The sequence below is a fragment of the Desulfitobacterium sp. genome (assembly GCF_035539115.1).
In the GTDB taxonomy this organism is placed as follows: Bacteria; Bacillota; Desulfitobacteriia; order Desulfitobacteriales; family Desulfitobacteriaceae; genus Desulfitobacterium_A.
The window spans coordinates 1-57,671 of sequence record NZ_DATLJA010000022.1 but is presented as its reverse complement, the minus strand read 5'-3'; the positions used below and the strand labels follow the sequence as shown (position 1 = coordinate 57,671).

Annotated in this window: 54 protein-coding genes, 2 pseudogenes and 1 riboswitch; of the genes and pseudogenes, 44 read left to right on the top strand and 12 right to left on the bottom strand. The window is 44.2% G+C overall.

Annotation, left to right across the window (positions count from 1 at the left end; translation table 11 throughout):
- The first annotated feature begins 12 nt into the window (after positions 1–12).
- The 20 genes from cbiD (at position 13) to cydC (ending at position 22,381) form a co-directional block, all read left to right on the top strand.
- The gene (gene cbiD / locus VM640_RS04050) at positions 13–1,104 is read left to right on the top strand and encodes a cobalt-precorrin-5B (C(1))-methyltransferase CbiD (RefSeq protein ID WP_325390156.1); all 1,092 of its coding nucleotides are present in this window, start codon (positions 13–15) and stop codon (positions 1,102–1,104) included.
- 79 nt (positions 1,105–1,183) lie between these two features.
- Positions 1,184–1,361, top strand: a riboswitch (cobalamin riboswitch).
- 382 nt (positions 1,362–1,743) lie between these two features.
- Positions 1,744–2,997 (top strand): precorrin-6y C5,15-methyltransferase (decarboxylating) subunit CbiE, encoded by a 1,254-nt coding sequence (gene cbiE / locus VM640_RS04045; RefSeq protein WP_325390136.1) that lies wholly within the window; start codon positions 1,744–1,746, stop codon positions 2,995–2,997.
- A 495-nt stretch (positions 2,998–3,492) separates the two neighbouring features.
- Complete coding sequence (gene cobI / locus VM640_RS04040) at positions 3,493–4,182, top strand: precorrin-2 C(20)-methyltransferase (RefSeq protein WP_325390135.1); 690 nt, start codon at positions 3,493–3,495, stop codon at positions 4,180–4,182.
- Between the two features lie 46 nt (positions 4,183–4,228).
- Positions 4,229–5,008, top strand: a complete 780-nt coding sequence (gene cobM, locus VM640_RS04035; RefSeq protein ID WP_325390134.1) for a precorrin-4 C(11)-methyltransferase — start codon at positions 4,229–4,231, stop codon at positions 5,006–5,008.
- Positions 5,005–6,177: a cobalt-precorrin 5A hydrolase gene (locus VM640_RS04030; protein WP_325390133.1), complete on the top strand. Its 1,173-nt coding sequence runs from the start codon at positions 5,005–5,007 to the stop codon at positions 6,175–6,177. Before cobM ends, VM640_RS04030 begins: the two co-directional genes overlap by 4 nt.
- Positions 6,178–6,203: 26 nt before the next feature.
- Positions 6,204–6,893 carry a precorrin-3B C(17)-methyltransferase gene (gene cobJ / locus VM640_RS04025; protein WP_325390132.1) on the top strand — a complete coding sequence of 230 codons (690 nt, stop codon included), beginning with the start codon at positions 6,204–6,206 and terminating at the stop codon, positions 6,891–6,893.
- On the top strand, positions 6,890–7,654 hold the full coding sequence (gene cobK, locus VM640_RS04020; RefSeq protein WP_325390131.1) for a precorrin-6A reductase: 765 nt from the start codon (positions 6,890–6,892) through the stop codon (positions 7,652–7,654). Before cobJ ends, cobK begins: the two co-directional genes overlap by 4 nt.
- Positions 7,651–8,019, top strand: coding sequence for a sirohydrochlorin chelatase (locus VM640_RS04015; protein ID WP_325390130.1), 369 nt, complete (start codon positions 7,651–7,653; stop codon positions 8,017–8,019). The genes cobK and VM640_RS04015 overlap by 4 nt, the downstream gene beginning before the upstream one ends.
- Positions 8,016–8,651: a precorrin-8X methylmutase gene (locus VM640_RS04010; RefSeq protein ID WP_325390129.1), complete on the top strand. Its 636-nt coding sequence runs from the start codon at positions 8,016–8,018 to the stop codon at positions 8,649–8,651. The genes VM640_RS04015 and VM640_RS04010 overlap by 4 nt, the downstream gene beginning before the upstream one ends.
- Positions 8,652–9,052: 401 nt before the next feature.
- Positions 9,053–10,648 (top strand): cobyric acid synthase, encoded by a 1,596-nt coding sequence (locus VM640_RS04005; RefSeq protein WP_325390128.1) that lies wholly within the window; start codon positions 9,053–9,055, stop codon positions 10,646–10,648.
- On the top strand, positions 10,636–11,607 hold the full coding sequence (cbiB, locus tag VM640_RS04000) for an adenosylcobinamide-phosphate synthase CbiB (protein ID WP_325390127.1): 972 nt from the start codon (positions 10,636–10,638) through the stop codon (positions 11,605–11,607). The genes VM640_RS04005 and cbiB overlap by 13 nt, the downstream gene beginning before the upstream one ends.
- 50 nt (positions 11,608–11,657) lie before the next feature.
- On the top strand, positions 11,658–13,103 hold the full coding sequence (locus tag VM640_RS03995) for a cobyrinic acid a,c-diamide synthase CobB (protein WP_325390126.1): 1,446 nt from the start codon (positions 11,658–11,660) through the stop codon (positions 13,101–13,103).
- A complete protein-coding gene (locus tag VM640_RS03990; protein ID WP_325390125.1) occupies positions 13,100–13,657 on the top strand; it encodes a cob(I)yrinic acid a,c-diamide adenosyltransferase in 558 nt (185 codons plus the stop codon). Before VM640_RS03995 ends, VM640_RS03990 begins: the two co-directional genes overlap by 4 nt.
- Positions 13,657–14,652: a GHMP family kinase ATP-binding protein gene (locus VM640_RS03985; RefSeq protein WP_325390124.1), complete on the top strand. Its 996-nt coding sequence runs from the start codon at positions 13,657–13,659 to the stop codon at positions 14,650–14,652. Before VM640_RS03990 ends, VM640_RS03985 begins: the two co-directional genes overlap by 1 nt.
- Positions 14,609–15,709, top strand: coding sequence for a pyridoxal phosphate-dependent aminotransferase (locus tag VM640_RS03980; RefSeq protein ID WP_325390123.1), 1,101 nt, complete (start codon positions 14,609–14,611; stop codon positions 15,707–15,709). Before VM640_RS03985 ends, VM640_RS03980 begins: the two co-directional genes overlap by 44 nt.
- A gap of 112 nt (positions 15,710–15,821) precedes the next feature.
- Positions 15,822–16,109, top strand: a complete 288-nt coding sequence (locus VM640_RS03975; RefSeq protein ID WP_325390122.1) for a hypothetical protein — start codon at positions 15,822–15,824, stop codon at positions 16,107–16,109.
- A gap of 204 nt (positions 16,110–16,313) precedes the next feature.
- Positions 16,314–17,699 carry a cytochrome ubiquinol oxidase subunit I gene (locus VM640_RS03970; RefSeq protein WP_325390121.1) on the top strand — a complete coding sequence of 462 codons (1,386 nt, stop codon included), beginning with the start codon at positions 16,314–16,316 and terminating at the stop codon, positions 17,697–17,699.
- Positions 17,690–18,694, top strand: coding sequence for a cytochrome d ubiquinol oxidase subunit II (gene cydB, locus VM640_RS03965; RefSeq protein WP_325390120.1), 1,005 nt, complete (start codon positions 17,690–17,692; stop codon positions 18,692–18,694). The genes VM640_RS03970 and cydB overlap by 10 nt, the downstream gene beginning before the upstream one ends.
- 178 nt (positions 18,695–18,872) lie before the next feature.
- Positions 18,873–20,627 carry a thiol reductant ABC exporter subunit CydD gene (gene cydD, locus VM640_RS03960; RefSeq protein ID WP_325390119.1) on the top strand — a complete coding sequence of 585 codons (1,755 nt, stop codon included), beginning with the start codon at positions 18,873–18,875 and terminating at the stop codon, positions 20,625–20,627.
- A complete protein-coding gene (gene cydC, locus VM640_RS03955) occupies positions 20,624–22,381 on the top strand; it encodes a thiol reductant ABC exporter subunit CydC (RefSeq protein ID WP_325390118.1) in 1,758 nt (585 codons plus the stop codon). Before cydD ends, cydC begins: the two co-directional genes overlap by 4 nt.
- Positions 22,382–22,384: 3 nt before the next feature.
- On the opposite strand, the gene VM640_RS03950 is transcribed toward cydC, so the two are convergent.
- On the bottom strand, positions 22,385–23,854 hold the full coding sequence (locus VM640_RS03950; protein WP_325390117.1) for an MFS transporter: 1,470 nt from the start codon (positions 23,852–23,854) through the stop codon (positions 22,385–22,387).
- A 186-nt stretch (positions 23,855–24,040) separates the two neighbouring features.
- Positions 24,041–24,589: a hypothetical protein gene (locus VM640_RS03945; RefSeq protein ID WP_325390116.1), complete on the bottom strand. Its 549-nt coding sequence runs from the start codon at positions 24,587–24,589 to the stop codon at positions 24,041–24,043.
- Positions 24,590–24,802: 213 nt separating this feature from the next.
- Between VM640_RS03945 and VM640_RS03940 the strand changes: the two genes are divergently transcribed.
- On the top strand, positions 24,803–27,070 hold the full coding sequence (locus VM640_RS03940) for a YcdB/YcdC domain-containing protein (protein WP_325390115.1): 2,268 nt from the start codon (positions 24,803–24,805) through the stop codon (positions 27,068–27,070).
- A 150-nt stretch (positions 27,071–27,220) separates the two neighbouring features.
- Positions 27,221–28,177 carry a DUF2935 domain-containing protein gene (locus VM640_RS03935; RefSeq protein ID WP_325390114.1) on the top strand — a complete coding sequence of 319 codons (957 nt, stop codon included), beginning with the start codon at positions 27,221–27,223 and terminating at the stop codon, positions 28,175–28,177.
- Between the two features lie 96 nt (positions 28,178–28,273).
- Here VM640_RS03935 and VM640_RS03930 read toward each other — a convergent pair whose 3' ends face one another.
- Positions 28,274–28,465: a ferredoxin gene (locus VM640_RS03930; protein WP_325390113.1), complete on the bottom strand. Its 192-nt coding sequence runs from the start codon at positions 28,463–28,465 to the stop codon at positions 28,274–28,276.
- Between the two features lie 297 nt (positions 28,466–28,762).
- On the opposite strand from VM640_RS03930, the gene VM640_RS03925 reads away from it, so the two are divergent.
- The 9 genes from VM640_RS03925 to VM640_RS03885 all read left to right on the top strand — a co-directional run bounded on the left by VM640_RS03925 (position 28,763) and on the right by VM640_RS03885 (position 37,795).
- On the top strand, positions 28,763–30,286 hold the full coding sequence (locus VM640_RS03925) for a PAS domain S-box protein (RefSeq protein WP_325390112.1): 1,524 nt from the start codon (positions 28,763–28,765) through the stop codon (positions 30,284–30,286).
- 130 nt (positions 30,287–30,416) lie between these two features.
- Entirely contained in the window at positions 30,417–31,298 is an 882-nt protein-coding gene (locus VM640_RS03920) for an NAD(P)-dependent oxidoreductase (protein ID WP_325390111.1), read from the top strand.
- 526 nt (positions 31,299–31,824) lie between these two features.
- Positions 31,825–33,015, top strand: coding sequence for an ABC transporter substrate-binding protein (locus VM640_RS03915; RefSeq protein ID WP_325390110.1), 1,191 nt, complete (start codon positions 31,825–31,827; stop codon positions 33,013–33,015).
- Positions 33,016–33,164: 149 nt separating this feature from the next.
- Positions 33,165–34,058: a branched-chain amino acid ABC transporter permease gene (locus VM640_RS03910; protein ID WP_325390109.1), complete on the top strand. Its 894-nt coding sequence runs from the start codon at positions 33,165–33,167 to the stop codon at positions 34,056–34,058.
- Positions 34,059–34,061: 3 nt separating this feature from the next.
- Positions 34,062–35,108: a branched-chain amino acid ABC transporter permease gene (locus VM640_RS03905; protein ID WP_325390108.1), complete on the top strand. Its 1,047-nt coding sequence runs from the start codon at positions 34,062–34,064 to the stop codon at positions 35,106–35,108.
- Positions 35,108–35,881 (top strand): ABC transporter ATP-binding protein, encoded by a 774-nt coding sequence (locus tag VM640_RS03900; RefSeq protein WP_325390107.1) that lies wholly within the window; start codon positions 35,108–35,110, stop codon positions 35,879–35,881. Before VM640_RS03905 ends, VM640_RS03900 begins: the two co-directional genes overlap by 1 nt.
- Positions 35,874–36,590: an ABC transporter ATP-binding protein gene (locus VM640_RS03895; protein WP_325390106.1), complete on the top strand. Its 717-nt coding sequence runs from the start codon at positions 35,874–35,876 to the stop codon at positions 36,588–36,590. The genes VM640_RS03900 and VM640_RS03895 overlap by 8 nt, the downstream gene beginning before the upstream one ends.
- 722 nt (positions 36,591–37,312) lie before the next feature.
- Positions 37,313–37,471, top strand: coding sequence for a hypothetical protein (locus VM640_RS03890; RefSeq protein WP_325390105.1), 159 nt, complete (start codon positions 37,313–37,315; stop codon positions 37,469–37,471).
- A 192-nt stretch (positions 37,472–37,663) separates the two neighbouring features.
- Positions 37,664–37,795: a hypothetical protein gene (locus VM640_RS03885; protein WP_325390104.1), complete on the top strand. Its 132-nt coding sequence runs from the start codon at positions 37,664–37,666 to the stop codon at positions 37,793–37,795.
- Between the two features lie 144 nt (positions 37,796–37,939).
- On the opposite strand, the gene VM640_RS03880 is transcribed toward VM640_RS03885, so the two are convergent.
- Complete coding sequence (locus tag VM640_RS03880; RefSeq protein WP_325390103.1) at positions 37,940–40,030, bottom strand: glutamine synthetase III family protein; 2,091 nt, start codon at positions 40,028–40,030, stop codon at positions 37,940–37,942.
- 325 nt (positions 40,031–40,355) lie between these two features.
- On the opposite strand from VM640_RS03880, the gene VM640_RS03875 reads away from it, so the two are divergent.
- Positions 40,356–41,192, top strand: coding sequence for a manganese catalase family protein (locus VM640_RS03875; protein ID WP_325390102.1), 837 nt, complete (start codon positions 40,356–40,358; stop codon positions 41,190–41,192).
- Positions 41,193–41,256: 64 nt separating this feature from the next.
- Here VM640_RS03875 and tsaA read toward each other — a convergent pair whose 3' ends face one another.
- On the bottom strand, positions 41,257–41,850 hold the full coding sequence (gene tsaA / locus VM640_RS03870) for a tRNA (N6-threonylcarbamoyladenosine(37)-N6)-methyltransferase TrmO (RefSeq protein ID WP_325390101.1): 594 nt from the start codon (positions 41,848–41,850) through the stop codon (positions 41,257–41,259).
- A gap of 138 nt (positions 41,851–41,988) precedes the next feature.
- Between tsaA and VM640_RS03865 the strand changes: the two genes are divergently transcribed.
- Positions 41,989–42,642 (top strand): type II toxin-antitoxin system RelE/ParE family toxin, encoded by a 654-nt coding sequence (locus VM640_RS03865; protein ID WP_325390100.1) that lies wholly within the window; start codon positions 41,989–41,991, stop codon positions 42,640–42,642.
- Here the strand turns inward: VM640_RS03865 and VM640_RS03860 are convergent.
- Both VM640_RS03860 and VM640_RS03855 read right to left on the bottom strand, forming a co-directional pair.
- Positions 42,637–43,428: an energy-coupling factor ABC transporter ATP-binding protein gene (locus VM640_RS03860; RefSeq protein ID WP_325390099.1), complete on the bottom strand. Its 792-nt coding sequence runs from the start codon at positions 43,426–43,428 to the stop codon at positions 42,637–42,639. The genes VM640_RS03865 and VM640_RS03860 overlap by 6 nt on opposite strands.
- On the bottom strand, positions 43,409–43,636 hold the full coding sequence (locus tag VM640_RS03855) for a CooT family nickel-binding protein (RefSeq protein WP_325390098.1): 228 nt from the start codon (positions 43,634–43,636) through the stop codon (positions 43,409–43,411). The genes VM640_RS03860 and VM640_RS03855 overlap by 20 nt, the downstream gene beginning before the upstream one ends.
- Positions 43,637–43,919: 283 nt before the next feature.
- Here VM640_RS03855 and VM640_RS03850 point away from each other — a divergent pair, with 283 nt between their 5' ends.
- Positions 43,920–44,135 carry a tautomerase family protein gene (locus tag VM640_RS03850; protein ID WP_325390097.1) on the top strand — a complete coding sequence of 72 codons (216 nt, stop codon included), beginning with the start codon at positions 43,920–43,922 and terminating at the stop codon, positions 44,133–44,135.
- Between the two features lie 314 nt (positions 44,136–44,449).
- Here VM640_RS03850 and VM640_RS03845 read toward each other — a convergent pair whose 3' ends face one another.
- The gene (locus tag VM640_RS03845; RefSeq protein ID WP_325390096.1) at positions 44,450–45,733 is read right to left on the bottom strand and encodes an L-lactate MFS transporter; all 1,284 of its coding nucleotides are present in this window, start codon (positions 45,731–45,733) and stop codon (positions 44,450–44,452) included.
- A gap of 130 nt (positions 45,734–45,863) precedes the next feature.
- On the bottom strand, positions 45,864–47,798 hold the full coding sequence (acs, locus tag VM640_RS03840) for an acetate--CoA ligase (protein ID WP_325390095.1): 1,935 nt from the start codon (positions 47,796–47,798) through the stop codon (positions 45,864–45,866).
- Between the two features lie 355 nt (positions 47,799–48,153).
- Between acs and truA the strand changes: the two genes are divergently transcribed.
- The 4 genes from truA to rpsI all read left to right on the top strand — a co-directional run bounded on the left by truA (position 48,154) and on the right by rpsI (position 50,765).
- Complete coding sequence (gene truA / locus VM640_RS03835) at positions 48,154–48,990, top strand: tRNA pseudouridine(38-40) synthase TruA (protein WP_325390155.1); 837 nt, start codon at positions 48,154–48,156, stop codon at positions 48,988–48,990.
- A 60-nt stretch (positions 48,991–49,050) separates the two neighbouring features.
- Positions 49,051–49,719: a hypothetical protein gene (locus tag VM640_RS03830; protein ID WP_325390094.1), complete on the top strand. Its 669-nt coding sequence runs from the start codon at positions 49,051–49,053 to the stop codon at positions 49,717–49,719.
- Between the two features lie 195 nt (positions 49,720–49,914).
- The gene (gene rplM / locus VM640_RS03825) at positions 49,915–50,346 is read left to right on the top strand and encodes a 50S ribosomal protein L13 (RefSeq protein ID WP_325390093.1); all 432 of its coding nucleotides are present in this window, start codon (positions 49,915–49,917) and stop codon (positions 50,344–50,346) included.
- A 23-nt stretch (positions 50,347–50,369) separates the two neighbouring features.
- A complete protein-coding gene (gene rpsI, locus VM640_RS03820) occupies positions 50,370–50,765 on the top strand; it encodes a 30S ribosomal protein S9 (protein WP_325390092.1) in 396 nt (131 codons plus the stop codon).
- Between the two features lie 506 nt (positions 50,766–51,271).
- Here the strand turns inward: rpsI and VM640_RS03815 are convergent.
- A pseudogene (locus tag VM640_RS03815) lies at positions 51,272–51,963 on the bottom strand (IS6 family transposase); the annotation flags it as partial.
- Positions 51,964–52,293: 330 nt separating this feature from the next.
- Between VM640_RS03815 and VM640_RS03810 the strand changes: the two are divergent.
- Genes VM640_RS03810 through VM640_RS17090 form a run of 5 tightly spaced genes read left to right on the top strand, consistent with a single transcriptional unit; the run spans position 52,294 to position 56,472 of the window.
- Positions 52,294–53,850, top strand: a complete 1,557-nt coding sequence (locus VM640_RS03810; protein ID WP_325390091.1) for a spore germination protein — start codon at positions 52,294–52,296, stop codon at positions 53,848–53,850.
- A gap of 5 nt (positions 53,851–53,855) precedes the next feature.
- Positions 53,856–55,019, top strand: a complete 1,164-nt coding sequence (locus VM640_RS03805; RefSeq protein WP_325390090.1) for a Ger(x)C family spore germination protein — start codon at positions 53,856–53,858, stop codon at positions 55,017–55,019.
- A 4-nt stretch (positions 55,020–55,023) separates the two neighbouring features.
- On the top strand, positions 55,024–55,233 hold the full coding sequence (locus tag VM640_RS03800; RefSeq protein ID WP_325390089.1) for a hypothetical protein: 210 nt from the start codon (positions 55,024–55,026) through the stop codon (positions 55,231–55,233).
- Positions 55,234–55,240: 7 nt separating this feature from the next.
- Positions 55,241–56,329, top strand: a complete 1,089-nt coding sequence (locus tag VM640_RS03795; protein ID WP_325390088.1) for a GerAB/ArcD/ProY family transporter — start codon at positions 55,241–55,243, stop codon at positions 56,327–56,329.
- Positions 56,330–56,382: 53 nt separating this feature from the next.
- Positions 56,383–56,472 carry a hypothetical protein gene (locus tag VM640_RS17090; protein WP_349255219.1) on the top strand — a complete coding sequence of 30 codons (90 nt, stop codon included), beginning with the start codon at positions 56,383–56,385 and terminating at the stop codon, positions 56,470–56,472.
- On the opposite strand, the pseudogene VM640_RS03790 reads toward VM640_RS17090, so the two are convergent.
- Positions 56,469–57,071 (bottom strand): annotated as a pseudogene (locus VM640_RS03790) (phosphatidylserine decarboxylase); the annotation flags it as partial. The gene VM640_RS17090 and the pseudogene VM640_RS03790 sit on opposite strands and share 4 nt — an antisense overlap.
- Between VM640_RS03790 and VM640_RS03785 the strand changes: the two are divergent.
- Complete coding sequence (locus tag VM640_RS03785) at positions 57,059–57,283, top strand: hypothetical protein (RefSeq protein ID WP_325390087.1); 225 nt, start codon at positions 57,059–57,061, stop codon at positions 57,281–57,283. The pseudogene VM640_RS03790 and the gene VM640_RS03785 sit on opposite strands and share 13 nt — an antisense overlap.
- On the opposite strand, the gene VM640_RS17125 is transcribed toward VM640_RS03785, so the two are convergent.
- The gene (locus VM640_RS17125; protein ID WP_414647895.1) at positions 57,233–57,442 is read right to left on the bottom strand and encodes an ATP-binding protein; all 210 of its coding nucleotides are present in this window, start codon (positions 57,440–57,442) and stop codon (positions 57,233–57,235) included. The two genes, VM640_RS03785 and VM640_RS17125, sit on opposite strands and share 51 nt — an antisense overlap.
- Positions 57,443–57,671: the final 229 nt, after the last annotated feature.

The following is a 57,671-nucleotide window of genomic DNA, read 5'->3' as shown; positions in this document are numbered from 1 at the left end:
CATGAATGGCGAATGGGGTATACTACAGGAAGCTGTGCTGCCGGGGCGACAAAGGCTGCCTGTCTTGTGTTAAAAGATGACCAGCTGAAATTAACGGTTGAAATACCGCTACCGAGTGGGGAACGCTTAAACCTTCCTCTTAAATGGGCGGAAAAGGAGAGCTCCTGGGGCAAAGCGGGGATAATTAAAGATGCCGGAGATGATCCAGATGTGACCCATGGTTTAGAGATCCAGGCTTTCATCAGAGTTCTCTCCGATCAAGGTGTGATCCATATCCGTGGAGGAAAAGGAGTAGGTGTCGTCACCAAAAAAGGGCTCCAAGTGCCCGTGGGCGAAAGCGCGATCAATCCGGTTCCCCAACTGATGATTCGGAAAGCGGTTCGCGAAGTATTTCCTGAAGAAGAAATCGAAGTGGTCATCGAAGTTCCAGAGGGAGAACGCATCGCTCAGAAGACTCTGAATCCAAGGCTGGGGATCGTCAGAGGTATCTCAATCTTAGGAACTACGGGAATCGTGCGGCCCATGTCCGAAGAAGCGTTTAAGAATTCGATTTTGCCTGAGTTAGATCAAGCCATCGCTTATGGGCATCAGACGATCATTTTGACGCCAGGTCATTATGGTTTTAGAACAGCAACCGAGCAATTAAGGATTCCAGCGGAAGCAGTCATTCAAATGAGTAACTTTGTAGGGTTTCTTCTGGAGGAGGCAGCCTATCGCAAGATCGAAAACGTAATTCTGTTGGGACACATTGGTAAGCTCATAAAAGTTGCGGGTGGGATATTTCATACACACAACCACGTCGCGGATGCGCGAATGGAGATTCTAGTGGCTCATGCTGCGCTTCATGGGGTTCCACTGGATCAGTTAAAGAGCATTGCTGAATTTCCGACGGCTGAGGGAGCAGCAACGGAACTCATTTCCTGGGGCGAACAAAGCTTAATGCATGAGCTTGCTTCTTTGGCGAGCCAGCGTGCGATGGACCATGTGCAGGGTCGGTTGAAAGTTGGTACGGTACTGACCTTATTAGATGGAAGTTTCATTGGTTGGGATAAAGCAGCTCATCAATGGATTCAGGAAAGATGGAAGTGGCCTGCAAAATATTGATCAGAAAATTACTTCAATTTATTCTATAAATTGAGAGGATTTTTACGCATGCCCTAGAATTAATCAGTACGAGAATTAAATGAATATGAGAAGTCAAGGTTCCTCTTTGGAGGATGAATAGGGAAGTCGGTGCGATTCCGACGCGGTCCCGCCACTGTAAAACAAGGAGTTTCTTTCGATATACCCACTGGGAAACCGGGAAGGGGAAAGGAACAAAGACTTGAAGCCAGGAGACCTGCCTTGAACATTCACTCAACCTACGAGCGATAGGTGATGTGTTTACTGTGCGTAAGCCATAAACCATAAACTATGATGAGTCGGTCGAGACTCATCTTTTTTTATACTAACAGAAAGTATAAGTTTGGGGCAGATAGCATAAGTGCAACTAAGGCTTCCGCCTGCGCCAGAGGCTTGGCGCAAGCCAAGTTTTCTTTATACTAACAGAAAGTATAAGTTTGGGGCAGATAGCATAAGTGCAACCAGCGGTTTTCGCTTTCGCAAGCTCGGCGAAAGCCGGGTTTTCTTTATTTTCCATTACTTTAGAATATTTGAATATGGAAATAACTTGAATTAGGATACTTAAATAAGGATATATGAAATCTAATTCGGGCAGATGTTTTGAACTGTGGAGGTTGAGGGATGATAAAAGTTATAGGAATTGGCCCAGGAAACAGGGCGTGGTTACCACCTGCTATTGATGAAATTGTCGCGTCATGCGAAGTGTTATTTGGAGGAAAACGCGCGCTCGAACTTTTTCCAGATTTCAATGGACCAAGCGATACTTTATCCGGTAAATTAAGCGATAGTGTCCACAAAATACGTTTAGCTTTAGCTGAGAAAAAGCAGGTAGGCGTCTTGGTGTCCGGGGATCCTGGATTTTATAGTTTTCTTCCGATGCTGAAGCGGGAGTTTCCGGAGACGCAAATTATAGTCTATCCAGGAATCAGTTCAATGCAGTTCGCTTTTGCACGAGCTGGGATGCCCTGGCAAGAAGCCGAATTTTTCAGCGTCCATGGTCGGCCGCTGAGCCGATTGCCGTTAACGTTTCAGAAACCTTTAGCGATTCTGACGGGAGGGGAAAATACCCCCCAAGAGATTGCTGCTTATTATAAGGAGCATGGGCTAAGCTTGAAAATATCTGTGGGAAATCTATTAAGCTATCCAGAAGAAGAGTGGTATACCACCGACGTGCAAACGCTAGCACAAGAGAAGAAAGCATATAACCATGCGGTCGTAATACTCTATCCATCCTCAGTAAAAAACGAGGAAAATCTAACAGAGAATAAATCCGCGGATATTCGGGAGGAAGTTCAGGTTTCAGAAAATTGGAGCTTGGGAATCCCTGATGAGGAGTTTATTCGGGGGAAGGTTCCCCTCACGAAAGCGGAAATTCGGGTTCAGGTTCTCGCTAAAGCGAAGATTAGAGAAACCGATAAAATCTTGGATGTGGGGGCAGGGACAGGCAGCTTGAGTATTGAGGCAGCCCGGTTAGCCCGCCGAGGACTGATTTTTGCAGTGGAAGAAGACAGCGAGGCCCAGGAACTGATTTTATTAAACCAAGCAAAATTCGGGATTACTAACCTGCAACTCATCAGGGGTACAGCTCCTCAGACCTTTGAAAGAATCCCACAAGTCGATGTGTGCCTGATTGGGGGAAGTAACGGTCGACTCAAAGAAATCTTAGAAAAGGCCCCTCTTCGGTCAGGCGGAAGACTTGTTTTAACTGCGGTTACTCTGGAGACGGTGGGGCGGGGGCTAGAACTTCTAAAGGAGCAAGCTTACGAGGAAATCGATGTTATCTCAATCCAGGCTGTTCGCTGGAAGGGGATTAAGGATTTCCATATGGCTCAAGCCATGAACCCTGTGTTCATTATTAGCGCAAGGAAAAAGTAGAGTAAAACGTAGCTTTTCGCGCATCCGTTCACTCGCTTCCGAGGCAGCTCTGCCAACCCTTCTGCTTACTGCAAGTGCGTCGCTCCTGCGCGTCCATGCGCCCGCGACATCAGGCCCTCCATGGCCAAGCCCTCGGCGACGCTGTCCTACGGAAGCTTCGTTCGTCTCAACGCCCCTCCGAAGAAATCGTTCACTCGTACGCGAAAAGCTACAATTCCGGATCCTTACCCAAGTAATGCTTCGAAGCGAGTTACGATTACAGTAAGCGAGGACTATATGTCGAGCAGAAACCAAGCTTGGTCAAAACTGCGCTTACTTAAGCGGGACGAGTCACACGACGTGACTCGCCGACAGTGAGCCAAGGATGGCGAATTTGGAGGGTATCCCGCAGCTTTAATTTAGCAGTTATGCCTTAGCTTGGTCTGCGAGCGTCAGTTCGAGCGTCTGTAACGTAACTCCGCTTGCAAAATCCCACAGCAGAAGGAGAGAAAACGCATGACAATAAAAGGAAAGTTTTATGGAATTGGAGTTGGACCGGGGGATCCTCAACTCATCACTTTAAAAGCGGTTGAGGTGCTTAAACATGTTGATAGTGTTGCCGTGCCGAAATCCCGAATGGATCGAGAAAGTGTGGCTTGGGAGATTGCAAAAGTTCACTGCCCTCTGAATATTCGGTTGATGGAATTGGAAATGCCAATGACGTCTGATGAAGAGGTTCTCCAGGCGGCTTGGCAAAATGCAGCCACACAGATTCTAGATGTTCTGCATACTGGAAAATCCGTAGCTTTTTTAACCTTGGGAGATCCCTCTCTCTATAGTACATATACCTATCTTTTAAACCTATTGAAAAAAGAGCTTACCCCGGGACAAATTGAAACCGTTCCGGGAATCATGGCTATGGCTGCTGCAGCGGCTAAGGTGAATCAGCCCCTAGCTACCGGCGATGAACCGCTTCTTGTCTTGCCGGGGATTGAAGGGGTGGATAAATATCCGGAAATCCCGAATCTGGTCGTGATGAAGGTCTCACGCAACTTACCTGAGGTTCTTCGGAACCTTCGTGAAAGTGGAGGAAGAGCGGTTTTGGCAACTCGAGTCGGGCAAGTAGGGGAAGAGATCCGCGAACTGACGGAGCAGGAAGAAATGGGGAAAGTGGATTATTTGAGCTTAGTGCTGATCAATAGATAAGTGTGAGCTGAAGAGATGAACTGAATCTGTATTGGAGGAGAGAGTTATGGTTGAAAATAATAAAGGCCAAGTCATTTTCATTGGAGCAGGCCCCGGCGATCCGGAACTGCTAACGCTCAAGGGCAAGAGAATCCTTGAAACGGCTGATCGGGTGATCTATGCGGGTTCCCTTGTCAATCCGGAGATTCTGAACTATTGTCGGGACGGAATTCCATTGTATGATAGTGCAGGTTTAACCTTGGAAGATACCCTCCGCTTAATGGTTGAAGGGGTAGAACAAGGGGAAACCGTAGTTAGGCTGCACACGGGGGATCCCAGTGTTTACGGAGCGATCCAGGAACAGATGGAACCTCTCGAGGAACGCGGAATTACTTACTCCGTTATTCCCGGGGTGAGCTCAGTTTTCGCAGCAGCAGCCTCGGTGAAAAAGGAGTTTACCCTTCCTGAAGTTAGTCAGACCGTAATTTTGACGCGTTTGGCTGGGCGTACCCCCGTACCCGAAAGGGAAAGCTTGTCTGAACTCGCTAAGCATCAAGCAAGCATGGCGATTTTCCTGAGTGTGCAAGATATGGGCCGTGTAGTTCAGGAATTGCTGACGGGTTATGCGCCAGAAACGCCTGTAGCAGTGGTTTACAGAGCAAGCTGGGAGGATGAACAGAAAGTTTTCGGAACTCTGGCGACGATCGAAGAGAAGGTTAAGCAGGCTGGAATCAGGAAACAGGCTCAGATTTTAGTAGGGGATTTTCTCAATCCTCATGAAGGATTACGATCTAAACTCTATGACCCTGAATTTACGCATGAATACCGAATGGGGCAGAAGGTATGAAGCCTGAAGCAAGATTAAGGGGTCAAAGTGCTGTCATCGTGCTCACAGATCAGGGTTTGGCAACGGGCGAAAGGATCCTCAGAAGTTTGCGCGAAGGGCAATGTAGTTTTCAGATAGAGGAATCAGAACCTTCGCTTGTTTCTCAGACAGAGCGATCAGAGCTTTGGGTTCATCGGAAATGCCATGTTTCCGAAAGCGGTGAGGAAGAGTATCATACTTTTGAACGGTTGGCGGGGATTCTACCGGATTTATGGACGACGTCCTCTTTACTTATCTTTGTAATGGCGACAGGAATTGTGGTCCGGCAGATTTCCCCTTTCCTTCAAAGTAAGGATCGTGATCCAGCAGTCCTCGTCCTCGATGAAAAAGGACAATTCGTGATCTCCTTGCTCTCTGGTCATCTTGGAGGGGCCAATGCTTGGGCCAGTGAGATCGCCTATCGGATTAATGCCCAACCGGTGATTACGACAGCGACTGATGTTCAAGGCCTGATTGCCCCCGATGAATATGCTCGCAGGCTAGGGTGGATGGTTGAGCCAGTCGAAGGCTTAAAAAATGTAAACCGTTGTCTTCTAGATACAGGGCGTCTTAAGGTTTGGTCGGAGGTCAGCTTGTCCCCGGAGCATCCGTTACGGAAGGATGAACATTACATCTTTGTCAGCGAGGATGAAAAAGAAGATGCTCCGGTTTGGGTGACTCCTTTCCTGATATCTTCCACGAGTGCAGCTAAAACGGTAAACAAGGAAAAGATGAATTTGCCGTGGATTACATTAGTCCCGAGAATCCTGAGTATTGGGATAGGAAGTCGGCGGGGAATTAGCAAAGAACTTATTTTAGAAGCAATCCAGGAGGCTCTGACGGAAATTGGCGCTTCCGAGAAGAGTATCTTCGGGATGTTCAGTATTGATATAAAGCAGCAGGAAGTCGGGATGATTGAAGCGGCACGTGAGTTGGGTGTACCGTTTCGAACCTTTGCAGCAACTGAAATACAGTCTATCGTAGAGCAGCAGGAATTGTCCCGGTCAGAGTATGTAAAAGATAAGATTGGAGTGGATGGGGTATGCGAAGCAGCCAGTCTATTGGGGACGAGGCAAGGGAAGCTGATTCTTCCCAAACAGAAACGGAAAGGTGTCACGGTCGCAATCAGTATGGAAAGATTTTTGTCGTAGGGATTGGACCGGGAAGTCCTGAACATATGTCGGTACGTGCTCAAAAAGTTTGGGAGGAAGTCGATATCGTCGCTGGCTATATCACGTACATAAACCTTGTGCGTCCCTTGATTGGGGATAAGACAGTGGTAGCTACAGGTATGCGTCAGGAAATTGATCGTTGCCGGGAAGTTGTGAAGTTAGCCCAGGATGGACATTCGGTCGCTCTGGTCAGCAGCGGCGACGCTGGGATTTACGGAATGGCTGGGATTTTGATTGAATGTTTGCAAGAAGCGGAGTGCTTAGATCTGCCCTTGGAGATTATACCGGGTGTGACAGCGGCTAATGCCGCGGCTTCCCAGTTGGGAGCACCGCTAATGCATGATTTTGCCGTGATTAGCTTAAGCGATCTTCTTACTCCTTGGAAAGTGATTCTTAAACGGGCTCGTTTGGCAGCTGAAGGAGATTTTGTGCTGGCGATCTATAACCCGAAAAGCAAGGGACGTCAAGGGCAGATTGAAGAGATCCGCAAGCTCCTATTGGAGATTCGTTCACCTGAGACTCCAGTGGGGATCGTTCGCGAAGCACTACGGGGAGAGTCACCGCAAGTTACAATCTCAACGTTGGATAAGTTCACGAGTCTACCGATTGATATGTTGACTACAGTGATTGTCGGAAGTTCGCAGACGCGAGTCATCGGCCCCTATATGGTTACACCGCGAGGATATGTTCTATGAACCTCTTGGTTCTCGCCGGAACAGAGGATGGGCGATGCTTAGCGAGCGAACTCGAGTCCCATGGACATCAGGTTTGGGTTTCGACTTTAACGGAGTACGGAGCGCAGATTGCCGAAGCTCAAGGTCTGCATACTCGTCACGGGGCATTGGATGAAGCAGGACTTTTTAATCTATTTGAGCAAAATTCAATTACGGGCTTGATTGATGCGACCCATCCTTATGCCGAAAAAATCCACGAACTTGCCCGTAGGGTGAGTAAGGAGGCTGAAATTCCCTATTTTCGTTGGGAAAGGCCTAAGATTTCAAGTGAAGATTCTCCACTCATCCATTGGGCGGCCGGATTAGAGGAAGCGGGTAAGTTGGCCTGCCACTTGGGGCAGCGAATTTTCTTGAGTACGGGGAGCAAGAATTTAAAAGATTGGTTGGAAGTACAGGGGTTTAAGAAGCGAGAAATTTTCGTACGAGTCTTGCCGAAGGCTGAAGTGTTACGTCAGTGTGAAGCTCTCGGATTTAAACCGTACCAGATCATTGCTGCCCAGGGACCTTTTAGCCAACGCTTTAATGAAGCGCTTTGGGAGCAACTTAAAATTGATGTCGTTATCACCAAGGAGAGCGGTCAGGTCGGAGGAACGGAAGAAAAGATTAAGGCCTGTCTTAAATTAGAGATCCCGATCATAGTTTTAGAGCGCCCCCAAAGTGAGAAATTAGAACCTGTGGAAACAATAGAGGAATTTTTGCAAAGGGTGGAGGAGTTTAAATGAATACAGAAATTATACTTCTCGGGCATGGAAGCCGGCGGAAGGAAGCCAATGAAAGTTTACTGGAAGTTGGCCAGAAAGTGAGCGAAATCTTAGACCGTGAGGTTACACCAGCGTTTATGGCTCACTGGGAACCGAGTCTGCCAGAAACCGTTGAGGCGAAAGTTACGGCGGGTGCCCAGAAAATTATCATCATGCCTTTATTCCTTTTTCGAGGAATGCATGTGACAGTGGATATCCATGAGGAAGTTCGTGAAATTCAGGAAAAATACCCGGAAGTGGAGATTGTCTTTACATCTGAACTGGGTGCGGATGATTCAATTGCCTTCTTAGCGAGTTTGCGGATCAAGGAGGCTTTAGGGGTATGAATAATTTCTTAACGGATCCGGCCCAAATCGAACGCGATAGCATGTCCTTCATCCATCAAAATCTGCAACGGGTGTGGAACGCACAAGAGCTAAAAGTCGTAGAGCGGTTGATTCACACGAGCGGAGATTTAGGGCTGGAGCCTGCGATCGCTATTCATGAACGCGCTATCGAAGTAGGACTTCACGCTTTGAATCAAGGGGCTTCAGTGATTACCGATGTGGAAATGGTACGGGCAGGCATTGCCAAAAAGGCCCTAGCAGAATTAGGCGGGAGCGCGGAATGTTTTTTAGGGGATCCACGTATTCCCCAAAAAGCGGCTGAATGGGGGCTTACCCGGACGATGACTGCTCTCCGGCTGAATAAAGAACGTTTGCGGGGAGCGATTGTTGCCGTAGGTAATGCACCGACTGCCTTGATCGAGGTATTGGAGCTTGCCCAAGATCCGGAATACCGTCCGGCCTTGATTATCGGGATTCCTGTGGGCTTTGTCGGAGCGAAGGAATCGAAGGATCTGCTTTGGCAAAAACAGGAGTTTCCCTCGATAACGGTTTTGGGAACCCGTGGTGGGAGCCCGCTTGCGGCAACGGTTGTGAATGCGTTGATTTACTTGGCTGTCGGGCGGACGCTGTAGGGTTGTGCAGTAGGTTTTGCAAGCGGAGTTACGTTACAGACGCTTGGACGTACGCTCGCAGACCAAGCTAAGGGTATAACTGCTTGATGCAAGCTGCGGGATCCCCTCCCAATTCGCCGCGCAGAGCTGCTATGCCGTCCATGGCGCACTCTGCACTAGGCACGTCCTGTGCCGTCGCCTTGGCTCACAGTCGGCGAGCCACATCGTGTGACTCGTCCCGCTAAAGGAAGCGCAGTTTTGCCCAAGCTTGGTATCTGCTCGCGTAGAGTCCTCGCTTACTGTAATCGTAACTCGCTTCGAAGAGTGGACTGGGCAAAGACCCGAAAGCTACATTACTGGCTCTTCAACGCTATAACCATAGCGGCTTATAGGAATAACTGACATCTTGGAGGTGATTAATCATGAATAATGAAGCCATAGAAGCTGATTACCAGCAACCGCTAAAGCCAGGTCGTGCAGCTCGTCTGATGGTTCAAGGGACGTCTTCAAATGTGGGCAAAAGCGTTTTAGCGGCGGCCTTCTGCCGGATTTTCTATCAGGAAGGGTATCAGGTTAGTCCCTTTAAAGCCCAGAATATGGCCCTCAACTCTTTCATCACAATCTCAGGCGGAGAAATGGGCCGGGCCCAGGTTGTCCAAGCTCAAGCAGCTGGGGTAGAACCTGATGTGCGGATGAACCCCATTCTCCTCAAACCGACTGGTCATACGGGTTCTCAAGTCGTGATCATGGGGAAATCGCAGGGGATGATGTCTGCTCTGAGCTACCACGGGGAATATCAGAGAAAGACCTGGCCAGTGGTACAAGAGGCCCTTCATGCTCTTCTGCAGGAAAATGAAGTCGTTATTATTGAAGGCGCGGGAAGCCCAGCGGAAGTCAATCTTAAACAGAATGATATTGTTAATATGAGGGTTGCGCTTGAGGGACAAGTTCCGGTGCTTTTAGTTGCGGATATTGATCGGGGCGGAGCTCTTGCTGCAGTTGTTGGTACCTTGGAATTGTTAGAGCCGGAAGAACGACTGATGGTTCGCGGGATTATTCTTAACAAGTTCCGTGGGGAACTCGCACTTCTTCAGCCTGCACTTGACTTTTTAGAACAAAAGACTGGGATTCCGGTAGTTGGAGTGGTCCCTTATTTTAATCACTTTCGAATTCCTGAGGAAGATTCAGTTGTGCTGGAGGAACTGGGGACTCAGGGAGAAAAGGTCGACAAAAGTGGAGCTAATGAACCCCGGTTAGATATTGCGGTCATTCGCCTGCCTTATCTTTCAAACTTCACGGATTTTGATCCTTTAGAAGATGAGCCAGATGTGGCTTTACGTTATGTGAAAAGCGTTGAAGAATGGGGAAATCCGGATTTAGTCATTGTTCCGGGGAGTAAAAATACGTTGGCTGATCTCCGTTTTCTCTGGGAGAATGGGTTGGCGGAAAAACTCCAAGGCTCCTGGAAAGACGAAGTTCCTCTGATTGGGATTTGCGGCGGCTATCAAATGCTAGGGCGGGTCGTTCGGGATCCTCTGCATACGGAGTCAGAGCTTGAGGAAATTGAGGGCTTGGGAATTTTACCCCTCGAGACAGAGTTCGCATTGGCAAAGCATACCGTTCAGAGCCGAGGAACCGTGCTCGCAGGGCCCCTTTTTCTCCAAAAATGTCTGGGCGAGGCGATCCAGGGCTACGAAATTCATATGGGCCGTTCCTTTGTTGAGGGGGATACACTTTTCGAGATTCAGGGTCAGGATACAACCTATGGAGATGGTGTCCAGGCTGGAAGTGCTATCGGAACGTATTTGCATGGGCTTTTTGATAATGATTCTTTACGAACAGCCTTGCTTGAGTGGCTCTGGGAAAGAAGACGAGAGAAACGTTCGGTTACGAGCTCTCCCTCGCAGGCTGCAATTCGGGAACAGGCGTTTAATGAGCTCGCCGAGCTTGTTCGCAAGAGTGTTGACATGGAAAAGATTCGTCAAATCATGGGACTTGAAAGTGAGTGTTTGGCGTGATCACTCCCGCACCTTTGACCTACCTCTTCGGTTTTGTCTTGGACCAGATCATAGGGGATCCTCGAGGATGGCCGCATCCTGTTGTTGAGATGGGAAAAGTCATTTCCTGGGCGGAGAAACATTTGAATCAAGGAACACGTCAATTTCGGCATCTCAGCGGAGCGTTGCTTACAATTTTTCTTGTAAGTATTAGTTGGCTCTTGACAGCGGGAATTATGGGGGGGGCAACTCGAATTCATCCTCTGCTAGGAATTGGGTTAGAAGTCGTGCTTTTTGCTTCCACTCTCGCCAGCAAGTCCCTGTTAGATGCCGGTAAAACGGTCCTGGCGCCATTGCGGCAAGGCAATCTTCCCGAAGCACGCCAGAAACTGGGGTGGTTTGTCAGCCGAGATACTCGTAACCTTTCCGAGGCGGAGATAGTCCGAGGAACGGTGGAGACTTTAGCGGAGAATTTTGTGGATGGAATTCTGTCTCCCCTTTTTTACATGACTATTGGCGGAGCACCCCTGGCGATGGCCTTTAAGGCTGTGAGCACACTCGATTCAATGATTGGGTATCGGAATGAACGTTATCACGATTTTGGTTGGTTTGCGGCACGCACGGATGACTTGGCCAACTATATTCCCGCCAGACTTGCGGTAGGAATTCTGCTTTTAACGGGAGGGTTGAAAAGATTGCCCGTCCGCCACGCTTATCAGATCTGGAAACGGGATGCCAAGGCTCACCCGAGCCCGAACGGTGGAAACCCGGAAAGCATTGTCGCAGGATTACTGGGAGTCCGTTTAGGGGGAATCAATATCTATCACGGGAAATCTCACCACCGAGCAGAGATGGGGGATCCCTTGCATGAATTAACCTGGAGAGATATTTTGGTTTGTGAAAGCCTAGTCCGATGGGCTACTTGGCTTGCTTGTGGGATATTCTGGGGAGTTCTCGTAGCTCTTAATTCAGTGATATAAGTTAAACACACATTATGCCTTTAGAGTTTGGCGGAGAGGAGGGGTGAATCATGAATATTCCACGTGTCGTGATTGCCGGAACCCATAGTGGAGTGGGCAAGACAACTTTGGCGACAGGAATTATGTCCGTCTTAACTAGCCGGAAACATCCTGTGCAAGGTTATAAAATCGGGCCCGATTATATCGATCCCACGTTCCATGCCTTAGCCACGGGTAGACCCTCGCGCAACCTAGATCGTTGGCTGCTTGGAGAACACCTCACTTCTGTTTTCGCTCGGACGGCGGCAAATCAATGGGCTGTCATCGAGGGAGTGATGGGGCTTTTTGATGGCATGTCCGGAACGCAGGGCTTCGGAAGTACTGCCGATGTGGCGAAACAACTGCAGGCGCCGGTGATCCTGGTGATCGATGCCATCAATATGTCTCGTAGTGTGGCCGCCTTGGTTCAGGGGTTTTGTACCTTTGACCCGCAGGTGAAGATTCGTGGGGTCATCTTGAACCGGGTTAAATCCAATGCTCAAGAGGAATTATTGAGAGAAGCGATGGCTGAGATTAATGTTCCTGTTTTGGGAGCCGTCCCTAAGGAAGAGTCCTTACATCTTCCAGAGCGGCATTTAGGGTTAGTCCCCTCCCAGGAACGGAAATTTCAAGAAACCTTTTGGGAAGATCTTAACCGTGTGATAACAGCCTACCTTGATCTTGAACAACTGGAACAGGTGATGTTGCAGGCAGAAGATTTTTCTGATGAATCCATCAACAATTCTGTAAATAAGCTTCAAACTAGAAAAGCAGTGGAAAATAAAAATCCTTTCCTCGGAAAAACAGGGGTAGAAGTCCAAGATTTTCGTCCTCGCTTGGGGATTGCCTCGGACGAAGCCTTTACGTTCTATTATCAAGACGCTTTGGAAAAGGCGGAAGAGTTAGGATTTGTGCTCGTTCCCTTCAGCCCCTTACACGATTCAGTCCTGCCTGAGGATTTAGCAGGAATTTTCCTCGGCGGAGGTTTTCCTGAACTGCATCTTGAGCAGTTGAGCCAAAATCAGACCTTTATCCAATCCTTGGCTGAGCTTGCGCGTGAAGGTAAAGGAATTTATGCTGAATGTGGCGGCTATATGTATCTAAGTCAAGCGATTACCGATTTCGAAGGTAGACGTTTTCCGATGGCTTCGTTAATTCCTGAAGAGGCTGAGATGATGTCCCGGTTGCAAGGAATGGGTTATCGGTCTGGGGTTATGACTCGAGATAACTTTTTGGGCCAGGCGGGGACAACGGTACATGGACATGAATTTCACTATTCACGGGTTCAATTCAAGGGGAAATCTGAAGCTGAAGATCACTCTGCCTGGCAGTTGTTTAAAGCAGGACAGCTTAAGCAGATGGAAGGATATGCCCGACAAAATATTTTTGGATCTTATCTTCATATCAACTTTGCAGGCCATCCTGAACTCTTGGATCACTGGAAGAACTGGATTCAGGACAGAGGAGTTCGACGATGATTCGGGTGTATACGGGAGAGGGCAAAGGAAAAACAACTTCGGCAATCGGTCAGGCTTTAATCGCTTCTTCCCGTGGAGCGAAAATTCTGATCCTCCAATTTCTCAAAGGAAGCACTTATATGGGAGAACTCTATGGCTTAAACCGCCTGGGGATACCCCTTGTACAATTTGGTGTCGGGTGCAAATGGGCAGGGATGATTCGTACGGGTCTTAGACATTGTACTGGGTGCGGAGAATGTTTCCGGAAGAATCGTGATCCTGAGTTCGCACTTCCACTAGTACGGGAAGGTTTAACCTTTTTAAAGGAGCAGGTCCAAAGTTCTCACTACGAAATGATTATTCTAGATGAAGTCAGTCATGCGCTAAACCGTGGGTTCTTACCATCAGATGAACTCCGAAGCATCCTTCAATCTGCTCCTGCAATCGACTGGATCTTAACGGGGCGAAATTTTCCGCAGGAATGGTTAGGGGAGGTCGATGAGTGGTGGGAACTGAAAGCGGTGAAACATCCCTTTCAAGAAGGTATTCGGAGTCGCAGGGGGATTGAATATTAATGAGTTCTTATTATGGTCGAGCCCGTTGCCCAGGTACCTGTGGAGAGTGGATTCAAGGAGCAAAAGAGGGGACCCCTTTTCTGATTGATTGCCCGGTTGATCGCTATGTCGAAGTCGAAACACGCTGTGTTAGGCTTCCCCAGAAAGCGGGAAAGAGGGGCTCATGGCAGTTACCTGCTCATAAAAGGAAAACCGAAAAAGCTTTAGCCCTTCTGGCTGAACGATTTGACTTCAAGTGTGAGGGCAGGGTGAATTTCTGTTCTGAGCTTCCAGTAGGTAAAGGCATGGCAAGCTCAACGGCCGATCTTTCAGCAGTAATGGCAGCAGCACTCAGTTCCTTGGGAATATCTTGGGAACCTGTAGATCTGGCTCGTATCGCCTTAGCGATCGAACCCTCTGATCCGGTGATGTTTCCCGGCCTTACAGAATTCGCGCATCAGGATGGAAAATACATTCGGAAAATCGGAGCCAATGTGCCAGCGCAACTGTTGGTTCTCGATTGGGGAGGAACACTTGATACTCAATCTTTTAATGCCCGCTCTGAGCTGAATGTTCATTATCGAAAAAATGAAGGAAGGATTCAGAAGGCTTTAACCATTTTCGATGAGGGCATAGCTCATTCCGATTTAGAGAAACTGGCTTATGCCGGGACAATCAGTGCCCAGTGTAATCAAGAGATCAATCCCAAGCCTTATGCCGCAGAACTCCTTCATTTGGTGCAACAGATTGGCGGCTTAGGGATGATTACCGCTCACAGTGGGACTTTACTGGCAGGGGTCTTCCCTCCAAACCTATCGGTGCTCCAGAAAAAGGAGATTTTAGAAAACATTCGTTTCCACTTTAATCCGGTCAATATCGAATGGATGGAAACGCGCAATGGTGGGATTCAAAGCTTCTCAACCGAGGGCGAGTGGGAAGACACAAAGCTGGAACAAAAAGGGGGGGATACGAATGCATGGGGGCAACTTACGCGCAGCTCAGGAGAGATACGGTAGAGAAAAATTTATCGATCTATCGGCTAATATCAATCCTTTTGGACCGCCAGCAGGTGTTTGGCAGTGTCTAAAAAGAGCTTTACCCGAAATCACGCATTATCCCGATCCAGAATACAAGCGTCTTACTTCAAAATTAGCCCAGCAATTCGAACTCTCACCCGAGCAAATTTTGGTCGGAAATGGGGCAGGAGAACTTCTTTTTAGTCTGACGCTAGCTTTGCAGCCAAAAAGAGTATTGATTCCTGTACCCAGCTTCGGTGAATATCAGCGCGCAGCCCAGGCTGTAAATGCAGAAATACGCTATTTAACTTTAGGCGTTCAAGGATGGAATAGCTTACCCGGTGTGGAAACATCTGAAGAACGCGAAGAATTTATATCATTATGGCAAAATGCTCTGACCGGCTGTGATCTAGTCTATCTTAATTCACCTCATAATCCGACGGGTAGTTTAATGGGGCCAGAACAATTTAAGCTGATCCTTCAAATCGCGGAAACGTTAAACTGTTGGGTTTTCTTTGATGAGTCTTTCTATGAGTTTTTGAGTGAGAATCATCGTTGGACAGCTAAAACCTTTCTTCAGGAGCATCATCAACTGGTTGTCCTATATTCGATGACCAAGTTTTTTTCCTTACCGGGGATTCGGTTGGGGGCACTTTTTGCTCACCCTGAAACCCTAGATTACGTACGAAAGTTTAGAGATCCCTGGTCTGTCAATGTATTGGCCGAAGAAGCGGGAAGAGAGGTATTAAGGGATTCTGCCTTTCCCGATGAAGTTCGTCAGAAGTTGAACGAGAGCAGGGACTTTTTCTATAATCAGTTTCAGAATGCTTCATTGGCACATTTAACTTTACATTCAACATTTGTCAACTTTGCCTTGATCGAAGTGCAGGATCGGACTGCGGCCGAAGTTGTGGAGAAACTAGGGGCACTGGGGATTCTGGTCCGTAATTGTGATAACTTCCAAGGGCTGGAGGGTCAGTATATTCGGGTGGCCATCAAGGATAAGTTGAGTATGCAGCAATTGATCGAAGGTCTACAGACTGTGTTTAGCCTTTAAGGTATCAGAAGGGAGGAGATTGAGAGAACGGCCTACCAGAATATTTCTAAAGAGGGCGAATAAATGGATAAATTCTAGGAACAGGTGATATCTGTTTAGAGGAGTGGATACCATGAATTATGAGAATAACGACCGCATCAAAGGTGGAATTCTCGGGGTGATCGTGGGGGATGCGTTGGGATTACCTGCAGTCCTGCAGTCCGCTAATTTTAAGGAGACCTTGCTTAAAGCCGTTAATCTTGGCGAAGATGCAGACACGGTCGGGGCAGTTACGGGGGATGCACAAAGGATGGGAAAAGGTGTTGATCAACTTATGAGGTCAATGCATTTTCCTTTTTTAGTATTTATGTTTGAGTTCGAATATGCACAAGTCTCGGAAAATTATAGAATTTTTAAATAAAGGCTTATATAAAGATTGACAATTAGAATTAAAATAAATAAAATGTAAGTGTAATACTAAATATTAATTTAAAATTATTTTATGAAGAAAAGAGGCGATCAGATGCTGGATTTATTTTCCCCTCCTTGATACCCCATGCACAAGGGTAGATCTCAACGAATACATAGATAAAACTTTAGTAATCTAAAGATAGGAGGACATTGAATGAGTCAGTTGATCTTAGCCAGATTGCAATTTGCTGTGACGACATCGTATCATTTCCTCTTTGTACCACTTACGCTCGGATTATCCGTTCTGGTAGCTATTATGGAAACCATGTATGTTCGATCAGGAGACGAAACCTACAAGAAGATGACAAAATTCTGGGGTAAACTTTTTCTCATCAATTTCGCTGTCGGTGTTGTAACAGGTCTGGTCCAGGAATTCCAGTTTGGCATGAACTGGTCTGAGTATTCTCGGTTCATGGGAGATATCTTCGGTGCACCTCTGGCGATTGAGGCGCTATTAGCTTTCTTTTTGGAATCAACCTTTCTCGGCCTCTGGGTTTTTGGTTGGGAGAAACTCCCTAAGAAAATCCATGCCTTATGCATTTGGCTGGTTGCTATTGCTAGTAATATGTCAGCCTTGTGGATTTTAATTGCCAACTCCTTTATGCAAGAACCAGTCGGTTATGTTTTGCGCAATGGCCGTGCCGAAATGGAGAGTTTCCTTGCCTTGATCACGAATCCACACGTCTTCTATCAGTTCCCGCATACCGTGTTGAGTGGTTTCACCACAGCAGCTTTTTTCGTCCTCGGTATTAGTGCTTATCATCTACTTAAGAAAAATTCTCCGGAAGTTTTCCGTCGATCTTTTAAAATAGCGATTATTTTCGGCGCAATTAGCGTTTTTGGTGTAGCTGGAATTGGACATTTACAAGGGATTCATCTCGTTCAGGCCCAACCGATGAAAATGGCTGCGGTCGAAGCGCACTGGGATACGGAGCAGCCGGCTGGTTTTAATGTTGTCGCTTCAATTGATGAACAAGGTCAGAAGAACAACTTCGAGCTTAAAATCCCGGGTGTATTAAGTTTTCTTTCTTATAACAATTTCACAGCAGAAGTGAAAGGAATTAAAGAACTTCAGGCAGCTGATGTCCAAAAATACGGCCCCGGTGATTATGTACCCTCAGTAACACCGCTTTTTTGGAGCTTCCGGATCATGGTGGGGATAGGAAGCTTAATGGTTTTACTCGTTTTGCTCGGACTCTACTTTTGGAAGACTCAACGTTTTGAACAGAAGACATGGTTCTTAAAAGTACTTCTCTGGTCAATCCCCCTGCCTTATATTGCAAGTACGACGGGGTGGTTCATGGCGGAGTCGGGAAGGCAGCCTTGGATTGTCTATGGCTTGCAAAAGACGGCATCAGGTGTTTCCACAGTCGTTCCAGCCGGTCAGGTTCTAACGACATTGATTGCCTTTACGCTGATCTATGGGGTCTTAGCCGTAGCGGATGTATATCTTCTCGTGAAATTTGTGAAACAAGGCCCGGATGGAGTGGCGACTGAGTCGGCTGACAATGTGGCGAAGGGGGCATCCTTATGGACTTAAACATTTTGTGGTTTATTTTAATTATGGTGCTTTTTGCCGGGTTCTTTTTCCTGGAAGGGTTTGACTTTGGCGTGGGCATCTTACTTCCGTTCCTAGGTAAAAACGACACCGAACGCCGCATTTTAATCAACACGATTGGACCGGTCTGGGATGGCAATGAAGTTTGGATGATCACTGCTGGTGGCGCATTATTTGCCGCTTTTCCAAACTGGTATGCTACTTTGTTTAGTGGATTCTACCTGCCACTTTTCCTGATCCTTGTCGCACTGATTGTTCGCGGAGTGGCTTTTGAATTTAGAAGCTCGGACCGAAGTCCTCAATGGCGAAATTTTTGGGACTGGATGATCTTTATCGGCAGTGCTTTGTCGGCGATCCTTTGGGGTGTTGCTGGCGCTGATTTGTTACGCGGAGTCCCGATTGACGCGAAGATGCAATTTGCCGGAAACTTCTTTGATCTTGTCTCTCCTTATGCTATCTTAGGGGGAGTATCGACTTTCCTTTTGTTCACGCTTCATGGAGCACTCTACTTAAGCCTTAAGACCGAAGGGGAAATACTCCAAAAAGTACAGAAGGCGGCCAAGAAAATTGGGGTAGTGACGGTCCTTGCCGTCGTCGTTTTTGCGGTAATGACCTTTTTCGAGACGGATCTTTTGGCGAATAACGGCGCTACAATTGTCCTACTGGCGTGTGCTCTAGCCCTAGTCTTGGCTAATATTATGGCACGGAGCGGAAAAAGCGGCTGGGCATTCATTTCGAGTGCGTTAACGATTGTCTTCCTAACGGTTTCCATTTTCTGGGGACTTTTCCCCCGGGTTATGGTTTCGAGCCTGAACCCGGAATGGAGTTTAACCATTTATAACGCATCATCAAATCCGTATACCCTGAAAATCCTGACGATTGTCGCGTTAACGATGGTTCCGATTGTCCTGGCCTATCAAGCCTGGACCTACTGGATATTCCGGAAGAGGATTACCTCGAAAGATTTACACTATTAAGCAGGACAGAAGAGGTAAGAAAAAATTCAAGCGAGTTAGGGCAAGTCACAACTTGCCCTTTTTTCGCATTTCTGCGAGGATAATGGGTGCTTCATGGAGAATAAATATTACCGAGCAAAGGACACAGTTAGCCAATCGGATAAAGGAAACTCTTTTCTTAGAATTAGGGGATGAAGATATGATCGATAAACGGCTCCTGCATGAATCACGTCGCGTTTCGAATTTTCTCATGATAACTATCGGACTTGGGGTTGCCATAGCAGGGTTGGCTGTTGTCCAGGCTCGTGCTTTTTCCCATATTGTGGCCGAGGTTTTTCTCCAGGGGGCGATGTTACCTCAAGTTTGGAACTCACTCATGTGGATATTAGGAATTTTGGTGGTCCGAGGCATCGTACAGTGGTTTAGCGAAGTTACAGCCCATGAAGCGGCGATCAGGATTAAGGAAAACTTGAGGGAACGTTTCCTAAAAACGTTAATCCAATTAGGTCCCCTTTATGCTCGGGGGGAACGGGCGGGGGAATTGGTGAACACGGCAATCGAAGGGATCGAAGCTTTAGAGGATTATTTTGCGCGTTATTTACCCCAACTTGCTTTAGCGGGTTTAATTCCGCTTTTTATTCTCTTTTATGTTTTCCCCTTAGATTATGAATCCGGGATGATCCTCCTCTTAACCGGCCCGCTGATTCCAGTTTTTATGATGCTGATTGGTAAACTCGCCGAAAAGAAGTCCTTGCAGCAATGGCGAGCCCTAAGTTGGATGAGTGCTCATTTTCTGGATATGCTCCAGGGATTAGCCACTCTGAAGGTCTTTGGTCGCAGCCAAGATCAAGCCCGCGTTATTGGGAGGGTGAGCGATTCTTTTCGGCGGACAACCCTAAGTGTCTTACGGATTGCTTTTTTATCAGCCTTGGTTTTGGAATTCATGGCGACAATCAGTACAGCTCTTGTAGCAGTTGCTTTAGGGTTAAGGCTGGTCTATGGCAAGATTTCCTTTGAGGAGGCCCTTTTTCTGCTGGTCATAGCTCCAGAATTCTATCAGCCCTTACGGAATTTAGGCTTGCAGTTCCATGCGAGTCTTTCGGGAGTAAATGCAGCTAACCGGATCTATGAGGTTCTGAATCAAGTTGAGAATCTAGAAGGCGATGTGCTTCATCAAGAGATGGAATCAAATATGTCCATAACGGGGATCCCCAAAGATTTGACCTTGTCGTTTAAACAGGTTTCTCTCGTCTACGCAGCGAAGGAAGCTCCAGCCCTTGATGACCTTAGCTTCGATGTCCGTTCGGGCGAACGCGTGGCGCTCGTTGGTCCGAGTGGTGCTGGCAAAAGTTCGGCTTTTTCACTACTTATGCGCTTTATTGAACCGACAAAGGGTGAAATCTTGATCTCGGGAATCCCGCTCGGGCAATTCCCTCCTGCCCAGTGGCGCTCGCATATCGCTTATTTGTCCCAACAGCCGTATCTCTTCTCAGGCACGATCGAAGAGAATATCCGTTTGGCTCGTCCAGAGGCTCTGGATTCTGAGGTGAAAGAGGCGGCGCAAAAGGCAGCAGCCCATGATTTTATTGTCAGCTTTCCCCAAGGGTATCAGACCTTGGTGGGAGAAGGAGGAGCCAGCTTAAGCGGAGGTCAAGCTCAACGGATTGCGATTGCTCGGGCTTTCTTGAAAAATGCCTCGTTGTTGCTTTTGGATGAAGCGACAGAAGGGTTAGACGCTGAGAGTGAGTCTGTCATTCAAAACTCTTTGACGGAGTTGATGGCAGGACGAACAGTGCTGATGATCGCACATCGCATGAATACAGTCTGTCAGGCCGACCGAATTCTCGTTCTTGATCAAGGAAAAATTGTGGAAACAGGATCACATCAGGAATTGGTACAGCAACAAGGACTTTATTCCCGTTTTGTCCAGGAATACCGAGGTGTGACAGAATGAAAGGACTTACGTTTTTACTTCGGCAGATGGCTCCTTATAAAGGGCGTATTTTGCTAGCGCTTCTTTTAAGCGCGCTGACGATTTCCAGTCATATTGGCTTGATGGCAACAGCAGCCTATCTTTTGGCCAGAGCAGCTCTTCATCCTGCCGTCATGGATTTAATGCAGGTAATTGTTGGCGTGCGCTTTTTTGGGATTGCTCGAGCCGTGTTCCGTTATTGTGAACGTTATGTTTCTCATGATGTAACCTTCCGCATCCTAAGCCGGATTAGAGTCAGTGTTTATGAAGCGATTGAACCCTTAGCACCAGCACGACTAATGTTTATCAAGAGTGGGGATTTACTCAGCCGAATTGTTGGGGATGTAGAAATCCAGAAAGATCTCTATTTGCGAGTGCTCGCTCCCCCCTTAGTTGCTTTCCTAGTCTTGTTAGGGTTTGGTTTATTTTTGGCACCCTTCGACCGGAGAATGCCCCTTATCCTTGCTGCGCTTTTTTTAATCGGGGGAGTTGGAATTCCTTTTATTATTAAGGCTCTAGGTCAAAGAGCGGGAGAGCGTAAGCTTAAGGAAAAAGTCCAACTTCAAATCCAGACGCTTGATCTCATCCAGGGGATGACAGAACTGCTTTCCTTTGGACAAGAAGCGGTGTACCTGGAAAAATTCCAAGCCACCCAAAAAAGCTATAGTTTAGCGCAAAGAAGTTATGCTCGCTTATCAGGGCTATCAGGGGCAGCTCTGGGAATGGTTTCTAATTTGGGAATGTGGCTGGTGCTTGTCTTAGGGATAACCCTTGTCAGACAAGGAAAACTCGATGGGGTCTATCTCGGGATGCTTGCGCTGGGAGTCTTAAGCAGCTTTGAGGCGATTCAGGCGTTACCGATGTCCTTACAAAACCTTGAGGAAAATCGTGCAGCTGCGGATCGTTTGTGGGAGTTGAAGGAATTAAAGCCAGAAGTTGAGGAAACTTTTCCCGCTCTTTCTTCCTCATATACTTGGGATTCTTCTCCCTGCTTGGAAATTTCGCATCTCAGTTTTCGTTATACAAAAAATGATCCCTATGTTTTGAAGAATCTCTCCTTTGAAGTACCCCTGAAAGGAAAGCTAGGAATCGTTGGCCCAAGTGGCGCAGGCAAGAGCAGTCTCGTTAATCTCTTTCTGAGGTATTGGGATTACCATGAGGGAAGTATAAAATTGGGTGGCAAGGAACTCAAGTCCTTGAATTCGGAGGAGGTACGGCAGCTTTTGGGGGTGGTGACGCAGAAAACCCATCTTTTTAATGCTACGGTTAAGGAAAATCTCTTACTGGCCAAACCTCAGGCAACGGATAAAGAATTATATGAAGCCTGCCGCAAGGCTAAAATCCATGACTATATTCTGTCCCTGCCGCAAGGGTATGAAAGCATGATCGGGGAAGAAGGACTTAAACTCTCGGGCGGACAACGGCAACGCTTGGCGATTGCTCGAGTGATATTAAAAGACGCCCCAATTCTGATTTTGGATGAAGCCACGACAGGGCTTGATCCAGTGACAGAACGGGACGTTATGCAGGAAATGCTTAATTTAATGAAGAATCGGACAGTCTTAGTCATCTCGCATCATCTACCGATTGTGCAAAACTTGGATGAAATTGTCGTCATAAATGAGGGGGAAATCGTGGAACAGGGAACACATCAGGAACTCCTAAACGCGGGAAAGCTTTATACAAGATTATGGGAACGGGCGGATATTTTTAAATCGTGGGAATACGTATTGTAATTTTCAAGACTTTGGGCGGGGAGTACTTGTTTCTGCTAAAGCGTATCCTTTACGGTTCAAGGAAATGATCGCACCGATTAAGGCAAGTGCTGCTCCAACGAAGAGAACCGTATGATAAGCAATCAGAAACGATGACGTTTGTTGGGCGGAGGTTGCATTTCCGATGCCGCGCAAAGCAGCGGCTTGCCGATTTTCAAAAAGCGTGACGGATAAGGCAATCCCCACAACCATTCCTAAATTCCGGACCAAAGCATTGATTCCTCCTGCTAAGCCCAGTTTCGGTTTCGGAACAGAACTCATGACACTGCTGTTATTCGGAGATTGGAACAGGCTAGACCCAAGCCCTATGAGGAGCGGGCCAGGAAAAATCTGCAAAGCAGTTGAAGTGGCACTCACGCTTGTGAGGTAAAATAGGCCGAGCGCGGTAATGAGTAAGCCACTCGTTGTTAAAGCAACAGGGCCGATGCGATCTGAGACATGACCGCTTATTGGGGCAACAAAAATCATGACAATCGGGAAAACAGACATCATTAATCCAACGTGCAGGGGTTGGTAATTAAGAACGTGTTGCAAGTAAAAGGGCATGAGCATCGTATTCGTAAACAGGGCTGCGAAGGAGAGAAAGCCGGAAAGGTTCCCGATTAGAAAGGGGCGGTTCCGAAAGAGAGAAAGATCGATCATCGGGTGGGATACCTTGGTTTCCCAGCGGAGAAACAGACTTAGAAGGAGAATTCCAAGGAAGAGCCCGAGAAGAATGACAGGGGATGTCCATCCCCTGTCTTGACCGTTATTGATCGCAAATAAGAGACTTAGCATTCCCAAGGTAAAAAAGATGGCTCCCAGGATATCGAAGGTTTCCTCTCCCCGTTGGGGTTTATCCTTGGGCAGGACCATTTGAGCGGCAAGATAACCTAGGATACCAATGGGTAAGTTGATCCAAAAAATTGAACGCCAACCAGTGAAACTAATTATGAGTCCGCCAATGGCTGGCCCAGATAGATTTCCCAGAGCAACCACAGTTCCGGTTAAGCCTAATGCCCTCCCCCGTTCCTGGGGTGGGAAATTGGCAGTAATAATTGCCGCGCTGTTGGACATCAGCATTGAAGCTCCAAGCGCTTGGAAGATACGCATACCGACGAGCATCCAGATGTTATCGGCTAAACCGCATAAAAGTGAACCAAGGGTGAAAAGGATAAACCCAAGGGAAAATATCTTTTTGCGGCCGATTAAATCGGCGACCCGCCCGAAGATAGGGAGTAAACTGGTGATCGTCAATAAATAGGCGGTAACGACCCACTGCAAAGTGGATAAATCAGTATGAAGCTGGGTGGAGATTGTGGGCAAAGCGACGTTGACGATGCTTGAATCTAAAGTAGACATAAAGGTCCCCACTGACACGTTGGCCAAAATAAGATAACGATATTTAGGCGAATCTTTAAGTTCACTTAATCTACTTTTTATATTTGCAACCATCTTGAGGGGCTCCTCTCTCGATCTCTCTCTACGGGTTTCGATAGCTAACCTCTATTTGACATTGTACACATAGAGATATGATACTACTTTTTCGAATAATTTCCAGATGAAAAGTTAAAAAAGAGATATAGAAAAGGGGCATCTTTCTTCGGAAAACGAAGCGAGATGCCCCTTTGTTGAATTCCGCTAAAGTAGGGTTTGAAGATTAAAAAATTCTACAGGCTGTTCGGAAAGAATAGCGTTGATTTTCCAATGCCCTTCAATTTTGCGCAGGTCGAGCTTGGTGCTATAGCGATTTTCCGTCTCTTGACCATTGGCAGCGACCTGGGCTTTGAATTCAAAGTGAACTTTTCCCTGATTAGGGGAAAGTTTATCTACTTCTATAATTCTAACGGATTCGACCTTAGATTCAGCCTTTGCTGCTTGTGCTGCGAGAAATCCATTCTTTGTAATCTTTTCAAATGTAGCTTGATATTCTGGGGTAATCACGGGAAGTAGCGACGCATTGACTTGAGTGTAGTTCTCCAAGGTATAGGTGTAATATTTTTGAGCAAAGAGCAAGGTGAGATCTTCAATTTCTTTACGATCGATCGGGGTTAGGGGTTCAGCAGCAACGCTAGAAGTCTGAGCCGCCTGGAGGGAATGGGCAGAAGTCAAAACGGAGGTGGAGGGAGCACAACCTGATAAAAATAATGAGGTTAGAAGGGCAGAAACGACCCAAAAATGTTGTTTCATTGTTCCTCACTCCTGATCTAAACTTAAACTAAACTTCGAAAATTTGATACTTATTTTCATAGAAATACTTTGCTATAGAGGATGATAAAGAGTTCGGCAAAGGCAAGGAAAAACCTGCCTGGAGGGCAAAAGTATTTCGAAAATTATAGACTTTTCTATATTTGCTAAAATTTTATAAATAATTGAGTTCGATCGTCATAGAATGAGAAGGAAATGCGTCTAAATATAGAGAAGAAGTATAAGAAAAATATGGAAGAAGGGATGATGCTTCCCATGCTAAAGATGTTTCGTAAGTTAGTGTTTCCCATGGCTTTCGTGTTCTTGGCTCAGACGATTGTTCCGATCCCAGCCTTGGGGGCTGAAGCGAGAACGGGCATAATTGCTGCGACAGCCAAAACGGACATTAGTCTTGAACAAGCGATTGCTTCAGTCAAACAAAATTTTGAGGTTCCAAAGGAATTCGATCAATTTACTTCAGGGTTTAACAGTTATAATAACCGGCAAAGTTGGTCTTTGAATTGGTCGAAGCCAGACCAGGACGGCGGAAGTTTTTCGGCCCAAGTGGACGTGAACAGCGGTGAAATTTTAAGCACGAATTACTGGAAGAATACTCTTCCAGCAGAATCGGGATTCAATTTGCCGAAAATTTCTTATACAGAAGCGAAGGAAACGGCGCAACAGCTTGTGAATAAGATGTTAGCTTCTCGTTTAGGAGAATTAGAGTATGTTCCACAGGATTCCCGGGTCATTCCACTGAACAATTATGGACCAGTCACTTACTCGTTTCAGTGGAAACGTATGGTCAATGGAATCCCTTTTCCCAGCAATGCTATCAATGTTCAAGTGCATGGCGGGGATGGTCGAGTCACAAGTTATAATGTCAATTGGAGCTCAGAAGACTTGCTTTCTGCTCAAGGTGTGATCGGGGATGATAAGGCTCGCCAATCGTTTAGTGAGCATAAGCTGCTTCAACTCCAATACTATGTTCCACAGATGATTCGGCCTCTCGCCGCTAACACGAAGGGCCAAGCTCGTCTCGTTTACCAAAGTACTCCGTCCGATAATGCAATGATCGATGCTCTCACGGGAGAACCTGTGACGCTAGAAAAGGGACAATGGCTAGCTGGCGATGGCCTTGCCTATGACAATGGAGGGTATGGTGGAGAAGCTAAAAGTAGTGGTCAACAACCTGCCCTGACACCGGAGGAAGCAAAGGAAGTTGAAAAGACGGCACAGATGATCACTCAGGAGCAAGCCGTTGAATTCGTTAAAAAATGGGTAACAATTCCTGATTCGCTCACGTTAAGGAATGCGAACCTGGGGATGGATGGAAGCTATAGACCGAACCAAGTCTGGACGTTGGATTGGAATTCTGCTCAACAGGGCAAAGAGGGAGTCCAATATGTTTCAGCTCGGCTGGATGCAGTGACAGGAGAACTGCTAGCCTTCAATACTGCGCCACAAGTAACTACCGGCACAGAGAAGATGACTCCGATCGATCGAGCGACTGCTCAGAAACTCGTCGAAGAATTTCTAAACAAGATTCAACCTCAGCATTTGCAAGATGTAAAGTTGGTTGAGGGTTTCAATGGGGCTTATAAGGGTCTGGGCGAGGGTTCCACCATGCAAGAATTTAATTATCAACGTGTGGTGAACGGAATTGTATTTCCCAGTAACGGAATGACAGTGATGGTTGACACGTTCGCGAAAACCATTACAAACTACAATCTGAACTGGTGGACTCTGGATTTTCCAGACCCTTCAGAGGGTATGATTCAGAGCAACGCTGAGGAGAAATTTTTGCAAGCCCGTCCTCTCGAACTCAACTATGTGCAAATTTATAATCCTAGTGGGTTAGGTGAGATTCGCCTTGTCTATCAACCTTCTCTAGATAATGTCCTTGCCCGCTCAAATATAATGGATGCTAAAGCAGGGCAGTTCTTGGACTGGCAGGGGCAAGCCTTAGTCGACTTGCCACATCCTTATTACTTTAAGGATATCGCTGGAAAATCTGCCGAGAAAGAAATCAGTTTACTAGGTCAAGCGGGTATTTTTGGTGAAAATAAAGAACAATTTAAACCTGACGATACTTTGACCGTGACTTCGCTTCTCAAAGCGATGATTATTGCCAAAAATGGAGCCTGGCAGAATATTAACTTGAAGGATGAGGAAGTGCTTCAAAAGGCTAAAGAGCTAGGCTGGTGGGAGGAAGACTTGTCCCCAACAGCAGGTGTAAGTCGAGAATTGATGGCTAAGCTGCAGATTCGAATTCTGAATTTGGAAAATATCGCTCAGATTCCAAGCTTGTTTCAAAGTCCTTATAAGGATGTGAAAGTTGATAATCCTGCCGTGGGGTACGTAGCTCTGGTAAAGGGTTTAGGATTGATGAAAATTGACGGAGCAGATTTTGAACCGGGACGAGTCATGACTCGAGCTGAAGGAGCGTATGCGTTGGTTGAGACCTTAGGAGTCAAATGGTAAGAAGAGAGAAAATATGAATTAAGGCATAAAAATGACCGGCTCTGGGAGAGACGGTCATTTTTATGCGTAAATAGTGACAAATTTCTTTTCCCGGCATACGATGTGTCAAGAATATTTCATGTGTAGGCATGTACGAAAGGAGTAGGGGCTATGAGCACCATGCCAATGACGGGCGACTTTGTCCGGGAATCTTTGGAACTCCATCTTTTCTGGGCACGGATTATGAAAGAACATGCCATTTTTGATGAGGATGGTTTCGAGTGTAAAGATGTTGCATTACTTCAGGAGGCGGAGAATTTTAAATGTAAATTTGAGGAGATTTTATATGAGGCCATTTGTCTGGCTCCAGGGGTGATTAGTGCCGAGGTGTTACAATCTGGGGAGCTCTTTACCGATAAAACATTAATGGCCGAACAAAAGATGTTAGAACTCAGTGGTATTGCCATTAATACGCAACTCACAGTTAATGAGTTAAATTTACAGCCGGGAATGGGAATGATTCCCCCGGGTACTGGAATTGAAGAAAAAATTTGTGTGCTCAATGAAAAGGCACTTACTTGTGCGCAAGCTATGGCCGCTTTCCTGCAACGAGTTTATGATGACGTCACCAAAGCATGCTGCCTCTTCACGCACAATCTTCCCTCGATTTTTCAGCATCAATTGGATGAAACAAAAATGTATATGAAACACATCCTGCGCTTACAGAGGGGGCAACTGGTTGATCCAACTTTCCATAGGGTTGAGATGGAAATGTTTTGGAATCAGATCATGAAAGAGCATGCCGAAGTGATTCGCCAACTCTTAGACCCGAAGGAAGAGCCTTTGATTGAAAAAGCAAATATGCATGCCAAAGCATTTAAAAAAATCCAAGAAGAATTTGAGGATGGGACCCAGGCAAAAACTAATCTCCAGCAAATTACCCGAGAAACTTACGCGGCAACCTTGAGCCTTAAAGATTTTAAAGCGACGAACGCAGAATTAATTCTCGCTTGCCAACTTAAATCCACAATTTCAGCTTTGCTGGCCGATCATGTTCTACGTGAGACCAATCACTATCTTAGAATTTTAGAAATGCCACTACCGGAATTTCATGGAGGAAGAGGGTAGTCCTAAGAAGTACTTAGCTCTCAGATAGCCCTATGGGTATACAGCAAAGAACTGCACCTCAGAGGAACAGTTCTTTGCACATTTGCCGTGCCTATATTAATCTTCGATGCTAATGGCACTCACAGGGCAACTTTCACAGGCTTCTTGAACGGATTCCTTGTCAGCATCCGGTACAGGGTCCGTATACACACTTGCCAATCCGTCATCTTCCATACGGAAAACATTGGGGCACGTTGAAGAACAGAGCCCACACCCGATACACGCACTTTTATCCACTTTTGCAGTCATTGCGGTAACCTCCTTAGAGCACTTAGCTCCTTTGATGGTTATATTATAAAGGATTAAAGAGGCGAGCCAAATGATTCAGATCACAGTTTAAAATTTATTTTTCTCCCAGCGGAAATTCGTTAAGGCAACATCTCAGATAAATATTATCTCTAGAGATTACTTTTTTTTGATCCCTCACTGAGAATTAAGGAAGAAAAATGTAAAATAGTGAAGAATTTTAAGAGTTTAAGAAGGAATTTGGCGGAATATCAAGAACAAGCTAAATAGTGTTTGTAGAGAAGATGGGAGAGAAAGTATTTGGATGCGGGTGAGTATTTGGCTGGTTTTTATCAGCTTATTTTCGAGAAAACCCAGGATGCAATTCTATTAGCGAACCGAAATGGCGAAATAATCGATGCTAATCCTGCTGCTGAATTAATGTATGGGTATAATATTGGAAAGTTTAAGAGTATGAAAATTATTGAACTTTGTCCCAATGGTGACGAGGGTATGGAGGAGCTCACTTTACAGGATATCTTTCTTAAGGCCCCGAAGGGTATTTCGTTTACGGCAATCCATCGCCGTTCGGATGGGAAACGTATTTATGTCGAATGTAATTGCAAGGAGATCGTTTATAAGAACCAAAAGATCGGGTTGAATACTATTCGCGATATTTCAGAACGAAAAAGGGTTGAAAGCGAACTCAAACGTTATCAGAATCACCTTGAAGAAATGGTTAAGTTGCGAACCGATGAACTTGAAAAGGCAAATCAAAAACTAAAAGATGAAGTTCGAGCACGAATCAAAAATGAAGAACAGTTATCCCGTCTTGCGGCGATTGTAGAGTCTACGGAGGTTGCAGTTATCGGATTAGATTTGGATGGGAATATTTCAAGCTGGAATAAGGCTGCGGAGAAGTTGTATGGGTATTCTAGAGAAGAAATCTTAGGAAACTCGGTCTTCCTGTTTATTCCCAAGAATTTAACGCATGAGGTTCAGAAAAACCTAAATCGGGTTGTTCAGGGTGATAATTCGGATCGCTTTGAAACCCTATGGATGTGCAAGGATGGCCACTCCATCAATGTCTCGCTTACAATCTCGCGGATTCAAGAAGCAGGCAAAACAACAGGTATTTCGATCATTGCTCGTGATATCACAGAACGCCGACAAATGGAATTGGAAATGTCGCGTATTGAACGGGTAAATTTGATTAATGTGACGGCGCTTGGCATAGGTCACGAAGTGCGGAATCCGCTGGCCACTGTCCGAGGCTTTTTACAAAAGTTGGGCGAAAAAGAGGATTGTAGTCCTTATAAGGAATATTTTGAGCTAATGATTGAAGAAATGGATCGCGCGAATCAAATCTTATCTGAATTTCTTGTAATCGGTACGAATAAGATACCAACACTTCAGTTACAAAATCTTAATTCAATCATAAAAAAAATGTTTCCTCTAATTGAAGCGGATGCTGCCGGTCAAAATAAATGGGTCAAGTTCGATCTTCAAGCGGTTCCTGATATCTATCTGGATGATCAAGAGATGCGTCAGGTCATCCTAAATTTAGTACGAAACAGCTTGGAAGCAATGAATCCAGGAAGTTCACTTTACCTTAAGACCTATACAGAAAAAGAGAGTGTAGTTTTCGAGGTAGAGGATGAGGGCAGCGGTATTCCTCAAGAACTCATGGATAAAGTAGGAACACCTTTTTTTACAACCAAGGAACAAGGAACCGGATTAGGTATAATGATCTGTAAGAAAATCATTAACCGACACAAAGGAAAAATAGATATCTATTCCTCACCTGCAGGGACTCAAGTAATCCTTCGATTTAATAAACCTTAATGAACAGAAAAACAGGCTTAATCGAGAAACAATCGTGAGTAAGGAAGGAATTTTGTATTCCGCTGTCCAATTTATAAGAAGGTATCATAGGTGAATGAATGAGTCATAATGAGATAAGGAAGTGAAGAAAATGGTGTTATCTCCTAAAGACACTGTGATTGGTTTTGTGGGAACTGGAGTTATGGGTAGAAGCATGGCGAAAAACTTGCTAAAAGCAGGCTATCGGCTGAATGTCTACAATCGGACGAAAGCAAGTGCCCGAGAACTCGTTGAACTTGGTGCAAATTGGCAAGATACGGTGGCCGAACTTGCTGAAGCAAGCCAACTTGTGATTAGCATGGTGGGTTATCCTAAGGACGTCGAAGAAGTTTATCTTGGCAAAGACGGTTTACTCGCTCATGCCAAGACCGGAAGTTATTTAGTCGATATGACCACTTCCAGCCCTTTGTTAGCGAAGAAGCTTACCGAGGAAGGTAAGAAAAAAGGACTTCTTGTCTTAGATGCTCCTGTTTCTGGTGGAGATATTGGAGCAAGAGATGCTAAGCTCGTGATCATGGTCGGCGGGGAAGCGGAAGCTTTTAACGCGGTTAAACCTGTTTTTGAAGTGATGGGTCAAAATATTATTCGCCAAGGGCCTGCAGGGTCTGGTCAATATACCAAGATGTGTAACCAAATTACAATTGCTTCGAACATGATTGGCGTTTCGGAAGCAATGGCTTATGCTCAAAAAGCGGGTCTCGACCCAAGCCGAGTTCTTGAAAGCATCGGTGGAGGAGCAGCAGGCAGTTGGTCTCTTTCTAATCTTGGCCCCCGGATGATTGCGGGGGATTTCGCTCCAGGGTTCTATGTCAAACACATCATTAAAGATATCAAGATTGCCTTAGATTCAGCACAGGAGATGGGTCTCAAGACCCCAGGGCTGGAGTTGGCCAAATCTCTCTATGAAAAACTTGCAACTGAAGGGGAAGAAAATAGCGGGACTCAAGTTTTGATTAAACTTTATAACCTTTGATTAAGTGAGAGTTCGTTAAGTATACAGTGTTATTTTCCTAAAACGATAGACAAATTTGTGTGCTGCTTGTAAAATGAATTAAACAGAGAGGCAATGACGCCGTCGTAGAATCATCTGTTTTCAGATGATTCTACGGCGGTTTATATTTATACTAACAGAAACTTCCATGAACCTGCCGATTCACAGGGAGGTATGAAAATGTAGTCCATTTTCGTAAGAAAGTATAAGTTTTGGGCAGATAGCATAAGTGCAACCAGCGGTTTTCGCTTTCGCAAGCTCGGCGAAAGCCAAGTTTTCTTTATAGCTTCAGCTCTAAATACGCGAGTGATCAAGAAGCAAAGATTTATCTTGGCAATTTCTCGAAGAGAGTATATAATTTAATATATCTGAATAGTCGCTATATTTATACAATTAGGAATATTTGCTTACTAGCTTTGCAGATAGATTTTTTGGATACTTGGGGAAGTTGTTTATGCTACAAGGCATTAAACAGAATAAAGAGAGAAGTCAGAAAGGGGTAACTCAATTGAAAAAGAAGGCGTCGATCCTAATATCTGGAATCTTAACAACTTCTTTATTGCTTTCCGGTTGTGGAAGCGCTGCTGCCCCAGCAAGCAGCAGTAGTTCGAGCGGATCATCCGGTTCAAGTGGGGACACGATCAAGATCGGAGTTTTAGAACCGATGACGGGTTCATATGCAGCAGGTGGAGCCATCGAACTTGAAGGTATTAAGCTTGCAAATAAACTCTATCCAGAAGTCCTTGGTAAAAAAATTGAGCTAGTCACTGTTGATAACAAGTCTGATAAGGTTGAGTCGGCAAATGCAGCTTCACGCTTAGTTGACAAAGAAAAAGTGACGGCGATCATCGGCAGCTATAGTAGCTCAATGTGTTTGCCGGCTGGGGATGTCGTTAAAAAGGCAAAAGTTCCTACAGTTGCTCCTTCGGCCACGAATCCATTAGTTACCCAAAATAATGAATACTTTTTCCGGGTGTGTTTTATTGACCCCTTCCAAGGGCAAGTGATGGCTAATTATGCTTATAGTAAATTGAATGCCAAGAAAGTCGCGGTTATTCAAGAAGTATCCAATGATTATTCTGTAGGTCTGGCGAAGTTTTTCTCGGATTCCTTTAAACAATTAACCGGAGATCAAAAATCAATTTTATCTCTTTCCAACTACAATACCGGCGACCAAGACTTCACTGCGCAGTTGACGAATGTTAAAGCGCAAAACCCGGATGTCATCTTCGCACCGGGGAACTTCACTGAATCCGCACTGCTCATGAAACAAGCCCGTCAGTTGGGGATAACGGTTCCCATTATTGGTGGAGATACTTGGGAAGTGAACGAATTTTTGCAGATCGGTGGAAATGCAGTTGAGGGTGCTATCTTCTCAACCTTCTTTACGACTGAAAAGCCAATGACCAAGGAATCTGAGAAATTCCTCGCTGAATATAAGAAGGCATATCCGGATAAAGAACCTGCAGCCGCTACTGCTTTAGCCTATGATTCCTATATCTTAATCCGTGATGCGATCGAAAAAGCAGGTGCTGCTGATTCCGTCAAAGTGAGAGATCAATTGGCGAAGACAAAAGACTTCCAGGGCGCAGCCGGAGTTATCACTTTAGATGAGAACCGGAATGCTGTGAAAGATGCAGTCATTAAGCAAGTGAAAAATGGTAAATTCGTCTTCATGGATATTGTTGGCGCGAAGTAAAGAAGAAGTAATGGAAATTACCTCTGGAGTAAAGGATCTGTACGAAATAATGTACAGGGACAAGATACGCTTCCTTTCTTAGGAAGCGTATCTTGCTCTGGGTGTGGCAAAACAGAGAAAAATAAATTGGAAATTTTTGAGGTGATGTTATGAGCTTAGCAACGTTTTTTCAGCATTTGGCGAATGGAATATCTCTGGGTAGCCTCTATGCTTTGATTGCCATCGGCTATACTCTGGTTTATGGGATTCTAAGGCTGATTAACTTCGCACATGGTGATGTTTTCATGATGGCCACGTATTTCGCTTTCTATGGAATTGCTATTTTTGCTCTTCCTTGGTACATCTCTTTTCTCCTAGCGATTATTTTAACTGGAATTTTGGGATATTTCTTGGAAGCCGGTGCCTATCGACCTCTGCGGAATGCGCCCAAAATTTCTCTCTTGATTTCGGCGATTGGCGCCTCGTATCTCCTCGAAAATCTTGCAACTGTACTTTTCGGCGGGCGTCCGAAGTCTTTCCCTACCCCCAAAATTTTTACGGATATGGTAACGATCCACGGAGTTGCGATTCAAAAACTGACCTTCTTTATCCCTGTTGTTACGTTGATCTTTTTATTTTTCCTTCTCTATCTAATTAACCATACTAAAAGCGGAATAGCTATGCGGGCTGTTGCCAAGGATCATGAAACAGCCAGTATCATGGGAGTCAATGTAAATCGGATTATCACGCTCGTCTTTGTCATAGGCTCTTTGTTAGCGGCAGTAGGCGGAATCATGTGGGGAATGAAATTTCCCAGCATTCAACCCCTAATGGGAGTTATGCCTGGACTTAAGGCCTTCATCGCTGCCGTAATTGGTGGAATTGGCAATGTTAAAGGAGCCGTTATCGGAGGTTTCCTCTTGGGCATCACCGAGATTATGTTGATTGCTTTCTTACCCTCTTTAAGCGGTTACAGAGATGCTTTTGCTTTTGTATTACTCATTGTAATATTACTCATTAAACCAACAGGCATTATCGGTGAAAAAATCGCGGAGAAGGTGTGATACATGAAAAGAAATACGATTTTGACACTGATCTCGCTTGCGATTTTAGCGATAGCTATTTATTTTATTGATCAAAATTTGGATTCCTATAAAGTTCGGATCTTAAACTTATGCGCGATTTATGTGATACTTGCAGTGAGTATGAACTTGATTAACGGCTTTACAGGATTGTTTTCGTTGGGACATGCTGGATTTATGGCAGTTGGTGCCTATACTACGGCAATATTAACAATGCCGCAAGCGGTTAAATTACAGAACTTCTTTATGGTTCCAATCGCGAAGCCACTAGAAACGCTAAATCTGCCGTTTCTCCCCGCACTCTTTGTTGGAGGGTTGCTTGCGGCCTTTGTAGCTTTCTTAATCGGGGCTCCTGTATTACGGCTCAAAGGGGACTATCTTGCCATTGCCACTTTGGGTTTTGGCGAAATAATTCGGGTTATTTTCACGAATACGCAAACTATAACGAATGGTGCTTTAGGTTTGAAGAGTATTCCTAATACGTCGAATCTTTGGTGGACCTTTGGCTTTGCAGCTTTTACAGTAATTTTTATTGCCTTCTTAATCAACAGTAGTTATGGACGTGCGCTGAAAGCAATTCGTGAGGATGAAACCGCCGCTCAAAGCATGGGAATTAACCTCTTTAAACATAAGATGCTTTCCTTCATGGTTGGGGCTTTTTTTGCAGGAATTGGCGGTGGACTGCTAGGGAACCTGTTGGGAACGATCGATCCTAATATGTTCCGCTTTTTCTTGACCTATAATCTCCTCTTAATGATTATTCTCGGCGGGATGGGAAGTATAACTGGTTCCATTATTTCAGCATTTATAATTACGATTGCAACGGAAGTCTTACGCTTCTTGGATGATGGAATGACAATCGGAAGTTTGACAATCCCAGGCATCACCGGCTTGAGGATGGTTGTTTTCTCCGCTTTATTGATGATTGTTGTCCTCTTCTTTACGCAAGGGCTGATGGGGACGAAAGAGTTTACTTGGAATAAACTCTTGAACCGGTCACAAAAACCCCTCGCTAAAGGAGGTAGGAGTTAGTGGAGCTATTAAAGGCAGATCATATCACAATGCAATTTGGTGGTTTGACAGCGGTTAAAGATTTTAATCTGTCCTTAAACCAGGGTGAGATTGTTGCTTTGATCGGACCGAATGGAGCAGGCAAAACGACCGCTTTTAATATGATAACTGGAGTCTATCGTCCAACCCAAGGGGAGATTGATTATAACGGGAAAAATATTACGGGATTACGCCCTGATCAAATTACAGCTCTTGGAATTGCCCGGACCTTTCAAAACATTCGCTTGTTCAAAGACTTGAGCGTATTCGAAAACGTTCTTATCGCTAATCATTTGCACTTAAAATCGAATTTCCTCGAAGCGACTTTTAGACTTCCCCGTTACCGTCGGGAGGAGCGAGAAATGCGAGAAACTTCCCTGAACCTCCTAGAAAAGGTGGGGCTTGCTGACCTGCGCGATGAAAAATCAAGTTCTCTTCCCTATGGAAAACAGAGAAGGTTGGAAATTGCACGAGCCTTAGCAACTAAACCCCAGATCCTTCTCCTAGATGAACCTGCTGCAGGTATGAATCCAAAAGAGACTGAGGATTTAACACAGTTCATCAAGAAAATTGGACATGAATTTAACTTAACTATCTTTATGATTGAGCATCATATGCAGGTCGTCATGGGCATATCCGATCGGATTTACGTCTTTGATCATGGGGTAACGATAGCTGAAGGAAACCCTTATGAGATCCAGAATGACCAAAAGGTAATCGAGGCGTATTTGGGGGTGGCTGAAGAAGATGCTTAAAATTGAAAATCTTGTGGTGGCCTATGGAGGGATTGAAGCCTTAAAAGGAATCAATATTGACGTTGAAGAGGGAAAAATTGTCACCCTTGTTGGGGCAAATGGCGCTGGCAAGAGTACGATGCTGCGTTCAATAGTCGGACTGGTTAAGCCGAAAAGCGGTTCAATTACCTACCAAGGTAAAAATCTATTAACAGTAAACAGCCATAATATCGTCAAAAACGGAATCACTCTAGTTCCCGAAGGCCGGAGAATTTTTCCGGATTTGACGGTCTTAGAAAATCTCAAAATTGGTGCCTATACCCGAAAAGATGATAAGGAAATCAAAAAAGATGCAGAATGGGTGTACAGCCTTTTCCCCAAATTAAAAGAACGGGAATGGCAGCTTGCCGGAACGTTATCCGGTGGAGAGCAACAAATGTTGGCTGTCGGGAGAGCCTTGATGTCAAGGCCTAAACTCTTGATGATGGATGAGCCTTCCCTCGGGCTCGCTCCGTTGATAGTTAAAGATATCTTTAATATTATTCAGGAGATTCACAAGTTAGGGGTAACGATACTACTCATTGAACAGAATGCGAATGCAGCCCTGAAAATTGCCGATGTGGGTTATGTTATGGAGACGGGCCTGATTACAATGAAGGGAACTGGTCGAGAACTTTTGGCTAATGAGGAAATCCGCAAGGCATATTTGGGTGAACAGGTAAAAAAGTAAGAGCTGATATAGTTAAGCCCGACCTCTTTTCAATGAGGTCGGGCTTTTACTAATGAGCCCCCAATGGAGGATCAAAATCCGATTCGGTGTAGTAAAAAGCTGCCTAGTCTTTTAACCAGGGGGAGCGCAACTTTTCGAGCTATGGGTAACCCTACTCTTTTTGCTAAAGGAAGTCCAATGTTTTGGACTAAGGGAGGACCCAGTCGACGAACCAGTGGAGGTCCGATACGGCGAGCAATAGGGGGACCGAATTCCTTCATCAGAGCGGGGCCGACTTCGCGTAAGAGGAGAAAACCTTGCTTTTTTAATGAGCTTGAGCTTGTCGGGGAGAGTGGGGCTTTAGTGGGTAGGGTCGATGACTGAAGGACCGAAGAGGGTTCAGCTTTTGGCGAGGATCCAGATAAAGTTCTTAAGGAAGTGGGAATGGTTGAATGGGGTGGTAGAGGAGCTGGAACGCTGGGGTTAGTTAATGGGTAAAGTGAATCGGAAGACTTTGGAGAGGTCAAAGGAGCTGAAGGTACCAGCGGGGTTGAAGGAGATGCAGGTTTCAAAGGTGGTCTTGAATAGGGCGTGAAATTCCGTGTTTGTGGGAAAAGAACTGTATTCGAGCGGGAATAAGCCGAAATGGGTAGCATTGGTATTCCCTCCTTATTTTAGGAAAAGTTCTAATGCACAATATTCAATCATGATGGAATATGTTACCAATAATTGAAATTCAAGTTTTGCGGCAGCGACCAGACTTCAAAGTGGCGTTCGCAAAAGCGGGCACTTACGGCTACAAACTGGAAGTTTTGACGGTAACAAGTGATGCGAAAGATAGCAAAGTCTTAGCTTCTTATGAGGGACAAGTTGTTGTTACAGATCCTGTTCCACAGCAGTAAAATTTGATTTTCTCTAAAATAAAATGCCCGAGAATTTATTTTTCGGGCATTTTTCAGTGCTATTATTAGCTTTTATCTAGCAACTATGGCCTTACTTTTTAGACGAAAGTTTCAACATTAAGCTTCTGCTACATATTACGGCCAAAAGAGGTAAAAATAGAACCATTATCGATTTTAAGGAGAGTGGCCTTGATGAAAAGAAAACCATTAATGAACATCATGGGATCAACTGTTTATCCACTGGGTGATAAAGACCCAATCCCTAGCAACAAGGATAAAGAAGATGAACCCAAAGAGATAAATGAGCATGTTGAGAAGTTCTGAAAATGGACCGTTATTCAATCATAACAAAAGTACCCTATAGAATAGACTCTTTATTGTCTACTCTATAGGGTACACTTTACATATTCCGAATTACCTCCCGAATTACCTCTGAATTACATATCATATTCTGAATAACCTTTTATTTTATAGTTTAAACAGCATTTCCGAATACGTGGGGAAAGGCCAAAGTTCGGCATCCACAATTTCTTCTAACTGATCAGCGACTTGGCGGAGTTCTCCCATCGTTGTGAAGACGCTATCACGATAGTATGCCGCTTGCTTATAAGCATCTATTAAATTCTTAGCCTCAGCTGTAACGCTTTTTAAGTCGGTGATTTTTTGCTTAAGAGCAACCAGAAGGGAAGACGTATCTTTGAGAAGCTCTGTCTGAGCAGAAACCTCCGCTTCGGCGTAAGCCGTTTTCACGGTATTGATTGATTTAGCTAAAGAGGTTACATATTTAATCGAGACTGGCAGAATCTGTCTTTGAGCCATATCGAGCATGGTCAGTGCTTCAATATTGATCGATTTTGAATATTGCTCAAGGTAGATTTCATAACGAGAATGTAATTCTGTACGATCCAAAACCCCGTGCTTTTCATAGATCTTAACATTTTTTTCAAGAAGTAGGGTAGGAACGGCTTCAACTGTAGAACGGAAATGGGGTAAACCACGGCGTTCGGCTTCTTCCACCCATTCCTCCGAATAACCGTTGCCATCGAAGAGAACTCGAGAGTGGTTAGTGGCAATTTCCTTTAAAAGTGTCCGTAATTCGGTTTGGAAGTCTTCGGCTTTCTCTAAACGATCCGCAATCAGGGACAGCGTTTCAGCGACAATCAAATTTAAGACTACATTTGGACCGGATATAGAGAGAGAAGATGGAACCATCCGAAATTCGAATTTGTTACCGGTAAAGGCAAAGGGCGAAGTACGGTTGCGGTCTGTTGAGTCTTTGGGAAGCGAGGGCAGGGTACTGACTCCAATTTCGAGCTGTCCGCCTTGAATCGAACTTTTAGGACCCCCATTTTGCAGTTGCTTCATAATATCGGAGAGTTGGTTACCCAAGAAAATGGAGATAATGGCTGGAGGAGCTTCATTCGCTCCGAGACGGTGGTCATTCCCTGTGTTGGAGGCAGAAAGTCTAAGCAAGTCAGCATGTTCATCAACTGCTTTGATTACTGAACAGAGGAAGGTCAGAAACTGGGCATTTTGATGAGGGGTGCGGCCAGGCTCTAAAAGATTAACGCCATCATCGGTGCTCATCGACCAGTTATTATGTTTGCCTGAGCCATTGACTCCGGCAAATGGTTTTTCATGGAGTAAACAAACTAAATCATGACGAGTAGCAACTCTCTGCAGAGTCTCCATAACCTGCTGATTATGATCAGTAGCGATATTCGTTGATTCAAAAATCGGGGCAAGCTCATACTGGCCGGGTGCTACTTCTTTATGTTGCGTTTTTGCTGGAATTCCCAGTTTCCATAACTCAACATTGACGTCTTGCATGTAGGCTGTAACCCGTTCGTTGATACTCCCAAAATAATGATCTTCCATCTCTTGTCCCTTAGGAGGCATTGCGCCGAAAAGGGTACGTCCCGTGAGTATTAAATCCGTTCTCTGTAGATAAAATTTTTTATCAATCAAAAAGTACTCTTGCTCTGGTCCAACAGTTGCGATGACACGTTTACTCTCAGTGTTGCCAAAAAGCCGTAAGATGCGCAGCGCTTGTTTGTTGAGAGCCTCCATAGAACGCAATAAGGGCGTTTTTTTGTCGAGGGCTTCGCCGGTGTAGGAACAGAAGGCAGTCGGAATACAAAGAGTGACGACTCCAGCATCTTCATGTAAGAAGGCGGGAGAAGTACAATCCCAGGCGGTATAACCTCGTGCTTCGAAAGTTGAACGGATTCCACCATTCGGGAAGGAAGAGGCATCAGGCTCACCTTTAACAAGCTCTTTTCCTGAAAACTCCATAATGACATTACCATCAGCCGTTGGGGAAATAAATGCATCATGCTTTTCTGCTGTGACCCCGGTCATCGGTTGGAACCAGTGCGTGAAGTGGGTAGCCCCTTTCTCAAGGGCCCAATCCTTCATCGCATTGGCGACGACATCAGCAACTTCTAGGTCTAAATGAGTTCCTTCATCGATTGTTTTTCTTAATGCTTTGTACGTGTTTTTTGGTAAGCGTTCTTTCATTACTGTGTTGTTAAAAACATTGGCTCCGAAAATATCCATTTTTTATCCCTTCCTTTTGTAATTTTTAGTCTTTTCTATAAGAACAGAAAAAGACACCCTTATAAGAATTTCTCAGTTACGAGAAGTCCTTTTAAGAGCGCCTTTGCCCTAATCATTGTTAACATTAAAGTAGCATATTTTTCAACGAATATCAAGGCAAATAAGAATGTATACAGGATTACTGTTGAATAGTTTCTCTTTTAATTCTAAGTGATTTGCGAGTTTAGCTGCTTCTTGAAGACTTGGATATCGTTCAAGTATAGTTTTCTCTTTTTTTGTGGATAATAATTTTGGCTGTCCTATCTGAAAAAAGGAGGTTTTGGCTTTGTTCAAACATATCAAAGATATGGAGTATACCGTTCATGTCGATCGGCCTGACCCGAGATTTGCGAATCTATTGCTCGAGCAATTTGGTGGCCCGCATGGCGAGCTAAAAGCGTCGATGCAATATATGACGCAAAGTGTTGCTTGTAACGATGACAAAATTCGAGATATGCTCCAAGATATTGCTGCGGAAGAAATGAGTCACTTAGAGATGGTTGGCGAAGCCATTTCAATGCTTCTCGGCCCAACGGATAATATCTCTCGTGATTTTCCAGCAATTCATATGGCACTATTGGCAGGGGGGCCTCCCTTAATGAATTCGATGGGCATCCCTTGGACAGGTGCGTATATTGAATCAACTGGGGATCTCTATACAGACCTGTCTTCAGATTCCACGGCAGAACTTAGAGCAAAATTGATTTACGAACGGTTGCTTCAACAAACAGATGATACGGGAGTCAAAGATATGGTTCGCTTCCTCCTTAGTCGGGAAGAGTCTCATAACTTCTCCTTCATGCAAGCGATTAAAACTTTGGAAGGTACTGGCGTGAATAAGGACTTCCGCGATTCCGAGTTTTCGAAGAAGTATATGAACTTGTCGACAGGTATGGGGGATGCCCGGGGTCCATGGAATCAGGGGAATGGAATTCAATATGAAGAAAATCCAAATGAAAAATTTGGTGGCCCTGCACAATATGGTAAGGATCGTGGACCTGATAGTCAGGGGGAGGTAGGGCCAGGGTATAATGATCATACCCGCAACAATCCTCAATATGATCAACCTCAGTCCCCTGATCCCGCTCCATCAAAGCCCCAGTCTTCCCCGCCAATGCATTAATAAAACAACTCCGCATCAGCTAAATTGATTAGTGATGCGGAGTTTGACTTTTTAGAGGAGAGTTTTATTCCTTTGACTTGTGCTCGTGAGGATCTCTCTTCGGAGTAGTACGCAGGCTTCGTGAAAGCTTGGGAGATGAAGAAATATGAACATGTTGCCCGTGCTTATGATCATGATGAAGCCCTAACATATGCGCAACTAAGTGATCTTTGTCTTGAAGTTCATCGAACCAGCCATCATTGGCATCCGATTTTAGATCAAGTGTACGGATGTAAGGCTTAAGATCAAGTAATGGGGTGCCATTATAAACATCAATTCCAGAAATCAGTACTTCATTACCTTCAATTCCCTTTAACTCGACGATGCTTACGCCAATTGGGTTGGGACGAACGGGTGAGCGGCTGGCGAAGACGCCGACTTCGATCTCGGGTGCCCAAGAGGGATGAATATGAAGCTCAGAGCTAGGTTGGGTTTGATCTAAATAGTAAAGGACATAAAGATAACGATAGGTTGAAAGCTTATCAAGCCCTTCTTGAAATTCCGGATTTAGGGTGATCCAAAATTCACCGGGGGCATCCTTTTGGGGTTGGTGAGGGGTTGGAAGGGCGGGAAGATACGGAGAATGGATAGTGCCAATGGCTTGAAATTGAATTTTCACGGAAAATACCTGCCTTTCATTTTTCACGTTCCGAATAATGCCTTTCAGAATAATAAGCCAAATGGTCGGATAACATGGCTGAACGACATTCCGAAGGAAGAAATGTAAGCTATAATGAAGTAAAGGAGGGAAAAAACTATGGATACATATCGCGTAAGTGTAGGGGCAAACGGAGAAGTCATTTTGCCGGAAGAACTAAGAGAAGTATTAGGCTTAGTACCAGGTGATCTATTAGCACTTACAGTTGATCTTGAGGGTAAGGTTAGGGTTAGGAGCGCAGAACGTTCAGTTGGTCCTCTTTCTGATTTCTTTGAAGATTTGATTTTACAAGACCTTCATTGCGAGGGTTGTACCGGAGATCAATTACAGGAGAAGTTTTTACATCGAAAAGTCCAATTAAGTACGGTACTCGACCGACTTTCCGAAGAGGCGAGAAGGGCAAACCAAAAAGGGGAAGCAATACAATGGCAAAAACTCCTGGGCCTTTTAGCAAATGATACTCAAGGCCCCTATCGTGTTTTTTTATCCTTCCGTTCTGAACGTGACATTCATAAACTCCCCCAACGAGTGAACGAGGAAATAATAAAGGTATTTCAAGCATTAGAAAAAGATCCATTAAATTATAAACGCCTTAAGGGACCTTTTTATGAAACATACCGAATCTCCTTAGACGGGGAGTTTAACAAAAAATACCGAGTGATCTATACGGTTTTTGAAGAAGAGAAAATAATTGGAGTCATTAGTGTAGGGGAACGGCAAGAGCTTTACCATTATCTACTGGGTATGTCATAACCCTCCATGCTGTCGCGCACCTCCCACATGAAAATGGGAACGGGCATGAATAAGATTAACATCCAGGAGCAACTGACGATCTGACAGCAGGGGTAGACAAGAACCATCAGCCGCAATCGTATGGTCTTCGCGAAAGATAATCACACGTTCGGCAATATCTTCCACAATGGAGAGATCATGGGTCGCTGTAATAATCGTTTTACCTTTCGAATGAAGGGTACTCAGAAATTCTACCAACCAATATTGAGTTCGGGGATCGAGCCCATTGGTCGGCTCATCGAGAAAAAGAATGTCAGGATTGACGGAAAGAACGCTGGCTAGCGCGACCTTCTTCTTTTCTCCTCCGCTTAAATGGTAGGGTGGGCGATTTAGTAAGTGGGAAATACCCAAAAGCTCAGCGATATCCTGAACACGTTCAGAAATGACCTGGGGCGAGAGTCCAGCTTGGAGCGGGGCGAAGGATAATTCATCACGAACTGTGGTTGAAAAGAGCTGAGCATCTGAATTCTGAAAGATAAATCCTATTCGTTGTCTAAACTCAGAGAGAAAGCTTCGTTCCAGTAAAGATTTTTCGGTGACTTCCCTACCAAACGCAGTGATGGTACCGGACGTTGGATGAAGCAAGCCACTCAGGATCTTGAGCAGGGTGGATTTTCCACACCCGTTAGCACCAAGGATGACGACGCTTTCCCCAGCGAAGAAGTTTAACGAAATGTTCGAAAGTACATTCTTATCTTGAACATAAGCATAGGAAAGATGATTAAGTTCAAGAATCGGAGCTTGCATGGGTAGCCTCCTTAGAGATTGGGGTTTGTTCCAAAAGAATGCGGTGATTGAGAAGTGTCATGTTCTTAATACGTGCCCAGAGAAATTTTTGTTTACCAAAAATATCAATAAGTTTAAGTCCATCTTCATAAGGCTCAATGATATCCACAGCTTCCATGAACAAGACTTCGTTTTCTCCTTCTTTCAGATACACATTGGCTTCACACATACCGCAATCCTCCATTTATTTTATTTATCTTTGAAATTAAAAAAGACCATAGAGATTTCCATTCCCGTAAAATGGAAGGAGACCTCCATGGCCTTAATTCCTTTATGCTGTTGATATCTTATTCTTCATTTCTTGTCTGTTTCCTGCAACACTTCTGGGATATTTAATGAAGTTTATGGATTTTTCAGATAGATTTTTAGCTTTCTGAAGAATTCTACATGATTTTTTTCAGAATGGGGAAATTTAATAGAGTCGACATAAACGTTTTTTGGAGGTGCCTATTATGCCAATGATTCATTTTGATGGACCTACATTAAGCATTGATCAGAAAAGAAGCTTAATTCATGGTATGAGCCAAGCCGCTTCGATGGCAACGGGTCTCCCGATGCCATCAATTACAGTCGTTTTGGACGAACATGAATTTAGCAACATGGGAATTGGTGGAGACGTCCTAACTGAGAGTCCTTATTGGGATAAAGTTAAAGAGATTAAAGACTGAAGCATTTAAGTTAACCGGAGCCGATGGAGACTGGGGACGATTTAGCCCCGGTCTTTTATTTTACTAACAGAAACTTCCATGAACCTGCCGATTCACAGGGAGGTATGAAAATGTAGTCCATTTTCGTAAGAAAGTATAAGTTTGGGGAAGATAGCATAAGTGCAACCAGCGGTTTTCGCTTTCCTACGATGAATGCGGTTAAGTTCGGCAGGATAAGGCGACTAAGGCCACCGCTTTGGCGCTGACCAAGTCTTCTATATCGCAAAGCTCGGCGAAAGCCGGGTTTTCTTTAAGTTTCCAATTGTATTCTAGTTCTAGATGGGTTTCGACTGAAGCCTTTGATTCTCTGTTTCTAGGGTAGGTTGTCGGAGTAAGAAGGTCAGGAGACTTGCGAGTAAACAAAGTAAGGCGGCAATCGTATAAGCTATTGAATAGTTTTTGGTAGCGTCGACCACTGCACCGGCCATTAGCGGACCGATGACTCCTCCGACACCCCAAGCGGTAAAGACGAGCCCGTAGTTAACTCCGCCATTTTTGGTGCCAAAAAAGTCATAGATTGCAGAGGGAAAGAGGGAGAGAAGAGAGCCATAACCGAGTCCAGCAAGGGCCGCTCCTAGGGCGACGAGCTCTGGGGTGCGGTAAAGTGAGAAGGCAAACATATTGATGGCTTGGAGGAGGAAGAAGAGGCGCATTGTCCAGGCCCGACCAATTTTGTCCGAGAGCCAACCTGCGAGGATTCGCCCTCCGGCGTTAAAGATGGCGAGAAGTGCGACCATAGCATAGCCCCAGGAAATTCCGGCCTGAATCTTAGCAATACTGGAGAGTTGACCGATGATCATCAGTCCGGCAGTGGCGCCGGAGGCAAACATGATCCAGAGAAGGTAAAAATGAGAAGTCCTTAGCATTTGTTGCCAGGAATAATCGGTTTTCAGAAGACCAGGAGATAGCGGAGGCGTGCCTTGATTTGATGGAGAGCCAGGAGAAGTGAGGATTTGTACTTTGGTATGTGCCTGGGCAGAAACTTGGGGCGGAGCCAGTGGAACGGCAAGAATTTGCGAGAGGGCTACGATGGCGATTAGAAACATAATCCCTTCAATCCGGAAAGCGCCCTCGATACTAAAAGTCTTAATAAAGCTGTTAGTCATGGGGGCAATATAGAGGGAAGCGAGACCAAACCCTGCGACAACAATTCCGGATATCAGCCCTTTCTTTTGAGCAGGGAACCATTTGACAGCCGCAGGAGTGGCAGCAGAGTAACCAAGGCCAATCCCAATTCCGGCGATCACGCCAAAAGTCAGGATCAGGAGGGTCAAGCTATGAGTAAAACTGCTTGAAATAAGCCCTACTCCGACGAAGAGTCCTCCAAGTGTTGCGATCCAGCGGGGCCCGTAGCGATCTTGAAGCCGTCCTGCAGGAACCATCATTAAGGCAAACATGGCACAGGCTACAGTGTAGGGAAGAGAGGCTGCGATTTTGGTCCAATGAAGCTGTTCCGTCAAAGCTGCCGCGAAAACGCTCCAGGTATAGAGTACGCCTAAGGCGAGATTGATTCCAGTTCCAGCCAGTGTGACTGACCATCCACGCGCTGTTCTATTCATTTTCTAGGTCTCCTTTCAAGCCCTTCACAAAAACTACACCTATACACTTTCCCCCTCATTTATCTGTACAATCTTGGGCCCTTCACATAGAGACAGAAACAAGTGAACAAAATCCACCCTTCAAAGGGACCTAATCCTGATATTTTGCCTTTAGAGAATTTACGACCGTGACATCGGCTAAAGTAGTCGTATCCCCGAGGGCCCGCCCTTCAGCAATATCTCGGAGAAGTCGGCGCATGATTTTTCCACTTCGGGTCTTGGGTAGTTCTGCGGTAAAGAAAATATCATCGGGGCGGGCGAGGGTGCCGATCTTTTTCGCGACGTGTTTTTTCAGTTCATCGATGAGCGTGGGATAGATTTCGATCCCTTCTTTTAAGGTGACAAAGGCAGAGAGGGCTTGCCCTTTAACTTCATGGGCCTTGCCAATAACGGCAGCTTCGGCGACAAACGGATGGTCGACAAGTGCGCTTTCTACTTCCATCGTGCCAATGCGGTGCCCAGAGACATTGATCACGTCATCGACTCGGCCGAGAATCCAGAAATAACCGTCTTCATCCCATTTAGCCCCGTCACCAGTGAAATAAATCCCGGGCCAGTTGCCAAAATACGTGCTTTCATAGCGTTGGGGATCCCCATAGACGGTCCGTAACATCGCGGGCCAGGGTTCCCGGATGACAAGGTAGCCACCGCTTCCTTTGGGAACAGGTTTTCCAGAGCTGTCGACCACTTCTATTTTTACGCCGGGAAAGGGGACCGTGCAGGAGCCCGGTTTGAGGGCAGTTACTCCAGGTAAAGGAGTCATCATAATCATCCCAGTTTCTGTTTGCCACCAGGTATCAACAATCGGGCAATGCTCTCCACCGATATATTTGTTGTACCACATCCACGCTTCCGGGTTAATCGGCTCACCCACAGTACCAAGAAGTCGAAGGCTTGAGAGATCTCGTTTTTGCGGATAACTTGGGCCCCATTTCATGAAGGTCCGGATCGCAGTTGGTGCAGTATAAAGAATACTTACCCGGTATTTCTCGATGATTTCCCAGTAACGGTCTTTATTCGGGTAATCTGGGCTCCCTTCATAGAGGACAAGTGTGGCACCGTTGGCAAGCGGTCCATAAACGATATAAGAATGACCGGTAATCCAGCCGACATCAGCGGTACACCAATAGACATCCTCTTCTTTTAAGTCAAAGACCCACTCATGGGTTGTTGAGACTCCGACCATATATCCGCCTGTGGTATGAACTACCCCTTTAGGCTTACCGGTCGTTCCGCTCGTATAAAGGATAAAGAGCATATCTTCCGCATCCATGGGCTCGGCTGGGCAATTTGGAGAAGCGTTTTTCATGGCTTCATGGTACCAAATATCGCGATTTTCTTGCATGTTTACGCCATGGACTGTTCGCTGAACGACGACGACGTGTTCAACACATTCTACGTCTTGGAGTGCGATATCGGTATTTTCTTTTAAAGGAATGATACTTCCTCGGCGAAACCCACCGTCTGAAGTAATAACAACTTTGGCTTGGGCATCATTAACCCGATCCCGTAAGGCGTCTGAGCTAAATCCACCGAAAACGACACTATGTGGAGCACCGATCCGGGCGCAGGCCAGCATGGAGATAACCGCTTCGGGAATCATCGGGAGGTAAATCGTAACGCGATCTCCTTTACTCACTCCCAGGGATTTGAGAACATTCGCGAATTGGGAGACTTCACGGTGGAGATCTTGATACGTAAGAACCCGACTGTCTCCATTTTCTCCTTCGAATATAAGAGCAGCTTTATTCCGGTGCCAATCCTGTAGATGTCGGTCAAGACAATTATAGGAAGCGTTTAGTTTTCCTCCGAGATACCACTTAGCAAAGGGAGGCTTCCATTCCAAGGTTTTCTCCCAAGGTTCAAACCAGTCTAGACGTTCGGCTTGTTTTTCCCAGAAGTTGAGGCGCTCTTGCCCCATTTCGTAGATTTCAGGTGTGCGAATGTTTGCTTGAGCAGTGAATTCCGGGTTGGGTTTAAATACTCGGTCCTCTTGTAATAAAGCTTCTAATCGTTCCTCCTGCATAAAATCCCCTCCGCAACTTCCTTGGCTAACTCCTCATCCTAAAATCAGGATGAGGAGTTAGCCGAGTTTCTTCTACAGGTATTTTATCAGAAGGTACGGAGGAAGTTTACGTTGTGAAGATGAAAGCACCAGTGCCAACGGTCAATGGTCTAAAAATCCAAGTTATTGGATTCACAAAATGTGGATTCACAAAATGACAGAATATTCAGCTGATTTATCTTTGTTTTACAATTCTAAGGTTATGACCCTTGACGGTTATCCGCTAACCCTATATTATTCATTCTGGATGACTAAGGCGTTTATTTCGAATTTATCAAGTGTTTAGTCTAAAATTGATTCATTTGGAAGTGTTATGATGAGGAATATACGATTAAAAGTAAGTTATGACGGTACAATGTACCATGGGTTCCAACGGCAACCGGAATTCCATGGCCCGACGATTCAGGGTACCCTAGAATTAGTATGGAGAAAATTGGTTGGCGAAGAAGTTACCCTAAATACAGCGGGACGCACAGATAGAGGTGTGCATGCAACCGGGCAAGTGGTCAATTTTCTAACTGCAGCCCAAATTCCCGATGCAAAGATTCCGAAGGCTTTTAATAGTTTGCTGCCAAGGGATATTCGGATTTTGGAAGCACAGACTGCTCCCCAGGAGTTTCATGCTCGTTTTTCCGCTCGCTGGAAACGCTATGATTACAGAATCGATAATCAACCCATTTCCAATGTCTTTACCCGGTTGTATGCACTGCATGAGCCGATTCCCTTACGGGTTGAGGAGATGAAACTTGCTGCCCATTTGCTTGAAGGGAAGCATAATTTTAAAGCCTTTTCCTCGGCTGGAGGAGTAAGTAAAACCTTTGACCGTAATTTGTACGTTTGCCGAATCCAGGAGGATGAAGGACTCCTACGGATCACCTGTATTGGTAATGGGTTTCTCTATAACATGGTGCGGATTATTGCCGGGACCTTGATTAATGTCGGAAAGGGTTGGATTCAAGCTGAAGAAATTCCGAATATTTTACTCAGTTTGGATCGAAAGCGTGCTGGAATTACGGCACGGGCTCGGGGGCTAACTCTAAGTTATGTCCATTATGGTGAGGAAAGTCCGTATGAAATTTTTCCAGAGTATTTGCCCCCAATGAAAAGTGACGTGAAAAATTCGTTCTCGAGTAGTAAAATTGAGTTGAGATGATTGGATGAATTGATTTCAATGAGATCAACCAAGCAGGAGTTCATTAAAAAGGAGTTTAAAATGAAACGTACACTTTTTAGGCTTACCCTTATGACGATCTTAAGCTCACTTATCTTTTTGAGCGGATGCGGAGCGAGTAAGACAAGTTCAACAAGTTCGTCCAAGCAAACAACGTCAGCCAATTCTGCAACTCAGACGCAAAATCAATCCCCGGCAGCAGCTACGCCCTCGACGAAGCAAGCAGCCGATCAGTCCTCAACTCCAGTAGGGCCGGCTACGGCCCTTTTTCCGGAGAGCATGAATGGTTCCTGGGTAGATGCAAAATCAGATGTGCTAAGTCCCATAGATGGCAATCTGGATGGAGTTATGGATGGGCATTTTCATCTCACGCTGCAGTTACCTCAACCCGTTTCGCTCGAATCCATCTTTATTCGTTATTCGGAGTTTGGGAAAGAACTGCGTTGGGATTGGATCTATAATAATCATCTGACGCCAGCTGGGTATAATCTGGGAGTTTACGAACAAGGAAACCTGATTCCCCTTGGACCCGATACAGGAATTAAAAGATCAGGACAAGTTGAGCTTGACCTTTTTGTAGCCGGACTGAATAATGCCAAGGGAAGAGATACTTTTTCCTTTAACCCAGGAAGTAATTTTCAAATTGAATTAAACTATACGACGCAAGCTGGAGAGCTTAAGAAGTGGAGCGCCAATATAACGTCTCAATAAGTAAAAATAAGTAAAACTCCATAAAAATTAGGCAGAAAGCCTTGACATTCATAGTGTAATTTCATAAAATAGTAACATGAGTCTTTATGTTGTTTGATTATGCCTGAGCCCCATATAAGCAACATACGCTGAGGTGATTGAGCCCCACGGAAGCGGAAGAGATAAAAGAATACGGAAAGTTTTGGAGGTAATATCATGTCCACGTTCTTTGCGAAAGCGAACGAGGTGGAGCGTAAATGGTATGTCATTGACGCTACTGGCCTTGCTTTGGGTCGTCTGGCTACTGAAGCTGCACGCATCCTTAGAGGTAAACATAAACCAATCTTTACCCCGAATACTGATACTGGGGATTTTGTCATTGTAATCAATGCTGAGCAAGTTATCTTAACCGGTAACAAACTGGATCAAAAATTATATCGCCATCACTCTGGATATCCCGGTGGTTTGAAAGAGGTTCCTTATCGGAAACTCATGCAAAATTTCCCTGAACGGGCTGTCGAACATGCCATCAAAGGTATGCTTCCTCATAACAAGTTGGGCGCGAAAATGTATACAAAGCTTAAGGTATACAAGGGTGCTGAACATCCTCATCAAGCTCAACAACCCGAAACATGGACTATTCAATAAACGGGAAGGAGGAAGAATAACTCATGGCTGCACAATTACAATATCAAGGTACTGGACGTCGTAAAAACGCAATTGCGCGTGTTCGTTTAATTCCTGGTGAAGGAAAGATTACGATCAATAAAAGAGATCTTGGTGAGTACTTCGGTAAGAAGACTCTGGAAATGATTGTTCAACAACCGTTTAATGTTACGGATATGTTGGGTAAATATGATGTCATCGCTCTCGCTAATGGTGGCGGTACGACAGGACAAGCCGGCGCACTACGCCTCGGCATTGCTCGTGCTCTTCTGAAAGCGGATATTAGTTTACGTCCTGCTCTCAAACGGGCTGGGTTCCTGACGCGTGACCCACGGATGAAAGAACGTCGTAAATACGGCTTGAAGAAAGCTCGTAAAGCACCACAATTTTCCAAACGTTAATTATCAGAGATTCACGAATCCCTCAAACCCTTGCGGTTTGGGGGATTTTCTAATTTTTAAGTCTCTCTAAAAACCCATGGATTTTTATACGTGATAGACAAGTAATACACAGGTAATAGACAATATAAATTAGATGAGATCAATGGCTTTTTAAGTTCAGTAATGTCCTTGTATGTGTAAACTTTGTCGGTGATATCTTTACTGGCATAACCCATGATTCGTTTAATACTTACCTTATTTGCATCTGCGTTATCCATGAGGGTGGCGAAGGTATAACGGCAATCATGAGGTTTATGGTCAAGTCCTAACTGTTCCATAATAAGACTCTATTTCTCGTCCTAGTAATTCCAGTATGACATCTTCTTATTTTGTGATTGACGATCAAATACTTATGGCCTTCCGTTTTACGCTTAGCAACAAACGGGAGGATTTTTTGGCTCTGTTGCAAAAAAATTACTAATAATATAAACGGCATAAATGGCAAAACTGTTCTTTAAAATACAATTACTACCAACATTCATGATACGTTGAATAAACTCCATTTCTTCCAATGGAGTCATTCGACCTGCTTGATTTTTTCGAAGCATGTGCATGGTTTCAATACCGGAAATTGTGGAGCATGCAGACTTGAAGCTTTTAAACCCTAGCATTGGTTTGACAATTCGCTTAATAAAGGATGGTCTTGCTCGACGATATTATTAAGATATTTTATTTGCCGATGCTGAGTATTACATGAAAGTCTGCCGCCATATATAAGCTCATTAATCAGGACTTCATAGGTGAAATATTTATCAGTGGTAATTACTCTTGGCATTTGATTATGATTGGCTTTCAGGGCTTTTCTGAAGAACTTTTCTGCTGACTTTTTATCCCGGTTTTCAGAAATCCAAAAATCAATTGTTGCACCGTCAGAATCAACAGCTCCGTATAGATAAGACCATTGACCTTTGATTTTAATATAAGTTTCATCAACTCTCAAGGAATCGTTGGTCGTGTTGAGATGCTTTCTGATCCTGCTATTAATAATAGGTGAATATTGCTGAACCCAACGAAGAATAGTTGTATGAGATATTGATAAGCTACGTTCAGCCATCATTTCTGCAAGGTTTCTATAAAATAAAGGGTATTTTAGATACCAGCGAACGCAAAGCAATATTATCTCAGACTCGAAGTGTTTCCATTTAAAGATATTTACCATTATCTGTGTACCCCCTAAGTTGAAAGTGATATCATCTTAACAGGGTTTGGGCGATGTTAAAAGTAGAAAATCTTATTTGCACCAGAACCGAAATGTGGGCTGTTGTATTATCAAGTACCAAGTGTAATGTTGCAAACAAGTTCAACGGCAGTGAAAGAATTTTAGCCGATGATACATATAGCCGGAATATTGCTGTTCTAAAAAGATTTTCCGCCCCTAGTAAAAAGATGGCGCTTACCATGTGCTGCAAATGCTATTTTGATGTTGAATCCGAGATTTACAAATCGGATATAATGAGAAAACATGTTAATAATATACTTGGGTGATGTTATGTTTAAAAAATATCAAAAAAGAAAGCCAGAAAGTATCATGAACAGTAAAGAAACAAATAACGATGTAGAAAATAACAGTTTGTATAAATCGCTGGGTAATAATATATCATTGTTTAAAAATATTTTTGAAAATGATGAAACGTTAATTATCAGAGAATTTCAAAATAAGCGGTTAAAAACTGCACAATGCTGTATTATCTATTTTGATGGAATGGTGAATACAGAAATTGTTAACGAGAATATCATTCAGCCTGTCCTTTCCTGTGATTTATCGGAAGATATTGAAAGTGACAATTTATTAGAAGAATTAAAGAAGAAGGTTATTGTTTCAAATAATGTGACTTTGGAAACTGGAATTAACAAAATGGTAAGTTCCGTTATTAATGGAGATACGCTTTTTTTACTAGAAGGATATGACAAAGCTTTAGTCATCAGTTCAAAAGGCGGGCAGGCTAGGTCAATAAGTGAGCCGAGGTCCTCAAGGGTTGTCCGTGGACCGAGGGAAGGCTTTACGGAATCAATTATGGTGAACTTGTCGTTGGTACGGCGTAAAATAAAAAATCCCGATTTAAAGTTCAAGTTCAAGGAAATTGGTGAAAGAACGCATACAAAAACCTGCATCTGTTATATTGAAGGTTTGGCTATGGAAGGTATATTAAGCGAATTGGAGCAACGTCTGGATAAAATAGAAATTGACGGTGTTATGGATTCCGGGTATATTCAGGAACTGATCAAAGATGCACCCTATTCTCCATTTGAGACGGTAGGTTCAAGTGAAAGGCCAGATGTTATTGCAGCAAAGCTTCTGGAGGGCAGAATAGCTCTGTTTGTTGATGGAAGTCCCTTTGTATTAACGGTTCCATTTTTAGTTGTTGAGAATTTTCAAGCGAATGAGGACTACTATAATAACTACATTTTTTCCACCATGAATCGGCTTATGAGAGGTTTTACTGCAGTAACCTCCATTACTATTCCCGCACTATTTCTGTCAATTGTCACTTACCATCAGGAAATGTTGCCGACACCGTTACTGTTGAGCATCTCTGCTTCAAGGCAGAATGTTCCAATTCCAACAGCAGTATCGTTATTTATAATGTTTCTTATATTCGATATTTTACGGGAGGCCGGTACTAGAATGCCATCTTCGATAGGTCAGGCAGTAAACATTGTTGGTACGCTTGTATTGGGCCAAGCTGCTGTAGAAGCAAGATTGGTAAGTGCTCCTGTCATTATTGTAACTGCTCTAACAGGAATTATGACATTGATCAACATGAATTTTATAAGTGCAACCATTATTTTCCGGAATTTTTTATTATTGGGGGCTTCATTTTTAGGGGTCTACGGATTCTTATTGTGCTTTATTATTCTTTATCTGCATTTAATGAGTATCCGCTCTTTTGGTGTACCTTACATGATGAACGTCACTAGAGCTAGAAACCATGATGGACAGGATGCATGGATTCGTGCCCCATGGTGGACCATGACCTTAAGACCTAAAATTATTGCAGCGAAAGACTTAGTCAGACAGTCATCAAGGAAAAGCAAGGAGAAATAGCTTATATGAGAAAAAAAAGAATTACCTTGCTGGTATTGATGCTCTTGATAAATGAAATATTCACTACAGGCTGTTGGAGTTATAGGGAAGTAGATAAATTGTCAATTATTGCCGGTGTAGCTGTTGATAAAGGGATAAATAATCAATTTCAAATGACCGTTGAAATTATCCAGGTTAGTACAGGCAAGGACACAAATATGACGTCAAAAACGATAACGATGGAAGGAAAGACTTTGTTTGACGCTGCCAGAAATTTAATAACCTTATCCGGGAAAAGACTTTATTGGAGTCATGCAAAGGTTATTATTTTAAGTAAGGAAATTGCAAGTGAAGGGGTCACAGAAGTTGTTGATTGGTATAATCGTGACTCTGAAACGCGGGAGGATATTCATATGTTGATTTCTGAAGGAGCATCTGCCAAGGAAATATTTGATGGACAGGGAACCACAGAGGATATCAAATCGTTTGCATTGGATGAAATGATAAAAAATCAAGAGAGTTTAAGTAAAGCGCCAATAGTTGATATTTTGAAGTTTGATATTGAATCAAAAACTAAAGGTGTTTCAACAATAATTCCTTCTGTAAATCTAAAGAAAATGGAGGGAAAAATGGTACCTCAAATAATGGGGACTGCAATTATTAAAAACCATAAGCTGGTAGGCTTTCTAAATGGTGAAGAAACAAAAGATTTGACTTTCATTAGAAATGAGGTTAAAGGTGGAATATTAATTGAAGAAATGCATGCAAACAATGTACCTACCTTAGTTTCTCTTAAAATATTTAAAAGTAAAACAAAATTCACGCCTGTTGCAGATGGTGAGGATAATGGGAACATTGAAATAAACTTAAATATCGATACAACAGTTGCTATTGACGAAATACAGGGTACAGAGAACATTTTTGATGATGAAGGACGGAATGAACTGGAACAAAGTGCTGAAAATACATTGAAAGAACGAATTGAATCATTAATTAAGAAAATGCAATCAGAATATGATGCAGATATCTTCGGATTTGGGGCAAAGTTACGGGAAGATAAAGCACAAGTGTGGAATAGTGTGGGCAATAATTGGGAAGACGTTTTTAAAGATTTGAAGGTGAACGTTAATACGAGGGTGCATATAAAAAATAGTGCAGTGTTATCTAAGACTGTTGAAGAAGGTGATTAACAGTATGTTTATATTGGCAATTATAGGATATACTTTTTTGGCTATTTATGAGTTTATACCCTTATACAAGCAAAAACTTTGGCATGACTTTTGGGCAAATGCTGTATTGGGGATTTCTTCCTTTACAATTGCCATATTATTGTGTCTGAATGTAGAGATTCCAAGCCCTGAAAAGCCAATTCGGGAATTGATTATTTCTATATTTGGAAAGTAGGTTTATAATGCAAAAAGAGCAAATTACAGACAAGGAAGCAATATGTCTTTTAATCGTATTTGTTATTGGAAGCTCACTCATTGTTGGCGTTGGAGGAGAGGTTAATAATGATGCATGGATCGCCGGAATAGTGGGCTGTATTATGGCTATTCCTATGTTACTTGTATTTTCAAGAATACTATCACTTTTCCAGGGGAAAGATTTATTTGATATTCTGAATATAGCACTAGGAAAAGTGATAGGTAGAATTGTTGCCATTATATATATCTGGTATGCTTTTCACCTAGGTGCATTGGTGCTTCGCAACTTTGGCGAATTCATCAAGATAGTAGCCATGCCTGAAACACCAATGTTTGTGTCCTTACTTTGTTTGGGATTGGTGTGTATTATTGCTGTGAGGTTAGGAATAGAAGTATTGGGAAGAACCACTACATATTTTCTTCCAATCCTATTTTTCACTTTAGTAGTGGTAGAATTGCTGGCAATACCACAACTTCATTTAGACTATATTAAACCTATATTAGGGAATGGCCTAATCTCGGTATTGAAAGGTGGATTTTCGACTTTTTCGTTTCCCTTTGCTGAAACAGTCCTATTTATAGGTGTATTTGGTTCATTAAAAACAAAAAAGTCACCTTTTAAGGTCTATTATTGGGGGATATTAATTTCAGCAATCATTATAATTATTACAACAATTAGAAACATTGCAGTTTTAGGCAATATGATGGATAGCTTTTATTTCCCTTCTTATGCAGCTGTAGGCAGGATTAAAATCGGTGATTTCTTAGAAAGAATAGAAGTATCTGTGGCTATTGTATTTGTTTTTGGTGTTTTTGTAAAAAGTTCAATCTGTTTATTAGTCGCATGTAAAGGAATTGGGAAAATGTTCAATCTAAAGGATTACAGATCGATAGTGATACAGACTGGATTATTAATGATTTATTTTTCTTATACAGTTTTTGATAATAGTATGGAGATGAAATATTGGGCTTTTAAAGTTTATCCTTTTTACGCTTTTCCTTTCCAAGTGATACTACCTATTATTATATGGATTTCAGCAGAGATTAAAGCAAGAAAAAATAAAATGACTATTTAACGGCGAGTTCAAATGATGTCGTTGAAAATCCGCATAACCTTCAATTTACAGAAATGGATTCTTTAAATATACCGGGGGCATTACCTGATTTCGATTTTGCTGTTATTACGGGTTCAATCGTTTATAATGTAAGGGGTTACTAACAGTGGGGAGAAAAAGCAGCTGTATCGCTTTTTCTCCCTAATTTTTCACCATTAACACATAACTTTCATAACCGAGTTTGGTTTGATCAACAATGTCCCGTCAATTCTAACTTTTTTTGACTCGAAGAAGAGGATCACTGTGGAACCACCAAATTTGAAATAGCCCTTTTCCTCCCCACGATTTACGCGCTTCTTAGGAGTATAGGTTTGAATAATTGAACCGACACAGGTTGCTCCGACCTCTATATATAAGACATCACCAGAGTGATCTGAATGGAAGGTGCTCCATTCTCTTTTATTTTCACAAAATAGTTTCTCGACCTTTTGAAGTGCGACTGGATTTACAGAGTAGTAAGCTCCTTTTATTTTTAGCGTATCCTCACAGGTCCGTTGCTGTCTATGAAATGAAAGCGGTGATAATCCGTTGGGCAGAGTCTTAAAATTAAGCACGTCCCTTTGCTATATTTCTCAGCGACTCTATCATCTTTAATCAGTTCTCTAAGGCTATACGTAAAGCCCTTGACTTGAACCAGGCTATCTAAATCTAAATCTATGTTTTCATAAGCAAAAAGCTTCCCATCTCCCAATGAAATTAGTGAATGGTTATCCGATGGTTATTCTCGTTAATTCAGACCGGCATTCTTATGTTATCCGACCACTGATTGCCAAAACATCCGGGCACCGTTCTTACGGTATCCGGCCATCAGTCTTATCTAATTCGGCCAAAGGCCGGTACCTCATGCATGGAGTTTATCATAGATTATTCAGTTGTGCCATCGCCTCCTTTATTTTGGGAACTGTGTGGTCTTAAGCTTGGGCCTTTCAGCTCTATCCTGTGAGCATTGTTAACCAGCCTATCCAGTACCGCATCTGCAATGGTAGCATCTTCAAAGACACCATGCCACTTTGCAACTGGTGGCAATTGCGCAGATATTGCGATGGACTTTCGACCATAACGATCATCAACCACTTTCAGAAGATCACGACAATTGCTCCACCCTCATAACGTATAATGTACCCAGGGGGGTGGGCACGAAACTAAAAAAAGATAACTAATACTACTAGAGTCTGTTACAAAAAACATTAACGGCAAACGACAGTTCGGTAAAAATAATTACACCTCTATCCATTTGTGCGGTAAAATAAGGTGACAAGCCAAATTAACGCACAAGGAAGAGGTGTAAAACTTGATTCAACTA

Coding starts and splice junctions, on each gene's coding strand:
- VM640_RS03970 (WP_325390121.1), top strand. CDS start 16,314: ATGAGTCAGTTGATCTTAGCCAGATTGCAATTTGCTGTGACGACATCG.
- VM640_RS03805 (WP_325390090.1), top strand. CDS start 53,856: ATGAGAAAAAAAAGAATTACCTTGCTGGTATTGATGCTCTTGATAAAT.
- VM640_RS03830 (WP_325390094.1), top strand. CDS start 49,051: ATGAAACGTACACTTTTTAGGCTTACCCTTATGACGATCTTAAGCTCA.
- VM640_RS03855 (WP_325390098.1), bottom strand. CDS start 43,636: ATGTGTGAAGCCAATGTGTATCTGAAAGAAGGAGAAAACGAAGTCTTG.
- VM640_RS03985 (WP_325390124.1), top strand. CDS start 13,657: ATGAGTTCTTATTATGGTCGAGCCCGTTGCCCAGGTACCTGTGGAGAG.
- VM640_RS03880 (WP_325390103.1), bottom strand. CDS start 40,030: ATGGATATTTTCGGAGCCAATGTTTTTAACAACACAGTAATGAAAGAA.
- VM640_RS03845 (WP_325390096.1), bottom strand. CDS start 45,733: ATGAATAGAACAGCGCGTGGATGGTCAGTCACACTGGCTGGAACTGGA.
- VM640_RS04010 (WP_325390129.1), top strand. CDS start 8,016: ATGAATAATTTCTTAACGGATCCGGCCCAAATCGAACGCGATAGCATG.
- rpsI (WP_325390092.1), top strand. CDS start 50,370: ATGGCTGCACAATTACAATATCAAGGTACTGGACGTCGTAAAAACGCA.
- rplM (WP_325390093.1), top strand. CDS start 49,915: ATGTCCACGTTCTTTGCGAAAGCGAACGAGGTGGAGCGTAAATGGTAT.
- cbiD (WP_325390156.1), top strand. CDS start 13: ATGGGGTATACTACAGGAAGCTGTGCTGCCGGGGCGACAAAGGCTGCC.
- VM640_RS03930 (WP_325390113.1), bottom strand. CDS start 28,465: ATGACTGCAAAAGTGGATAAAAGTGCGTGTATCGGGTGTGGGCTCTGT.
- cydC (WP_325390118.1), top strand. CDS start 20,624: ATGAAAGGACTTACGTTTTTACTTCGGCAGATGGCTCCTTATAAAGGG.
- VM640_RS03850 (WP_325390097.1), top strand. CDS start 43,920: ATGCCAATGATTCATTTTGATGGACCTACATTAAGCATTGATCAGAAA.
- VM640_RS04030 (WP_325390133.1), top strand. CDS start 5,005: ATGAAGCCTGAAGCAAGATTAAGGGGTCAAAGTGCTGTCATCGTGCTC.
- cobM (WP_325390134.1), top strand. CDS start 4,229: ATGGTTGAAAATAATAAAGGCCAAGTCATTTTCATTGGAGCAGGCCCC.
- VM640_RS03910 (WP_325390109.1), top strand. CDS start 33,165: ATGAGCTTAGCAACGTTTTTTCAGCATTTGGCGAATGGAATATCTCTG.
- VM640_RS03940 (WP_325390115.1), top strand. CDS start 24,803: ATGCGTCTAAATATAGAGAAGAAGTATAAGAAAAATATGGAAGAAGGG.
- cydB (WP_325390120.1), top strand. CDS start 17,690: ATGGACTTAAACATTTTGTGGTTTATTTTAATTATGGTGCTTTTTGCC.
- VM640_RS03990 (WP_325390125.1), top strand. CDS start 13,100: ATGATTCGGGTGTATACGGGAGAGGGCAAAGGAAAAACAACTTCGGCA.
- VM640_RS04005 (WP_325390128.1), top strand. CDS start 9,053: ATGAATAATGAAGCCATAGAAGCTGATTACCAGCAACCGCTAAAGCCA.
- VM640_RS03980 (WP_325390123.1), top strand. CDS start 14,609: ATGCATGGGGGCAACTTACGCGCAGCTCAGGAGAGATACGGTAGAGAA.
- VM640_RS03905 (WP_325390108.1), top strand. CDS start 34,062: ATGAAAAGAAATACGATTTTGACACTGATCTCGCTTGCGATTTTAGCG.
- acs (WP_325390095.1), bottom strand. CDS start 47,798: ATGCAGGAGGAACGATTAGAAGCTTTATTACAAGAGGACCGAGTATTT.
- truA (WP_325390155.1), top strand. CDS start 48,154: ATGAGGAATATACGATTAAAAGTAAGTTATGACGGTACAATGTACCAT.
- VM640_RS03800 (WP_325390089.1), top strand. CDS start 55,024: ATGTTTATATTGGCAATTATAGGATATACTTTTTTGGCTATTTATGAG.
- VM640_RS03865 (WP_325390100.1), top strand. CDS start 41,989: ATGGATACATATCGCGTAAGTGTAGGGGCAAACGGAGAAGTCATTTTG.
- cobK (WP_325390131.1), top strand. CDS start 6,890: ATGAACCTCTTGGTTCTCGCCGGAACAGAGGATGGGCGATGCTTAGCG.
- VM640_RS03920 (WP_325390111.1), top strand. CDS start 30,417: ATGGTGTTATCTCCTAAAGACACTGTGATTGGTTTTGTGGGAACTGGA.
- VM640_RS17090 (WP_349255219.1), top strand. CDS start 56,383: ATGGATTCTTTAAATATACCGGGGGCATTACCTGATTTCGATTTTGCT.
- VM640_RS03885 (WP_325390104.1), top strand. CDS start 37,664: ATGAAAAGAAAACCATTAATGAACATCATGGGATCAACTGTTTATCCA.
- cbiE (WP_325390136.1), top strand. CDS start 1,744: ATGATAAAAGTTATAGGAATTGGCCCAGGAAACAGGGCGTGGTTACCA.
- cobJ (WP_325390132.1), top strand. CDS start 6,204: ATGTCGGTACGTGCTCAAAAAGTTTGGGAGGAAGTCGATATCGTCGCT.
- VM640_RS03795 (WP_325390088.1), top strand. CDS start 55,241: ATGCAAAAAGAGCAAATTACAGACAAGGAAGCAATATGTCTTTTAATC.
- cydD (WP_325390119.1), top strand. CDS start 18,873: ATGATCGATAAACGGCTCCTGCATGAATCACGTCGCGTTTCGAATTTT.
- cobI (WP_325390135.1), top strand. CDS start 3,493: ATGACAATAAAAGGAAAGTTTTATGGAATTGGAGTTGGACCGGGGGAT.
- VM640_RS03995 (WP_325390126.1), top strand. CDS start 11,658: ATGAATATTCCACGTGTCGTGATTGCCGGAACCCATAGTGGAGTGGGC.
- VM640_RS03950 (WP_325390117.1), bottom strand. CDS start 23,854: ATGGTTGCAAATATAAAAAGTAGATTAAGTGAACTTAAAGATTCGCCT.
- VM640_RS03945 (WP_325390116.1), bottom strand. CDS start 24,589: ATGAAACAACATTTTTGGGTCGTTTCTGCCCTTCTAACCTCATTATTT.
- VM640_RS03975 (WP_325390122.1), top strand. CDS start 15,822: ATGAATTATGAGAATAACGACCGCATCAAAGGTGGAATTCTCGGGGTG.
- VM640_RS03785 (WP_325390087.1), top strand. CDS start 57,059: ATGAAATTAGTGAATGGTTATCCGATGGTTATTCTCGTTAATTCAGAC.
- VM640_RS03810 (WP_325390091.1), top strand. CDS start 52,294: ATGTTTAAAAAATATCAAAAAAGAAAGCCAGAAAGTATCATGAACAGT.
- VM640_RS03935 (WP_325390114.1), top strand. CDS start 27,221: ATGAGCACCATGCCAATGACGGGCGACTTTGTCCGGGAATCTTTGGAA.
- VM640_RS03895 (WP_325390106.1), top strand. CDS start 35,874: ATGCTTAAAATTGAAAATCTTGTGGTGGCCTATGGAGGGATTGAAGCC.
- VM640_RS04015 (WP_325390130.1), top strand. CDS start 7,651: ATGAATACAGAAATTATACTTCTCGGGCATGGAAGCCGGCGGAAGGAA.
- VM640_RS03860 (WP_325390099.1), bottom strand. CDS start 43,428: ATGCAAGCTCCGATTCTTGAACTTAATCATCTTTCCTATGCTTATGTT.